Source organism: Pseudomonas sp. GW460-LB5 (genome assembly GCF_059423245.1).
This window is the reverse complement of sequence record NZ_JBWKXT010000043.1, coordinates 1-53,224: the sequence shown is the minus strand read 5'-3', so window position 1 is coordinate 53,224 and position 53,224 is coordinate 1. Positions and strand designations below refer to the sequence as shown.

At 60.7% G+C, this 53,224-nt stretch carries 64 protein-coding genes, 1 tRNA gene and 3 pseudogenes; 57 read left to right on the top strand and 11 right to left on the bottom strand.

The window, feature by feature from the left end; genetic code table 11:
* Nucleotides 1-53: 53 nt before the first annotated feature.
* Nucleotides 54-1,439, bottom strand: coding sequence for a GABA permease (gene gabP, locus AC07XM_RS22595; protein WP_016484497.1), 1,386 nt, complete (start codon nucleotides 1,437-1,439; stop codon nucleotides 54-56).
* 639 nt (nucleotides 1,440-2,078) lie between these two features.
* Between gabP and AC07XM_RS22590 the strand changes: the two genes are divergently transcribed.
* From AC07XM_RS22590 to AC07XM_RS22570, 5 genes are all read left to right on the top strand, one after another.
* Nucleotides 2,079-2,852, top strand: a complete 774-nt coding sequence (locus AC07XM_RS22590; RefSeq protein WP_016484496.1) for an ABC transporter ATP-binding protein — start codon at nucleotides 2,079-2,081, stop codon at nucleotides 2,850-2,852.
* Nucleotides 2,853-2,863: 11 nt separating this feature from the next.
* On the top strand, nucleotides 2,864-3,616 hold the full coding sequence (locus AC07XM_RS22585) for an ABC transporter substrate-binding protein (RefSeq protein ID WP_016484495.1): 753 nt from the start codon (nucleotides 2,864-2,866) through the stop codon (nucleotides 3,614-3,616).
* A 54-nt stretch (nucleotides 3,617-3,670) separates the two neighbouring features.
* Nucleotides 3,671-4,363 carry an ABC transporter permease gene (locus AC07XM_RS22580; protein WP_016497593.1) on the top strand — a complete coding sequence of 231 codons (693 nt, stop codon included), beginning with the start codon at nucleotides 3,671-3,673 and terminating at the stop codon, nucleotides 4,361-4,363.
* Nucleotides 4,363-5,052, top strand: coding sequence for an ABC transporter permease (locus tag AC07XM_RS22575; protein WP_016497592.1), 690 nt, complete (start codon nucleotides 4,363-4,365; stop codon nucleotides 5,050-5,052). Before AC07XM_RS22580 ends, AC07XM_RS22575 begins: the two co-directional genes overlap by 1 nt.
* Before the next feature lie 127 nt (nucleotides 5,053-5,179).
* Nucleotides 5,180-6,385: a methyltransferase gene (locus AC07XM_RS22570; RefSeq protein ID WP_102689732.1), complete on the top strand. Its 1,206-nt coding sequence runs from the start codon at nucleotides 5,180-5,182 to the stop codon at nucleotides 6,383-6,385.
* A 275-nt stretch (nucleotides 6,386-6,660) separates the two neighbouring features.
* Here the strand turns inward: AC07XM_RS22570 and AC07XM_RS22565 are convergent, their stop codons facing one another.
* Nucleotides 6,661-6,930, bottom strand: a complete 270-nt coding sequence (locus AC07XM_RS22565) for a DUF3077 domain-containing protein (protein WP_016484491.1) — start codon at nucleotides 6,928-6,930, stop codon at nucleotides 6,661-6,663.
* 519 nt (nucleotides 6,931-7,449) lie between these two features.
* On the opposite strand from AC07XM_RS22565, the gene AC07XM_RS22560 reads away from it, so the two are divergent.
* The 5 genes from AC07XM_RS22560 to AC07XM_RS22540 all read left to right on the top strand — a co-directional run bounded on the left by AC07XM_RS22560 (nucleotide 7,450) and on the right by AC07XM_RS22540 (nucleotide 10,353).
* Nucleotides 7,450-7,698, top strand: coding sequence for a hypothetical protein (locus AC07XM_RS22560; protein ID WP_023047075.1), 249 nt, complete (start codon nucleotides 7,450-7,452; stop codon nucleotides 7,696-7,698).
* Between the two features lie 98 nt (nucleotides 7,699-7,796).
* Nucleotides 7,797-7,872 (top strand) — tRNA-Thr (locus AC07XM_RS22555).
* A gap of 119 nt (nucleotides 7,873-7,991) precedes the next feature.
* Nucleotides 7,992-8,585: a DUF4145 domain-containing protein gene (locus AC07XM_RS22550; RefSeq protein WP_172455943.1), complete on the top strand. Its 594-nt coding sequence runs from the start codon at nucleotides 7,992-7,994 to the stop codon at nucleotides 8,583-8,585.
* Between the two features lie 656 nt (nucleotides 8,586-9,241).
* Nucleotides 9,242-9,970 carry a hypothetical protein gene (locus AC07XM_RS22545; protein WP_102689733.1) on the top strand — a complete coding sequence of 243 codons (729 nt, stop codon included), beginning with the start codon at nucleotides 9,242-9,244 and terminating at the stop codon, nucleotides 9,968-9,970.
* Nucleotides 9,970-10,353, top strand: a complete 384-nt coding sequence (locus AC07XM_RS22540; RefSeq protein WP_102689734.1) for a DUF2513 domain-containing protein — start codon at nucleotides 9,970-9,972, stop codon at nucleotides 10,351-10,353. The genes AC07XM_RS22545 and AC07XM_RS22540 overlap by 1 nt, the downstream gene beginning before the upstream one ends.
* A 39-nt stretch (nucleotides 10,354-10,392) precedes the next feature.
* Here AC07XM_RS22540 and AC07XM_RS22535 read toward each other — a convergent pair whose 3' ends face one another.
* Both AC07XM_RS22535 and AC07XM_RS22530 read right to left on the bottom strand, forming a co-directional pair.
* The gene (locus AC07XM_RS22535; RefSeq protein WP_102689735.1) at nucleotides 10,393-11,436 is read right to left on the bottom strand and encodes a phage portal protein; all 1,044 of its coding nucleotides are present in this window, start codon (nucleotides 11,434-11,436) and stop codon (nucleotides 10,393-10,395) included.
* Entirely contained in the window at nucleotides 11,436-13,187 is a 1,752-nt protein-coding gene (locus tag AC07XM_RS22530) for a terminase ATPase subunit family protein (protein ID WP_102689736.1), read from the bottom strand. Before AC07XM_RS22530 ends, AC07XM_RS22535 begins: the two co-directional genes overlap by 1 nt.
* Before the next feature lie 152 nt (nucleotides 13,188-13,339).
* Between AC07XM_RS22530 and AC07XM_RS22525 the strand changes: the two genes are divergently transcribed.
* The 25 genes and pseudogenes from AC07XM_RS22525 (at nucleotide 13,340) to AC07XM_RS22405 (ending at nucleotide 31,928) form a co-directional block, all read left to right on the top strand.
* Nucleotides 13,340-14,188, top strand: a complete 849-nt coding sequence (locus AC07XM_RS22525; protein ID WP_102689737.1) for a GPO family capsid scaffolding protein — start codon at nucleotides 13,340-13,342, stop codon at nucleotides 14,186-14,188.
* Nucleotides 14,189-14,227: 39 nt separating this feature from the next.
* The gene (locus AC07XM_RS22520; protein WP_063423991.1) at nucleotides 14,228-15,238 is read left to right on the top strand and encodes a phage major capsid protein, P2 family; all 1,011 of its coding nucleotides are present in this window, start codon (nucleotides 14,228-14,230) and stop codon (nucleotides 15,236-15,238) included.
* 2 nt (nucleotides 15,239-15,240) lie between these two features.
* Entirely contained in the window at nucleotides 15,241-15,942 is a 702-nt protein-coding gene (gpM, locus tag AC07XM_RS22515; RefSeq protein WP_102689738.1) for a phage terminase small subunit, read from the top strand.
* A gap of 97 nt (nucleotides 15,943-16,039) precedes the next feature.
* Complete coding sequence (locus AC07XM_RS22510) at nucleotides 16,040-16,516, top strand: head completion/stabilization protein (protein ID WP_102689739.1); 477 nt, start codon at nucleotides 16,040-16,042, stop codon at nucleotides 16,514-16,516.
* Complete coding sequence (locus tag AC07XM_RS22505) at nucleotides 16,516-16,728, top strand: tail protein X (protein ID WP_016484479.1); 213 nt, start codon at nucleotides 16,516-16,518, stop codon at nucleotides 16,726-16,728. The genes AC07XM_RS22510 and AC07XM_RS22505 overlap by 1 nt, the downstream gene beginning before the upstream one ends.
* Before the next feature lie 32 nt (nucleotides 16,729-16,760).
* Nucleotides 16,761-17,078: a phage holin, lambda family gene (locus AC07XM_RS22500; protein ID WP_016484478.1), complete on the top strand. Its 318-nt coding sequence runs from the start codon at nucleotides 16,761-16,763 to the stop codon at nucleotides 17,076-17,078.
* Nucleotides 17,075-17,908, top strand: a complete 834-nt coding sequence (locus AC07XM_RS22495) for an N-acetylmuramidase domain-containing protein (RefSeq protein WP_102689740.1) — start codon at nucleotides 17,075-17,077, stop codon at nucleotides 17,906-17,908. The genes AC07XM_RS22500 and AC07XM_RS22495 overlap by 4 nt, the downstream gene beginning before the upstream one ends.
* Nucleotides 17,908-18,261: pseudogene (locus tag AC07XM_RS22490) on the top strand (Rz-like lysis system protein LysB); the annotation flags it as partial. The gene AC07XM_RS22495 and the pseudogene AC07XM_RS22490, both read left to right, overlap by 1 nt.
* Nucleotides 18,185-18,451 carry an Rz1-like lysis system protein LysC gene (lysC, locus tag AC07XM_RS22485; RefSeq protein ID WP_218279310.1) on the top strand — a complete coding sequence of 89 codons (267 nt, stop codon included), beginning with the start codon at nucleotides 18,185-18,187 and terminating at the stop codon, nucleotides 18,449-18,451. The pseudogene AC07XM_RS22490 and the gene lysC, both read left to right, overlap by 77 nt.
* A complete protein-coding gene (locus tag AC07XM_RS22480; RefSeq protein WP_102689742.1) occupies nucleotides 18,435-18,968 on the top strand; it encodes a phage tail protein in 534 nt (177 codons plus the stop codon). Before lysC ends, AC07XM_RS22480 begins: the two co-directional genes overlap by 17 nt.
* On the top strand, nucleotides 18,961-19,416 hold the full coding sequence (locus AC07XM_RS22475) for a phage virion morphogenesis protein (RefSeq protein ID WP_102689743.1): 456 nt from the start codon (nucleotides 18,961-18,963) through the stop codon (nucleotides 19,414-19,416). Before AC07XM_RS22480 ends, AC07XM_RS22475 begins: the two co-directional genes overlap by 8 nt.
* A 60-nt stretch (nucleotides 19,417-19,476) precedes the next feature.
* Entirely contained in the window at nucleotides 19,477-20,052 is a 576-nt protein-coding gene (locus AC07XM_RS22470) for a phage baseplate assembly protein V (RefSeq protein ID WP_102689780.1), read from the top strand.
* Nucleotides 20,049-20,393, top strand: a complete 345-nt coding sequence (locus tag AC07XM_RS22465; protein ID WP_102689744.1) for a GPW/gp25 family protein — start codon at nucleotides 20,049-20,051, stop codon at nucleotides 20,391-20,393. Before AC07XM_RS22470 ends, AC07XM_RS22465 begins: the two co-directional genes overlap by 4 nt.
* Nucleotides 20,390-21,403 (top strand): baseplate assembly protein, encoded by a 1,014-nt coding sequence (locus tag AC07XM_RS22460; protein ID WP_371919282.1) that lies wholly within the window; start codon nucleotides 20,390-20,392, stop codon nucleotides 21,401-21,403. Before AC07XM_RS22465 ends, AC07XM_RS22460 begins: the two co-directional genes overlap by 4 nt.
* On the top strand, nucleotides 21,400-22,212 hold the full coding sequence (locus AC07XM_RS22455) for a phage tail protein I (protein WP_102689745.1): 813 nt from the start codon (nucleotides 21,400-21,402) through the stop codon (nucleotides 22,210-22,212). The genes AC07XM_RS22460 and AC07XM_RS22455 overlap by 4 nt, the downstream gene beginning before the upstream one ends.
* The gene (locus tag AC07XM_RS22450) at nucleotides 22,209-22,919 is read left to right on the top strand and encodes a phage tail-collar fiber domain-containing protein (protein WP_102689746.1); all 711 of its coding nucleotides are present in this window, start codon (nucleotides 22,209-22,211) and stop codon (nucleotides 22,917-22,919) included. The genes AC07XM_RS22455 and AC07XM_RS22450 overlap by 4 nt, the downstream gene beginning before the upstream one ends.
* Nucleotides 22,920-22,921: 2 nt before the next feature.
* Complete coding sequence (locus AC07XM_RS22445; protein ID WP_102689747.1) at nucleotides 22,922-23,662, top strand: hypothetical protein; 741 nt, start codon at nucleotides 22,922-22,924, stop codon at nucleotides 23,660-23,662.
* A 7-nt stretch (nucleotides 23,663-23,669) separates the two neighbouring features.
* Nucleotides 23,670-24,131, top strand: a complete 462-nt coding sequence (locus AC07XM_RS22440; RefSeq protein WP_102689748.1) for a hypothetical protein — start codon at nucleotides 23,670-23,672, stop codon at nucleotides 24,129-24,131.
* 98 nt (nucleotides 24,132-24,229) lie between these two features.
* Complete coding sequence (locus AC07XM_RS22435; RefSeq protein ID WP_102689749.1) at nucleotides 24,230-25,402, top strand: phage tail sheath protein; 1,173 nt, start codon at nucleotides 24,230-24,232, stop codon at nucleotides 25,400-25,402.
* Between the two features lie 14 nt (nucleotides 25,403-25,416).
* Nucleotides 25,417-25,932 carry a phage major tail tube protein gene (locus AC07XM_RS22430; protein ID WP_102689750.1) on the top strand — a complete coding sequence of 172 codons (516 nt, stop codon included), beginning with the start codon at nucleotides 25,417-25,419 and terminating at the stop codon, nucleotides 25,930-25,932.
* 20 nt (nucleotides 25,933-25,952) lie between these two features.
* Nucleotides 25,953-26,291 (top strand): phage tail assembly protein, encoded by a 339-nt coding sequence (locus AC07XM_RS22425; RefSeq protein ID WP_102689751.1) that lies wholly within the window; start codon nucleotides 25,953-25,955, stop codon nucleotides 26,289-26,291.
* 8 nt (nucleotides 26,292-26,299) lie between these two features.
* Nucleotides 26,300-26,419, top strand: coding sequence for a GpE family phage tail protein (locus tag AC07XM_RS22420; protein ID WP_016484463.1), 120 nt, complete (start codon nucleotides 26,300-26,302; stop codon nucleotides 26,417-26,419).
* Entirely contained in the window at nucleotides 26,409-30,218 is a 3,810-nt protein-coding gene (locus AC07XM_RS22415; protein WP_146024540.1) for a phage tail tape measure protein, read from the top strand. The genes AC07XM_RS22420 and AC07XM_RS22415 overlap by 11 nt, the downstream gene beginning before the upstream one ends.
* A 7-nt stretch (nucleotides 30,219-30,225) precedes the next feature.
* Nucleotides 30,226-30,666: a phage tail protein gene (locus AC07XM_RS22410; RefSeq protein ID WP_063424011.1), complete on the top strand. Its 441-nt coding sequence runs from the start codon at nucleotides 30,226-30,228 to the stop codon at nucleotides 30,664-30,666.
* A complete protein-coding gene (locus AC07XM_RS22405; protein ID WP_102689755.1) occupies nucleotides 30,663-31,928 on the top strand; it encodes a phage late control D family protein in 1,266 nt (421 codons plus the stop codon). Before AC07XM_RS22410 ends, AC07XM_RS22405 begins: the two co-directional genes overlap by 4 nt.
* A 259-nt stretch (nucleotides 31,929-32,187) precedes the next feature.
* Here AC07XM_RS22405 and AC07XM_RS22400 read toward each other — a convergent pair whose 3' ends face one another.
* Together AC07XM_RS22400 and AC07XM_RS22395 are read right to left on the bottom strand one after the other, a co-directional pair.
* A complete protein-coding gene (locus AC07XM_RS22400) occupies nucleotides 32,188-32,856 on the bottom strand; it encodes a hypothetical protein (RefSeq protein WP_102689756.1) in 669 nt (222 codons plus the stop codon).
* A gap of 77 nt (nucleotides 32,857-32,933) precedes the next feature.
* A complete protein-coding gene (locus tag AC07XM_RS22395) occupies nucleotides 32,934-33,308 on the bottom strand; it encodes a helix-turn-helix domain-containing protein (RefSeq protein ID WP_102689757.1) in 375 nt (124 codons plus the stop codon).
* Nucleotides 33,309-33,358: 50 nt separating this feature from the next.
* On the opposite strand from AC07XM_RS22395, the gene AC07XM_RS22390 reads away from it, so the two are divergent.
* The 16 genes from AC07XM_RS22390 to AC07XM_RS22315 all read left to right on the top strand — a co-directional run bounded on the left by AC07XM_RS22390 (nucleotide 33,359) and on the right by AC07XM_RS22315 (nucleotide 42,443).
* On the top strand, nucleotides 33,359-33,589 hold the full coding sequence (locus AC07XM_RS22390) for a DNA-binding protein (RefSeq protein WP_102689758.1): 231 nt from the start codon (nucleotides 33,359-33,361) through the stop codon (nucleotides 33,587-33,589).
* A 29-nt stretch (nucleotides 33,590-33,618) separates the two neighbouring features.
* A complete protein-coding gene (locus tag AC07XM_RS22385; protein ID WP_102689759.1) occupies nucleotides 33,619-34,101 on the top strand; it encodes a YmfL family putative regulatory protein in 483 nt (160 codons plus the stop codon).
* Nucleotides 34,098-34,400, top strand: coding sequence for an Ogr/Delta-like zinc finger protein (locus tag AC07XM_RS22380; protein WP_102689760.1), 303 nt, complete (start codon nucleotides 34,098-34,100; stop codon nucleotides 34,398-34,400). The genes AC07XM_RS22385 and AC07XM_RS22380 overlap by 4 nt, the downstream gene beginning before the upstream one ends.
* Complete coding sequence (locus AC07XM_RS22375) at nucleotides 34,397-34,765, top strand: hypothetical protein (protein WP_102689761.1); 369 nt, start codon at nucleotides 34,397-34,399, stop codon at nucleotides 34,763-34,765. The genes AC07XM_RS22380 and AC07XM_RS22375 overlap by 4 nt, the downstream gene beginning before the upstream one ends.
* A 77-nt stretch (nucleotides 34,766-34,842) precedes the next feature.
* Complete coding sequence (locus tag AC07XM_RS22370; RefSeq protein ID WP_102689762.1) at nucleotides 34,843-35,085, top strand: hypothetical protein; 243 nt, start codon at nucleotides 34,843-34,845, stop codon at nucleotides 35,083-35,085.
* Between the two features lie 14 nt (nucleotides 35,086-35,099).
* Nucleotides 35,100-37,811 carry a toprim domain-containing protein gene (locus AC07XM_RS22365; RefSeq protein WP_102689763.1) on the top strand — a complete coding sequence of 904 codons (2,712 nt, stop codon included), beginning with the start codon at nucleotides 35,100-35,102 and terminating at the stop codon, nucleotides 37,809-37,811.
* Nucleotides 37,812-37,861: 50 nt separating this feature from the next.
* Nucleotides 37,862-38,131 (top strand): hypothetical protein, encoded by a 270-nt coding sequence (locus tag AC07XM_RS22360; protein ID WP_102689764.1) that lies wholly within the window; start codon nucleotides 37,862-37,864, stop codon nucleotides 38,129-38,131.
* Nucleotides 38,128-38,343: a hypothetical protein gene (locus AC07XM_RS22355; RefSeq protein WP_102689782.1), complete on the top strand. Its 216-nt coding sequence runs from the start codon at nucleotides 38,128-38,130 to the stop codon at nucleotides 38,341-38,343. Before AC07XM_RS22360 ends, AC07XM_RS22355 begins: the two co-directional genes overlap by 4 nt.
* Before the next feature lie 5 nt (nucleotides 38,344-38,348).
* Entirely contained in the window at nucleotides 38,349-38,639 is a 291-nt protein-coding gene (locus AC07XM_RS22350; RefSeq protein WP_102689765.1) for a hypothetical protein, read from the top strand.
* A gap of 72 nt (nucleotides 38,640-38,711) precedes the next feature.
* Nucleotides 38,712-39,164 (top strand): hypothetical protein, encoded by a 453-nt coding sequence (locus AC07XM_RS22345; RefSeq protein WP_102689766.1) that lies wholly within the window; start codon nucleotides 38,712-38,714, stop codon nucleotides 39,162-39,164.
* The gene (locus AC07XM_RS22340; protein WP_102689767.1) at nucleotides 39,161-39,364 is read left to right on the top strand and encodes a hypothetical protein; all 204 of its coding nucleotides are present in this window, start codon (nucleotides 39,161-39,163) and stop codon (nucleotides 39,362-39,364) included. The genes AC07XM_RS22345 and AC07XM_RS22340 overlap by 4 nt, the downstream gene beginning before the upstream one ends.
* A complete protein-coding gene (locus AC07XM_RS22335) occupies nucleotides 39,354-39,593 on the top strand; it encodes a hypothetical protein (protein ID WP_102689768.1) in 240 nt (79 codons plus the stop codon). The genes AC07XM_RS22340 and AC07XM_RS22335 overlap by 11 nt, the downstream gene beginning before the upstream one ends.
* A 10-nt stretch (nucleotides 39,594-39,603) precedes the next feature.
* Nucleotides 39,604-40,305, top strand: coding sequence for a hypothetical protein (locus tag AC07XM_RS22330; protein ID WP_102689769.1), 702 nt, complete (start codon nucleotides 39,604-39,606; stop codon nucleotides 40,303-40,305).
* Nucleotides 40,306-40,399: 94 nt separating this feature from the next.
* Nucleotides 40,400-40,615, top strand: a complete 216-nt coding sequence (locus tag AC07XM_RS22325) for a DUF4224 domain-containing protein (RefSeq protein WP_102689770.1) — start codon at nucleotides 40,400-40,402, stop codon at nucleotides 40,613-40,615.
* Nucleotides 40,612-41,754, top strand: a complete 1,143-nt coding sequence (locus tag AC07XM_RS22320; RefSeq protein ID WP_102689771.1) for a site-specific integrase — start codon at nucleotides 40,612-40,614, stop codon at nucleotides 41,752-41,754. Before AC07XM_RS22325 ends, AC07XM_RS22320 begins: the two co-directional genes overlap by 4 nt.
* Nucleotides 41,755-41,978: 224 nt before the next feature.
* The gene (locus AC07XM_RS22315) at nucleotides 41,979-42,443 is read left to right on the top strand and encodes a hypothetical protein (protein ID WP_102689772.1); all 465 of its coding nucleotides are present in this window, start codon (nucleotides 41,979-41,981) and stop codon (nucleotides 42,441-42,443) included.
* A 251-nt stretch (nucleotides 42,444-42,694) separates the two neighbouring features.
* On the opposite strand, the gene AC07XM_RS22310 is transcribed toward AC07XM_RS22315, so the two are convergent.
* From AC07XM_RS22310 to AC07XM_RS22300, 3 genes and pseudogenes are all read right to left on the bottom strand, one after another.
* Entirely contained in the window at nucleotides 42,695-43,147 is a 453-nt protein-coding gene (locus AC07XM_RS22310; RefSeq protein ID WP_102689773.1) for a DUF2442 domain-containing protein, read from the bottom strand.
* Complete coding sequence (locus AC07XM_RS22305) at nucleotides 43,135-43,365, bottom strand: DUF4160 domain-containing protein (RefSeq protein WP_081237919.1); 231 nt, start codon at nucleotides 43,363-43,365, stop codon at nucleotides 43,135-43,137. The genes AC07XM_RS22310 and AC07XM_RS22305 overlap by 13 nt, the downstream gene beginning before the upstream one ends.
* Before the next feature lie 117 nt (nucleotides 43,366-43,482).
* Nucleotides 43,483-43,548: pseudogene (locus tag AC07XM_RS22300) on the bottom strand (helix-turn-helix domain-containing protein); the annotation flags it as partial.
* Between the two features lie 122 nt (nucleotides 43,549-43,670).
* Here AC07XM_RS22300 and AC07XM_RS22295 point away from each other — a divergent pair.
* The 3 genes from AC07XM_RS22295 (at nucleotide 43,671) to AC07XM_RS22285 (ending at nucleotide 47,781) form a co-directional block, all read left to right on the top strand.
* Entirely contained in the window at nucleotides 43,671-44,186 is a 516-nt protein-coding gene (locus AC07XM_RS22295; protein WP_219735896.1) for a sigma-70 family RNA polymerase sigma factor, read from the top strand.
* The gene (locus AC07XM_RS22290; RefSeq protein ID WP_102689775.1) at nucleotides 44,183-45,172 is read left to right on the top strand and encodes a FecR domain-containing protein; all 990 of its coding nucleotides are present in this window, start codon (nucleotides 44,183-44,185) and stop codon (nucleotides 45,170-45,172) included. Before AC07XM_RS22295 ends, AC07XM_RS22290 begins: the two co-directional genes overlap by 4 nt.
* A gap of 92 nt (nucleotides 45,173-45,264) precedes the next feature.
* Nucleotides 45,265-47,781, top strand: coding sequence for a TonB-dependent siderophore receptor (locus AC07XM_RS22285; protein ID WP_219735897.1), 2,517 nt, complete (start codon nucleotides 45,265-45,267; stop codon nucleotides 47,779-47,781).
* 165 nt (nucleotides 47,782-47,946) lie between these two features.
* On the opposite strand, the pseudogene AC07XM_RS22280 reads toward AC07XM_RS22285, so the two are convergent.
* Nucleotides 47,947-48,021, bottom strand: a pseudogene (locus tag AC07XM_RS22280) (helix-turn-helix domain-containing protein); the annotation flags it as partial.
* A 79-nt stretch (nucleotides 48,022-48,100) separates the two neighbouring features.
* Between AC07XM_RS22280 and AC07XM_RS22275 the strand changes: the two are divergent.
* On the top strand, nucleotides 48,101-48,307 hold the full coding sequence (locus tag AC07XM_RS22275; protein ID WP_102689777.1) for a DUF3079 domain-containing protein: 207 nt from the start codon (nucleotides 48,101-48,103) through the stop codon (nucleotides 48,305-48,307).
* A gap of 334 nt (nucleotides 48,308-48,641) precedes the next feature.
* Here the strand turns inward: AC07XM_RS22275 and AC07XM_RS22270 are convergent, their stop codons facing one another.
* Nucleotides 48,642-50,939 (bottom strand): TonB-dependent siderophore receptor, encoded by a 2,298-nt coding sequence (locus AC07XM_RS22270; RefSeq protein WP_102689778.1) that lies wholly within the window; start codon nucleotides 50,937-50,939, stop codon nucleotides 48,642-48,644.
* Between the two features lie 140 nt (nucleotides 50,940-51,079).
* Here AC07XM_RS22270 and AC07XM_RS22265 point away from each other — a divergent pair, with 140 nt between their 5' ends.
* Together AC07XM_RS22265 and AC07XM_RS22260 are read left to right on the top strand one after the other, a co-directional pair.
* Nucleotides 51,080-51,802: a response regulator gene (locus tag AC07XM_RS22265; protein ID WP_016484432.1), complete on the top strand. Its 723-nt coding sequence runs from the start codon at nucleotides 51,080-51,082 to the stop codon at nucleotides 51,800-51,802.
* A gap of 1 nt (nucleotide 51,803) precedes the next feature.
* On the top strand, nucleotides 51,804-53,171 hold the full coding sequence (locus AC07XM_RS22260) for an ATP-binding protein (protein WP_024717586.1): 1,368 nt from the start codon (nucleotides 51,804-51,806) through the stop codon (nucleotides 53,169-53,171).
* Nucleotides 53,172-53,224 lie beyond the last annotated feature (53 nt).

Sequence of the window (53,224 nt, the reverse complement as noted above, 5' to 3'; positions counted from 1 at the left end):
AAAAAGGCCGCACCCTCTACAGGGCGCGGCCTTTTCATTACAGCCAGCGCGGATCAGTTGTCCAGCGCCACCCGCCCGGCAGCTTCGCGCTTGCGGTGTACCAGCAATCCAGCCGCTACCACACCAATGCTCAGCAACGCAGTCGCGATGATCTCCGCACGGTGATCCTCACGCAGTGCCATGACCACCAGAATGGCGACGATGAAGGCAATGGTCGCCCAGGTCAGGCCCGGGAACAGCCACATCTTGAAGGTGATCTTCTCGCCACGGGCCTCACGCTGGCCGCGCATGCGCAGTTGCGACACGGCAATCACCAGGTACACCAGCAAGGCAATGGCGCCAGAGCTGGCCAGCAGGAATTCGAACACCTGGGCCGGGGCCACGAAGTTGGCGAACACGCAAAGGAAAGCCGCTGCAGTGGACAGCAAAACCGCCACATGCGGGGTTGCCGCCTTGGTGGTGCGCTGGGCGATCGCCGGGGCGTCGCCACGCTTGCTCAGCGAGAACAGCATGCGCGAAGAGGTATACAGCGCCGAGTTCAGGCAGCTGGTCACGGCGATCAGCACGACGATGTCGACGATCAGCTTGGCATTCGGCACGCCGATGCGGCTCAGCACAGTCTGGTAGGAACCGGTTTCGGCCAGGGCCGGGTCGTTCCACGGCACCAGGGCAACGACCAGGAAGATCGACACCAGGTAGAACAGGCAGATACGCCAGATGACCGAGTTGGTGGCGCGGCTGATCTGCTTGCCCGGGTCCTTCGACTCGGCAGCAGCAATGGTGACGATTTCGGTACCCATGAACGAGAACATGGTAGTCAGCATCGCTGCCAGCACTGCGCCCAGGCCGTTAGGCATGAAGCCTTGGGTATCGAACAGGTGGCTGGCACCGCTCACCTGGCTGCTCGGCACAAAGCCGAACATGGCCGCACAGCCCACGGCGATGAAACCGATGATCGCCAGCACCTTGAGCAGGGCGAACCAGAACTCGAACTCACCGTAGTTCTTCACACTGCACAGGTTGGTCAGGGTCAGCGCCAGGGTAATGATGAGGGAGAACGCCCACAGATCCACCGCAGGGAACCAGGCATGCAGAATGGCCGCGGCAGCGTTGGCCTCCAGCGGAATCACCAGCACCCAGAACCACCAGTACAGCCAGCCAATGGTAAAACCGGCCCAGCGCCCGATGGCGCGGTCGGCATAGGTAGAGAACGAACCGGTGTCAGGTGAGGCGACCGCCATTTCACCCAACATGCGCATCACCAGCACGACCAGCGTACCGGCGGCGGCGTAAGCCAGCAGCACGGCCGGGCCGGCAGCTGCGATGGCGTGGCCGGAGCCTACGAACAGGCCGGCACCGATGACACCAGCGATGGACAGCATGGTCACATGCCGTTGTTTGAGCCCCTGAGCGAGGTCATTGGAATTGTTACCGCTCATAAAACTACCTTTGTAAGGAGTGGACCACTCCGACTGCGGGTACGGAGCGCGCCAAGGGTTGACCTAGGCGTCGCTGCAATCGGCGGTTTCCTACTGGCAATAAGCGCGCCATCTGCTGAATGCATTCGTCAGAAAATTTCACGGGCCTTTTAGCACGCGGTTTGGAGGGCTTTCGGCCACGGCTTGACCGAAAGGACGCCAAATCATCGGATTACTGAAATACCCACTTACAAACGCACCAAAGGTGCTCCTCGGTAACACCCGTGCACCACCGCAATGCCAGAAAGTGCAACCTTGAGGTACAACCCTTTAGCCTGTGGCGCGTCCACAGATAAGGCTGCCCCCTGAGAACACCTTTGACCTAAAGGTCGGATTTACCCCTCGAATGGGCCAAAACCGCTTCCATGAGCGGGCTAAAGCTGGCACCATCGCGCCTTTTTTCATCAAGGCTCTGGTGCTGGGCGAGACCTTCGCGGACATCTGCGCGACGTTACGCTGTAGCGATGCGACAAACTGCCCCACCAGTGCCCACAGTCCCTGGCAACCCTGTTGGCCGCCATAATGCCGCTATGCTAGCTTGGCGCACGCCAGGAAGGCCGCCAATAGCTGGGAACGCACCCGAACACATGAGGACCGCACATGGCTCAGGCCACGCCCGCGCTGGAAATCCGCAATCTGCACAAACGCTACGGCGAGCAGGAAATTCTCAAGGGCATTTCGCTGACCGCGCGCGACGGTGACGTGATCTCCATCCTGGGGTCGTCAGGCTCCGGCAAATCCACCCTGCTGCGTTGCATCAACCTGCTCGAGAACCCGCACCAGGGCGAAATCCTGGTTGCTGGCGAAGCCCTCAAGCTCAAGGCAGCCAAAAACGGCGACCTGGTCGCTGCCGACAACCGCCAGATCAACCGCCTGCGCAGCGAAATCGGCTTTGTCTTCCAGAACTTCAACCTGTGGCCGCACATGTCGATCCTCGACAACATCATCGAGGCGCCACGCCGCGTGCTCGGCCAAAGCAAGGCCGAGGCCATCGAAGCCGCCGAAGCGCTGCTGAACAAGGTGGGCATCTACGACAAACGCCACAGCTACCCCGCCCAGCTTTCCGGTGGCCAGCAACAGCGTGCCGCCATTGCCCGTACCCTGGCCATGAAGCCTAAAGTGATCCTGTTCGACGAGCCCACTTCGGCCCTCGATCCGGAAATGGTCCAGGAAGTGCTTAACGTTATCCGCGCATTGGCCGAAGAAGGCCGTACCATGCTGTTGGTAACGCACGAGATGAGCTTTGCCCGCCATGTGTCCAGTGAAGTCGTCTTCCTGCACCAGGGCCTGGTCGAAGAGCAGGGATCGCCGCAGCAGGTCTTCGAGAACCCGAACTCGGCGCGTTGCAAGCAATTCATGTCAAGCCACCGCTAACGGAGCAATACATGCACACATACAAGAAGTTTCTCCTGGCAGCTGCTGCCACGCTGGTGATGTCGGCAAACGCCATGGCCGCAGAAAAACTGCGCATGGGCATCGAAGCCGCCTACCCACCGTTCAACAACAAGGATGCCAGCGGTAACGTGGTTGGTTTCGACAAAGACATCGGCGACGCCCTGTGCGCCAAGATGAAAGTCGAATGCTCGGTTGTTACCTCGGACTGGGACGGCATCATCCCGGCCTTGAACGCCAAGAAGTTCGACTTCCTGGTGTCGTCGCTGTCGATCACCGACGAGCGCAAGCAGGCGGTGGACTTCACCGAGCCGTACTACTCCAACAAGCTGCAGTTCATCGCGCCGAAAAACGTCGACTTCAAGACTGACAAAGAGTCGTTGAAGGGCAAGGTCATCGGCACCCAGCGTGCAACCCTGGCCGGCACCTACCTTGAAGACAACTTCAAGGGCGTGGACGTGAAGCTGTACGACACCCAGGAAAACGCCTACCTGGACCTGGTCTCTGGCCGCATCGACGGCATCCTGGCCGACAAGTACGTGCAGTACGAGTGGCTGAAAAGCAAAGACGGCTCCAACTTCGAGTTCAAGGGCGAGCCGGTGATGGACAGCGACAAGATCGGCATTGCCGTGCGCAAAGGTGACACCAAGCTGCGCGACGAGCTGAACAAAGCCCTGGCAGAAATCAAGGCCGACGGCACGTACAAGAAGATCAACGACAAGTACTTCCCGTTCAGCATCGAATGACCCGCCCTGACCGGCGCGCCCACGTGGCGCGCCAGTCCCTAAAATGACCTGCCCATGAATATCGACCTGCACGGATTCGGTCCGGCCATGATGGCCGGCACCTTGATGACCGTAAAACTGGCGCTTTGCGCCTTGCTGCTGGGGCTGGTGCTGGGCCTGCTCGGCGCCCTGGCCAAAACCTCACCGCTCAAGCCCCTGCAATGGCTTGGCGGCTTCTACTCGACCCTGGTTCGTGGCGTGCCCGAACTGCTGTGGGTACTGCTTATCTATTTCGGTACCGTCGGGCTGATGAACAGCCTCGGCGAAGCCCTGAACATGCCGGGCCTGGAGCTTAGCGCCTTCGCGGCGGGTGTAATCGCCCTGGGCTTGTGCTTTGGCGCCTACGCCACCGAAGTGTTCCGTGGCGCCATCCTGGCGATCCCCAAGGGCCACCGTGAAGCGGGCCTGGCGCTGGGCCTGTCCAAGGGCCGCATCCTGTCGCGGATCATCCTGCCGCAGATGTGGCGTATCGCCCTGCCCGGCCTTGGCAACCTGTTCATGATCCTGATGAAGGACACCGCCCTGGTGTCGGTGATCGGCCTGGAAGAAATCATGCGTCACTCGCAAATCGGCGTGACCGTGACCAAGGAGCCGTTCACTTTCTACATGGTCGCAGCCTGCATCTACCTGGGCCTGACCGTCATTGCCATGACCGGCATGTACTTCATGGAAAAACGCGCCGCTCGCGGCTTTGCGAGGGCTGAATAATGAATTGGGAAGTCATCTTCAAATGGCTGCCGCGCCTGGCCGAGGGTGCGGTCCTGACCCTGGAGCTGGTAGCCATTGCCGTGGTTGCCGGTTTGATCCTGGCCATCCCGCTGGGCATCGCCCGCTCCTCGCGCCACTGGTACGTGCGCGCCGTGCCGTTCAGCTACATCTTCTTCTTCCGTGGTACGCCGCTGCTGGTGCAGTTGTTTCTGGTCTATTACGGCCTGGCGCAGTTCGATGCGGTGCGCTCGAGCTCGCTGTGGCCGTACCTGCGCGATCCGTTCTGGTGCACGGTGCTGACCATGACCCTGCACACCGCCGCGTACATTGCCGAGATCCTGCGTGGCGCGCTGCAATCGATCCCCAAAGGTGAGATCGAAGCGGCGCGGGCGCTGGGCATGTCGCGGGGCAAGGCGCTGTTCTACATCATGCTGCCCCGTGCTGCGCGCATCGGCCTGCCGGCGTACAGCAACGAAGTGATCCTGATGCTCAAGGCCAGTGCCCTGGCCAGCACCGTGACCCTGCTGGAACTGACCGGCATGGCCCGTACCATCATTGCCCGTACCTACCTGCCGGTGGAAATCTTCTTTGCCGCAGGCGTGTTCTACCTGGTGATCTCGTTCCTGCTGGTGCAGGGCTTCAAGCTGCTGGAGCGCTGGCTGCGCGTGGATGCCTGCCAGGGTCGCTGAGACCTTACTGGCCATCTCGCGGGTGAACCCGCTCCCACAGGTACATCACAGGCCTTGAAACCTGTGCTAATCCTGTGGGAGCGGGTTCACCCGCGAAGAGGCCTTCAAACCCAACACACATCTACCCATGCCCAGCCACCTCCATAGCCACCACCTAAGCACCCGCTTCAAGGCCCTCGACCAGTTCCTGATCGAGCACCAACAGCTGTGGAAACCGCGCCCCTTCACCACCCTGCAACTGGCCTGGGAAACCACCCACCCCGAGCTTGCCGCCCATCTGCGCCAATGTTCCCTGGCAGACGCCGAAGCCGAAATCGCCACTGACCGCTTGCCCGCGCCCTTCCCGCAACTGGCCGAACAAGCCCAAAAGCTCGCCGCCCTCGGCAGCCTCCCGCAAACCGACCTGCCACCCGCCGCCCACCGCCTGGACGTCGCCGTCCCCGGCCGCAAATGGCAGCAGATCGAAGCCTTCGCCAGCCACCTGACCTTCCACCACCAGCCGCGCCACTGGCTGGACTGGTGCTCCGGCAAAGGCCACCTCGGCCGTCGCCTGCTGCAACCCGGCCAACAGCTGACCTGCCTGGAGTACGACGCCGAACTGGTCGCCGCCGGCCAGGCCCTTAGCGCACACCATCACTTGCCAGCACAGCACGTACACCAGGATGTGATGGCCAGCGACAGCGCCCGTCACCTGGCTAGCGACAAAAGCGTGGTAGCCCTGCATGCCTGCGGCGACCTGCATGTACGCCTGATGCAACTGGCCAGCCAGCGAGGTTGCCGGCAACTCGCCGTAGCCCCCTGCTGCTACAACCGCATCGCGGCGCCGCAGTACCAAGCGTTATCCACAGCCGCGCAGGCATCGAGCCTGCAGCTGTCGCTGGACGACCTGGGCCTGCCCCTGAGCGAAACCGTCACTGCCGGCGCCCGCGTGCGGCGCCAGCGCGACACCTCGATGGCCCGCCGTCTGGGCTTCGACCTGCTGCAACGCCAGCAGCGCCAGACCGGCGAATACCTGCCAACGCCGTCGCTGCCGGTCGCCTGGCTGGAAAAGCCCTTCGAGCAGTACTGCCGCGACTTGGCCGACCTCAAACAACTGCCCTTGAACGGCAACCCGGACTGGGCCGCCCAGGAAGCAGCCGGGTGGCAACGACTGGCCGAGGTACGCAACCTGGAGCGCGTACGTAACCTGTTCCGCCGGCCGCTGGAATTGTGGCTGGTGCTTGATCGCGCCCTGTTCCTCGAAGAACAAGGCTATGAAGTACGCCTGGGCCTGTTCTGCGATTACCCGCTGACCCCGCGCAACCTGCTGATACTCGCGGAACGTGACCTTTAGCCGCAGCACAACCTGTGGATAAGTCTGTGAACAAGCTTTTGATTACCTGTTGGATCCAAGCGCTATTTCAAGGGTTTGGCTTATTCCTGGTCGCAGCTGCAGGCCAGTAAAAACAGGCATTTGCGCAAAGACCAGCGGCGTAGCGATGCGGCATGCCTTTCGCGCAAGCCGCCAATGCCACTTGTGCATAAACATTTCTTATGGTTGGCGCAAGCGGCTTTTGTGGGAGCGGCCTTGTGCCGCGAAAGGGCTGCAAAGCAGCCCCTCTCAAAGTCTCAGTGCGCCTTACCTTTGGCGATCTCGATATCGTTCATCAGCGCCTTGGCCATGTCGCACAGGTAATCGGCAGCCCCCAGGAATTTATGGTCATCCTCCATATCCCCCTCGCGCACCAGGTGCTTGATGTAGCCCATCAGGATCGAGACATGCTCGTAGGCAGCGTCCACCGGAACGCCGGGTTGAACGCGAAGCAGATTTAGGGATGGGTTACCGGCTGCAAGGAAGGTTTCCACGCCTGCGGTGGTGACTGGCTCATCTTGTTTCATGGCAAATCCTCATTCACGAAAGGAGGCTGCCAAAATCTTTCTCACGGATTTGGGGCGGCAGCCGTACGCGGGGTGAGAAACCGAGTGAATAAGGAAGCCCGGCCAGACCGAGGTCTGCCCACGTACGGCCACCATGACAGGTAGCGCTTATTCAAAGTCGGGCTCTCACACCCGGTCGCCTGAGCGACCCGAAAACGGTATCTGTGAGCCACTTCCCCGACAACAGCGATACTTCGGCGGCGCGCGTAGGATACTTCCGAAGCATCCAGATTCTGAAGCTTTTAGCCCCATGGTTCAGAATTGCCTTACACAGATAGCCGCGCTTACACGGCCCCCTGTGGGAGCGGGTTCACCCGCGAAGAGGCCATACCAGGCAACACAAGGCTAATGCTCACCCGCCGTAACGGTGTATCATCCGCCCCCCAAATCATTAAAAAGTGACGTCGCGCGCTGCCCGCCAGCCCCGCGGCCGTCTGGCGTTGCGCCAGAACCGACAATGGACCAACGGACCCGACCATCGTGACCCGAGCCAAATCCTTCGCTTTGTTGACCCTTGCCCTGGCCATCACCGGCTGCGCCAGCGGCCCCTCGCCTCACCACAACAGCAACTTGGGCTGGAACCACCCCGGCATGCAACTGGGCGGCGACAACGGCCTGCCCCTGCGCACCGAAAGCCCCTGCCGCAAGCGCGGCTGCGACAACGACAAGCTGTTCTTCAACCCGGGCAAAAGCGAGCCAAGCGTCAACACCATCCACCGCGGCTGGTAGGAAAATTCTCCTTTTGGGCCGGTGACTTAGGTCTTTTGCGAACATTCGCAAGGAAGTGGTTTACAGGCGCCAAACGATCGTTATAATGACGCCCCATTGCCGGTATAGCTCAGATGGTAGAGCAACTGACTTGTAATCAGTAGGTCCCGGGTTCGATTCCTGGTGCCGGCACCATATAAATCAAGGGCTTGCAGCAATGCAGGCCCTTTTTTTACGCCTTGCACGTACCAACGCACGTACCAAGAGCTATCTTTTTGATCGACCTGGTAGCCCAGCCGGTTGGGGAGTATTGAGTGAGACAGGAAGAGTCTATCCACCTCGAGCGCTGCCCACACTGCAGCGTTGCGAAGCCCAACCTGTTAAGCGCCGGTCGCTTTCAGACGCAAAATGCCAGCGGCAGAGTGCGTCGCAACTGGGCTTGTTACTACTGCAAGACCTGTGGCGGAGCTTTACTGACCGCTGCGTATCCTGATGGAAGTCAATACCCCGAAATTCATGATCTGTGGCCGACGCAGGCTTCTGTCGATGCAGCTGTACCAGGACGGGCCAAGCATTACCTGGAGCAAGCAATCTCCAGCATCCATGCACCGTCCGGTGCAGTCATGCTGGCGGCGTCAGCTGTCGACGCGATGCTGAAGGACAAGGGCTTCAAACAAGGCAGTTTGCATGGCCGAATCAATGATGCTGCCAAGCAGCACCTCATTACCGAAGAGATGGCAGCCTGGGCGCACGAGGTCCGACTGGATGCAAACGACGAGCGGCACGCTGACGAAGAGGCGGATATGCCAAGCACCGATGATGCAGAGCGCGTCATCGAATTCGTACTTGCCTTAGCCCAGTTCCTGTACGTGCTCCCCAGCCGAGTGGAAAGAGGACGACGAAAGTAAGGTTCCTTACGCGCATGCGCGCTCGCGGTGAATCCGTCGAACGCCATAGTACAGGCATGCCTAAAAAAGAGTAACCTCAGTAATCTTGACCGTTTTATCTCTCGCAGCCCTTGATTTTCGCGGGCTCGCCGCAGATCCAGAAAGTAATTTTTAAGTAACCTATAAGTAATCAGATTACTCTTTCTTTAAGTGATATTTTCCATCCAGCAAACCCTTTAAAATCAAAGGCTTAGCGAAAATTACCTTTCCCATTACCTTTCTATTACTTCTCTTTGTAACAAGCGAAGCCCAGTAAATACGGGGCCTCCAGCACTACCCATCCCCCACAGTTACGCTTGTTACTCTTTTTTCGAGACATCCCCCTATCTCTGCCAATTAACCCTTCAGGATCAGCTCTGCGCCGTTCGAATGCCGCTTGTGTGCAGGGTTTCGCAGAAGACCAGACGCACCAGTTCTCCCCAGCAGCCCAATAACCAGGCCGGCTGAGCAGCTACGCAGGGGTGCGGAAATTCCGACACGTTTAGCCCGCAGGCGTGGCGGGGGGACGAGGGCGCGCGCCGGGTGTTGGTGTGTGGTCGACAGCAATTGCGGCCGTGCCCAACGCAGGCGACACTTACCGTCTTTGGATAATCGACAACCGGTACGGATAACGACACATGAGTGACGGCAAACCAAAGCAGCTCTGCGTGCTATGTGGCGAGCGGGCCGCGACTGGAGGTCATGGCGATCACCTCCCTCCGCAATGCATTTACCCTAAGCCCCGACCCTCAAACATCGCTTGGAACAAGGTCCCCGCTTGTATTCCTTGTAACAACGCCGGAAGCAAGGACGATGAGCAATTCAAGCTGATCATTGGCATTAGCACTGGGGAGTTCCGTGAAGACACTCAACCAGTCATCGATGGGTTAGCAGGAACGATTCGCAACAACAAACGCCTTGCTAACCAGGTGTTGGGGAAATACAAACGAGGCTATGGGAAACGGCACGGCAACAGAGTTCTGGAGCCGGTGGTAGCTATTCCCTTTGATCGAGATGCTTACGAACGAGTGGTTCAGCGGATAGTCCGGGGGCTTTACTGGCAGCAGTCTGGAGTAATCCTTCACCGAGATGCAGAAATCCATGTGGTGACGCCCGAGCCGATGGAAGCTGGGCTTGGTGACCAGATCAAGACACTTCTGAGGCACTCCTCACGGGTCGAGCTGAATGGTGGCACCTTCGTGTACAAAGTCTTTATTTCAGATGATGGGACCAGCTTTTGGGGACTTCAGTTTTTTGAAAAGCATCTGGTGTTCGCCTTCGCGTACCCACCAGAAGAGGATTCGCAGCCGGCAGGGCTCGATTCGTCATTGATCGAGGTGAAACCGCGGATAGTCGGAGAAACGTGATGCGCCGGGATATGGATCTTCTGCGTCTGTTGCTGCTGAAACTTGAGGTTGCAAGCGAGAAAGCTGCCCCGATACTGTGCTATCGCCCGGGCGAGCTATCCATTGATGGCTACACAGATGACCAAGTACGTTACCACTACGCCTTAGCCGTCGATGCAGGCCTGGTTGACCAGGGCGGTAAAGGCCCAATCAATGGACTTCAATTCAGGCGTCTGACGTGGGCTGGCCACGACTTTGTAGATGCTGTTCGCGACAACGAGATCTGGGCGAAGACCCAACAGGGTGCTAGCGCAGCGGGCGGCTTCGGTCTCGAGCTCCTCAAGGACCTGGCCAAAGGTTTCATCAAGAAAAAGATTGTTGAGCATACTGGCATTGAAATCTGACAGAAGCCGCCTCGATGGGCGGCTTTTTAATGTCCGGTGTCAGTTGGCTTTGTCGGCGGGTAGCTCATATGGGTTGAAGCGGATGACCTCTTCCCCTAACCACTCGTTGATCTGCAGCAGCCTGGCCTGCTCGGGTTCCAGCTCGTTGATAGCCCAAACCTCTGTTGCGTCGCGGACTGAGCCGAACCCACCCGCGTTCTGCGGTACCACTCCCATCAGTTGCGGCGGTATCCGCAGCATGGCCAGCTGGTCGTCGCGGCTGATGTTTTTGATCGCGCCGAAGTCATCCTTCGCTGCCACCTCGCTGATCGGAATCAGCTGAATGCCGTCCTTCTTGCCGTTGGGCGCGTACATGAACAGGTTACGGAAGTTGCCCGGGCCCTTGCTGCTCTTCATCGCCTTTCGCAGGTCGTCGACAAAGTCTTCGTTCTGGGCGGCATCGGTCATGTACAGGATGAACCCAGCATGGCTGCCGTTCTGATAGTACTTGCGCCGGAACAATGTGGCCGACTCGTTGAGCAACGCAGCCTGGAGCGCCGGCAGCCACTCGGGAAGGCCATAGACCTCTTGGTTGATGTCGGCCACACGCAGGTGGCAGATGCTGCCGGGCCGAAATTCGTGCTCATCCCGCCAGCCGCGCACCTGAAAGTAGGTTTGCAGATCGGAGCCGCGGCGCATGTACTTGGCCAAGCAGGGCCGAAGGCCGAGGGTATCGCGGAGCATGTTGTCACGCTTCTCCAAGTACAGGTTGCCCGACCAGCCCAGGTCCATGACGATCTGCTCGAAGGCCTGGCGGTTCAGCAGCCTGTGGGGCCTGAAGGTCCTGGCCAGGGCGTTGCGCTTGAAGATCAGGCCAGACTGCAGGTAGACGCTCGCCTTCGATGACCGGGCCAAGCCGTCCAACGACACTGGCGGCTCATACCAGCGGCCGTTGTCGTAACACTCCAGGTAATCCAGGATCTCCCGACCGTCCAGGACCGGTACCGGATCGCCAAAGGTAAACGCCTCGGCCCGGGCGCTGGGGTTGGCGAGCAGCTCACCCGCGGGCGCCGGCAAGGCGCCGGCCTGATCGATGTTGCCCATCAGAAGATCTCCATGATGCGTGTGTTGGTTGCGGTCTGTCCTTCGAGCGGCTCGTTGTGCAGCGCGTGGAAGAGCGCCCAAGCCAGGTCGGCGTGGCCAGTGGCCTCATTCCGGCCCGCGGTGTATGTGAATTGGCGACCACCGGGGGTGATGGTCTTCCGGATGGCCATAAGCGACTGGGCAATGTCGGTTGCGCCGGCATCGAACTGCAGGCGACCCTTGCTGATTACGTCCCAGGCCTTCATGACCAGCCGCGTCTTGACTTCGGGGTTGTAGCTGAAGGTGCGCAATGCCGGGAAGAACTGGCGCACCAGCTGCGCGACGGCGCTGCCCATGCCGGTGGTATCGATGCCGATGTAAGCCACGTTGTAGCGCTTGGTAATCTGGCGGATGGTCTCGGCTTGGGAATTGAAGTCCATCCCGCGGAACTGGTGCTTCTCCAGGACGAAAAACTTCCCTCCCGGTACCAGTGGCGGGGCCACCACCACCAGGCCGGCCGAGTCGCCGGTTTCCGCCGGATCGTAGCCCACCCACACCGGACGTTCACCGTAGGGCCTGGCAGCAAAAGGGCTATAGCCTGGCCAATCCCAGCTTTCCACCATGCACGGCTGCAGCATGCTCAGCGGGAATATGCTCTGCCCATCATCCACGAACTGGCACATGAGCAGGTTTTGGAAGGCAGCAGCATCGTACTCAAGCTTCAGTTCATCCAGGTCGAATAGGTCGCAGCCCCTGGCTTCGGCGTCCATGATTGTGACGATCTGCCGCCAGATCTTGTCCTCGCAGAGCCGTCCCTGCTGCAGCGCCTCATGAGTCACATCCAGCTGGATATGCTGGGCGGTAGGTTTGCCCTTGTTGATCCGCTCACCGGTCCACCAGGTGTACGCCGGGTGAGCCATGCTGCTCGGCGTCGAGAAGTAGGTCTTACGCCACTTCTTGTGCAGCGCCATGCCCGAGGCGACTTTGTTGATCTCGGCGAAGCCGTGCACCCAGAAGAATTCATCGAAGTAGAAGTTCCCGGACCGGCCCTGGGCGGTACGGAAGTTGGTACCCAAGAAGTGCAACTCGGCGTTGTTCCATAGCACGATGGGGTCGCCGGTAAGCTTGATGCCCAGCACCTCGTTAAGAAACGCCTGCATGTAGGTCTTGAACTGGTGGGCCTGGGCCTTGCTGGCCGACAGGAAAATCTGGTTGCGGCCGGTCGTGATGGCGTCAATCAGCGCTTCCCGGGCGAAGTAGAACGTGGCGCCGATCTGCCGGCTTTTGAGGACCATCCGGGTACGCTGGTTACCCGCGCGGTACCAGTCGAGCTGGTAATCGAAACAGCTGTCCCGGAACGCCTCGACCAGCTGCTCGATCTGGTCCTCGTCCAGCTCGTTGCGCTTGGGCTGCTTCTTCGGTCCTTCGTTGCGCTTGGCGATGTTCGGGTTGAGGTCGGTTTCGGTACCGCCGCCCTGGTAGCGCTGAATACGTGCCTGCCGCTCCAGCTGGCGGTGCAGGAGATCGATCTCCTTGAAATCGCCGCTGGTCTTGCCGTCCTTGAGGATCAGCTGCACCAAACGCGCCTCCAGCGCGCCGCCTATACGCTCGACGTTGTCCGCCCTATCCCATTCGTCTCGGGCCTTCCAGCTGTGGACGGTTTTCTCTTTCTCGTCCAGGTAAGCGGCGATATCGGTGATGCGCCAACCCGTCCAGTACATGAATTTGGCTTGGCGGCGCGGATCGAGTGTGGGTTGGGCGGTAGTGTTCATGGCGCCGATGCTGCCGCTCGCGCGCGTATTCACCCACTGGCGCCCACTGTAGCCGTGAGGCCTACAAGTGCAGCACGTTGCCGCTGGTGTCCCGGCTGCGGACCATGCCCCTCATCGCAAGGCACAACGCCACCGCACTGAGGACTGCCCACATGGCCGCAAGTAACGCCCCCGCCAAGAACTACCGCTCCGACTGGTTCCGCATCTTCGTCGAGGGCGCAACCACTGACGGCCGCACCATCGAACGCTCTTGGATCGAGCAGATGGCCGCGACTTATGACCCGAAAACATACGGTGCCCGCCTCAATTGCGAGCACATCCGCGGCCTGGGCCCGGACAGCCTGTTTGGTTCCTTTGGCGATGTGCTGGCCCTGAAGGCCGAAGAGGTCGAGATCGGCGGCGAGAAGAAGCTCGCCCTCTACGGGAAGATCGAGCCAACCGCGAGCCTGATCGAACTGAACAAGAAGGGCCAAAAGATCTACACCTCGGCAGAGGTTCAGCTCAACTTTGCCGAGTCGGGCAAGGCCTACCTGGTCGGCCTGGCGGTCACTGACAGCCCGGCCAGCCTGGGTACTGAAGCCCTCAAGTTCAGTTCGCAGAGCGGCTTGGCCGCTCGAAAGCAGCACCAGGACAACCTTTTCAGCGCCGCTGAAGAGGTATCCCTCAAATTCGAGGAAGTCGTCGAAACCCCATCCATGTTCGCGGCATTGCGCGACAAGGTCGGCGAACTACTCGGCAAGAGCAAGGACAAGGAAGGCAAGGATGCCGCCAGCTTTACCGCCTTGGGCGAGCTGATCGAACAGATCGCAACCCATGGCGCAGAGCAGGCCGAAGCCTTCACCGCGGAGAAGAACGCCCGCCAGAAGCTCCAGGCCGACCACGACAAGCTTTCCACGGACTTCAACGAGCTGGTCAAGCGCCTGGGCGAAACCGAAGACCACTCCCAGACGCAACGCCCACCAGTGACCGGTGGCGACGGGCAGATCCAGGCCGAGTACTGATCCCCGTAGCCCCACAGACCACCAGTTCGGAGACCCACCATGCAGAAAGCAACCCGGATCGCCTTCAATGGCTACCTGACCAACCAGGCCAAAATCAACGATGTCAGCTCGGTGACCGAGACTTACACCGTGGCACCGAACCCTGCGCAGAAGCTGGAGACTGCCATTCAGGAATCCAGCGCGTTCCTGAAAAAGATCAACATCATCGGCGTGGACGAAGCGGAGGGCGAAGCCATCCTGCTGGGCGTGAATGGCCCGACCGCAGGTCGGACTGCCACTGGTTCTGGCAAACGCCGTCAACCTCGTGACGTTGCAGCGCTCACCGCTGACACCTACGCCTGCAAGAAAACCAACTTCGATACCGCCACCCCTTACGCACGGCTCGACGCCTGGGCGAAGTTCAAAGACTTCCAGACCCGCTTGTCTGGCTCGATCGCTCAGCAGCAAGGCCTGGACCGCATCATGATCGGTTTCAACGGCACCAGTGCTGCGGCTGACACCGACCTGACAGCTAACCCGCTGCTCCAGGATGTCAACGTCGGTTGGCTGCAGAAGATGCGCGAGCGCGCGCCAGAGCGCGTCATCGATGAAGGCAAGGTGGCCGGCAAAGTAACCATCGGCGCTACTGGCGACTACAAGACCCTCGACGCCTTGGTGTTCGACGCCATCCAGCTGCTCGACCCATGGCATCGCAAGCGCTCCGACCTGGTCGTAATCGTTGACCACGCTCTGCTGCACGAAAAGCAGCTCAAGGCACTGGAAAACGGTGCTGCTTCCAACCAAGAAGCCAACGCAGCAGACGACATCATTGCTAAAACTCGCCTGGGTGGCCTACCGATCGAGTACGACGCCCCGTTCTTCATCGAAGGCGGTGTCTGGGTAGGCCCTCTGTCCAACTTGTCGATTTACTACCAGAACGAGAAGCGCCGTCGTCACGTGCGCGATGAGCCGGACGCCGACCAGATCGCCGACTACCAGTCGTCGAACGAGGCGTATGTCGTGGAAGACTTCGGCGCCTGCGCCCTGGTCGAGAACATCGAGAAGGTCTAACCATGTCTCTGACCCTCGCCCAACGCACCCGGCTGCGCAAGCTGGCCGCCAAGGACGCGGCCGCCACTGCGCCGGCGGCCATGATGGAAGGTTTGACCAGCTATGAGCTGATGCTTGCAAAGCTGCAGCAGGACCAGCTGCGCCTCAAGCAAGTGCAGTCGAAGCAGGCCAAGGCCAGGCTCAAGAACATTCTGTTGCCCGATTACGTCCCGTATGTCGTCGGCATTCTTGAGGCTGGCCAAGGCGCACATGATGACGTGCTGACCACCGTGATGATCTGGCGCTTCGACGCTGGTGATTTCCCGGGTGGCCTGGACATTGCCGAGTATGTGCTGAAGCACAACCTGCCAACCCCGAACCGCTTTTCCCGCACCACGGGTTGCCTGATCGCCGAAGAAGTCGCCACGGCCGCGCTCAACGCGCAGAAGGCCGGCGGCACTTTCCCTGTGGACGACCTGCTCCGCACCGCCTTGCTCACGGAAGAGCAGGACATGCCAGACGAAGCCCGGGCCAAGCTCAAGCTTGCACTGGCTCGAGCAACCCTGCAGGGCCTCGACGAGAGCAACCCGGGCTCGCCTGGCCAAGTGGAAGCGGGCGTCGAGTTGCTGCAACACGCTATCAAGCTCGACAACAACTGCGGCGGCAAGAAAGACCTGGAGCGCGCCGAGCGCCTCCTCAAGAAACTCGCTGGCCCGGCCAGCTAACCGAGCGTCCCACGCAACCCGGCGGCTCGGAGCGGATCAGCGGCCATTGGCTCAGCTGTGAAGTTCCGACCACCGCCGACCTATTCAGAGCACGACCATGAGCGGATTCATTGCAGGCGGCCTGGTACCGAGCGAGTCGGTGCCGGGCATCCACATCAACAGCGACCCCTTCTGGCCGTCCATCGACCTGGACAAGCTGCGGCAAACCCTGCGCATTGATTCCAGCGTCACCCCTGCCCGTCTCGAAACTGCCGTAGTCGCAGCGATCATCAGCGTCAATCGCGACCTGGCGAAGTGGCGGCTCGCCAGACAGGCCGAGGGCCTCACTACCCTGGCCACCGTCCCAGGCGAAGGGTTCCTCAGCGATGTTGAGCGCACACACCTATACGTGCGCGCCGTCGAGTGTGCCGCCGGCGCCGAGGTCTGCGAGCGGTACCGCGGTTACGACACTACCGCCAGCGGCAGTAAGAACGCCGACGAATCGACGCCGACCATCGATGACTACCGCCGCGATCAACGCTGGGCCATCCGTGACTTCCTGGGCAAATCGCGCACCACCGTGGAGCTGCTGTGATGGCTGAGCAGAAGCGAACCCAGCAAAACGACACTGTCGATGCACTGTGCTGGCGGCACTACGGCCGTACCGCAGGGGTAGCAGAAGCCGTCCTCGATGCAAATCCTGGCCTGGCCAGCCACGGCCCGGTGCTGCCCGCCGGCCTTCTGGTCACGCTGCCCGACATCCAGACAACTGCGCCCGAACGCCAGACGGTGAGCCTATGGGACTGACCGTGCACACCACTTCACCAAGGAAGGAAAAAATGCCTGACCGCCCCGAGAGTTGGGCTTGGCTCGCTGCCTGGCTCGAACACAACTGGCCCGCCGTGTACGCCGGCGGCCTTGCCATCGTCATCGCTGCCCTTCGGGTGATCTACGGCGGTGGCGGAATCCGTCGAGTGGCAGTCGAAGCCCCGCTGTGCGGTGCCCTGGCTCTTTCGGCTAGCCATGGACTGTCCTTGATCGGCATTCCAATCAGCGCAGCCCCGTTCTTCGGCGGCGTCATCGGCTTGCTGGGCGTCGAGTTCACCCGCGCCACCGCGAAGAAGTTCTTCACACGCAAAGAGGAAACCGCCACATGATCACACTTCGTCACGGCGATCGCTCTCAAGCAGTTCGCGACCTACAGCGCAAGCTGAATGCCAAGGGCGCCAAGCTTGGGACCGATGGCGACTACGGTGACGCCACCGAAGACGCTGTACGCGCCTACCAGCTCAAGGCCGGCCTGGTATCGGATGGGGTGGCCGGGCCAAAAACTCAGGCCAGCCTGATGGGACTGGATGTCCGGAAGCTGCTGAAACACTCGGACCTGGTCAAAGCCTCCCAGCGGCTTGGCATCCCAGTAGCCGCGGTCTATGCCTTGAACGAGGTTGAATCCCAAGGTTGCGGATTCTTCGATAACGGCAAACCAGTCATCCTGTTTGAGCGCCACGTGATGTACGAACGCCTGCAGGTGGCACGGGATCCGGCAGATGACCAGGAGCAACTGCAACTGCGCGCAGCCGACCTGGCCAAGCAGGTGCCTAACCTGATCAACCCCAAGGCCGGTGGTTATATCGGAGGCACTGCTGAGCATCAGCGCCTCGCCCAGGCGAGCCAGTTCGACGAACAAGCCGCACTGGAGTCGGCCAGTTGGGGTGGCTTCCAGGTGATGGGCTACCACTGGAAAAGGCTCGGCTACTCCAGCGTCCAAGACTTTGTGACAGCCATGAAACGCAGCGAAGCGGACCAGCTGGACGCATTCGTGCGATTCATCGAGACCGACCAAGTGCTGCACAGGGCGCTCAAAGCGTTGAAGTGGGCGACGGTAGCCAAGCTCTACAACGGTCCCAATTACCAGCGAAACCTTTATGACGTGAAACTTCAGCGTTCCTTCGAGCGCCACCAGGACCGTGCGCTGGTGGCGGCGTAATGAACTACGGCGACGTAACACTGATCATCGCCATCGCGCTCGGCGTTTGGGGTTGGGGTCAGCAAAACATGCTCGCGACCGCCCAGGAAAACGTACACCGCCTGGAAGAGCAGCGTGATCGAGCACAAGGTGACGCGGACCGAAACCTCGCCAACACCAACGAACTCATAGCCACCCTAACGTCCGTTCGTGACGGCCAAAACAAGCTGCTGACGCTCCAAGGGGAGCTGCGTACAGGCCTGTCCAAGCGCGAGCAGCAGATCGAGGACCTCAAGCATGAAATCAAGGAACTGCAAGACTGGGCTGACAAGCCTTTGCCTGATGCTGCTCGCCGGCTGCGGCAGCGCCCCGCCATCACCGGCGCCGACGCTTACCGTCAGTGGTTGTCCGGTAGTGGTGCCGTGCACCCTGCAAGCGACATCCCCAAACCGCAACGGCCAATTACTGACTGACCAGGAGCGCACCGAACTGGCCTGGGCCGAATGTGCCGCCCAGGTCGATCTCGTTTACCAGCACCAGGTGACCCATGAACAAGCCCAATAGCCTTCGCGAGCACCTGCTCGCAGCAGTACCAGGACTGAAGAACAACCCCGAGCGCCTGATCATGTTTGTCGATGCTGGCAAGGTGAGGTGCACTGCGGCTGCAAGCCTGTCCTTCGAATATGGATACACCTTGCAGATCATGCTGACCGACTTCGCCGGCCACCCGGACAGCGTCATGCTGCCGATCCTGGGCTGGGCAAGGGTCAACCAGTCGGAGCTGATGGCGAATCTGGATAAGTCAGCCGAAGGGATCAAGTTCGAGGCCGACATCCTGGATGGCTCCAAGGTCGACATGAGCATCACCTTGGCGCTGACCGAGCGCGTGGTGGTGAAGCGCCAGGACGATGGGAAGTTCCAGGTGACCCACGCTCCCGAGCTGCCGTATGAGCCTTTCGTAGAACACGGCCCAATGAGCCTGTATGCGGGTGGCGAACTTGTGGCGGAGTGGCAGCCACCAGCCCCGGCAGAGACCATGGCACTTCCGGCCATGCACCCGCGGCGTCCAGCCCATGGCTAGCCTCAACGACCTGGAGGACTTCGCCGGGCCGCTGTTGCAGCGGCTTGAACCGGCTGGCCGCATCAAACTGGCCCGCACACTTGCTCAACAGCTGCGCCGGCAGCAACAGACGCGGATAGCAAGCCAGCGGAATCCTGACGGCACCCCGTTCGCCCCGCGACGGCCCCACAAACTGCGCGAGAAGGTCGGTCGCGTGAAAGCCAAGGCCAAGATGTTCCAGAAGCTCCGCCGGGCGACCTACCTGAAGGCCAGCGGCGATGCAAAAGGCATCGGGGTCGGTTTCTCCGGACGGATTGGCCGCATAGCCCGCGTGCACCAATACGGCTTGCGGGACCGAATCGCCCCTCGCGGGCCTACGGCCCAGTACGAAGAACGTCAGTTGCTGGGCGTCAGCAGCACGGATCTGGAAAGCCTCAAGGACGCCATTCTCTCCCACCTCACCCTGTAGGCCCCCGTGTTACAAGCGCAGCGTGCTGCGCTTGCGCGTGCGTGGCGCGACCATCGCGCCATGAACTCAATCGCCGAACTCAGCCGTCTACTCGAAAACCTGGTTCGCCTTGGCACGATTGCCGAGGTGCAGCACGCGCCGCCGCGCGTGAAGGTTAAGACTGGGGGCATTCTGACTGCCTGGTTGCCCTGGCTTGCGCTGCGAGCTGGTGCCGACAGGGATTGGGATCCACCCACGGTAGACGAGCAAGTGATCCTGCTGTCCCCCAGCGGACAACTGGCCAACGGCATCGCGATCACCGGTTTGTTCAGTGACCAGATCCCGGCCAACGGCGATCGTGCAGGCCTCAAACGCCGAACCTACGCCGATGGCGCTGTGGTCGAGTACGACAGCGTCGCCCATCACCTGCGCGCGATTCTGCCGGCCGGTGGGACGTCCGAAGTTATCAGCGACGGCGGGATCCGCATCGTCGGCGACATCGTGCATGAGGGGAACTACACCCAGACCGGCAACCAGAAGGTCACCGGCAAGGTGGAGGTATCGATCGACGTCATCGCCGCAGGCATCAGTCTGGTGCAGCACCCACACGCGGGCGTAATGCCTGGACCGGGCCAGACCGGGAAGCCAGTGAAATGAACAGACACACCGGCGAGCCCATCTCGGAAGAGGCCCACATTGCCCAGTCCATCGTGGACATCCTGACGACTCGAATCGGTACACGGGTAATGCGCCGCGACTACGGCAGCCTTGTCCCCGAACTGATCGACCATCCCCTCAATGCAGCCAACCGCCTGCGGCTGTACGCCGCTTCGGCCGTGGCGATCATGCAGTGGGAGCCGCGAATCACTTTGGCCGTCGTGCGCCTGGACGTCGATTCCCTGTCGGGTAGCGCCACGCTGGAGATCGAGGCGAAGCAAAACGACACCAATGCGCCCTTGAACATTCGAACGCCAATCCAGCTGGGGGCAGCCCAATGACCGCCACCCGCATGATCGACCTCAGCCTGCTGCCCCCGCCAGATGTCGTGGAAGTGCTCGACTTCGAAGCGCTTCTGGTCACACGTAAGGCCCAGTACCTGGGCAGCTATCCCGTGGCCGAACAGCCTGCTATTGCTGCACGGCTCGCCTTGAAGTCGGACCCGGTCACCAAGCTGCTGGAGGAAAGCACTTATCGCGAGCTGGTGCTCCGTCAGCGCGTGAATGACGCGGCTAAAGCCAGCCTTCTCGCGTATGCCGAAGGCCCGGACCTGGAGAACCGCGCGGCCGACTTCGGCGTGCAAAAACTAACCCTTCGCCCGGCCGATCCGGACGCAGTGCCCCCAGTACCTGCAGTGATGGAAAGCGACGAAGCACTGCGCTACCGCACCAGGCTGTCGCTGGAAGCGCTTTCTAGCGCCGGCAGCCGCGGGGCTTACGAATTCCATGGCCTTAGTGCTTCTGCCAGCATCGCCAGTGTGTCTGTCGATTCGCCCAGGTTCAGCTCGCTGCCCCTGTCAGCTGCATTGAAGGCTCAGCTCCCGGCCGGGGCCATTGTCCTGGTATGCGATTACGATGCCGGCCTGGCCAGCCCGCTGCCGGGGGATGTGTCTCTCGCGGTACTGCCACGGCTAGACAGCCAGGAACAACCGGAAGAGCTGGTCGCCATGGTGCACCAGGGTCTTTCCGAGGAAAGCGTACGGCCGGTTACAGATCGGCCTCGGGCCCAGCTGGGTCAACCAGTCAGCTTTGAAGTACTGGCCACCTTAGAGCTGGAGGCCGGACCAGAGCCGTCAGTGGTCCAAAAAGCATCCCGGGCCAGCCTGGATAGGGCAATTGCCGCAGCCAGGGATCTGGAAGGGCAACTGTCACTGTCGGCTGTCTATGCCGCTCTGCACGTGCAGGGGGTGCGTCGGGTGGATCTGAAAAAGCCCACCGCCGACATCACTTGTGACAAACGGCACTACCCGCACTGCACATATATCACGCTGAGCACGAAGGTGGTCGGATGAGTCTGCTGCCCTCGAACGCCACGTACCTGGAGCGTGCACTCGAAGCTGCACGGGATCAGGACCTGGACCCAGACATTATCCGCGGAGTCGCGGACTCAGCCCGTTGCCCGGCGAACTTCCTGCCCTGGCTGGGTTGGGCTTTGAAAGTTGAAGGCTGGGAAGCGGCTTATACCGACGACCAACGCCGCGAACTGATCCGCGAGGCAATTCCGGTCCACAAGACCAAGGGCACGGTCGGGGCTATACGCCGGGTGCTCAAGGCAGTGCGGGTAAACGCCGACTTCAAGGAATGGCACCAGATACCCAACGCCGCGCCATACACGTTCCAGGTCACAGCCTGGGCCAACGACAACCGGCCGGGCGAGGGTTCGATCATCTCGCCACAGTTGGAGGAGCGCCTCCGCGCTCTGGTTGATGCGGCGAAGAACGAGCGCAGCCACTACACCTTCCGGCTTGGTGCGCGCTTCGATGACGGATTGGTAGCAGCCAACGCCTCGCAGCTGCAGCAGCGGGTGCGCCGCTCGGCCGACGCGAAGCCGGTCCCCATGCCGCCTGCCGGGCAAGCTCTCGCTCTGGTCAATGCGTCAGAGAAGCACCAGGTGCAGAGGCATTCAGCCGAAGCACAGCCAGTACCTGTGCCGGTGTCTGCCCAAACCCTGTTGCTAGCTGATGCGACTTACACGCGCTGCGTCGTCCGATGCCCGGTCGAGCCGCAGAGCTTACCGATTAACAACCAAACAGTGCTGGTAGCCGCCAACGCAGCGCGCTCCCGCACTGTCGTGCACGTCACGATGGAGGCCGTTTCATGAGCACCCCCTTGCAACCTGTGATTACTAAGGCCGGTCTGGCTGCAATCTGGAATGCGACCAGCACCGGCCTGGCCGCCGAAATTACCCACATCGGCCTGGGATCCGCTGGCTACACGCCAAGCAGTGACCAGAAGGTCCTGCGTACATTGGTGGAGAAATACCCAGTCTCCGGCGGCGAGCAACTGAGCAGTACGTTGATCCATCTCACTGCGATCGCTGACGACTCCGCTGCCTTCTGGGTTCGCGAAGTCGGCTTTTTCCTGGATGACGGAACACTGTTCGCGGTCTGGTCGAGCGCTGGTGATCCTCTCACGTACAAATCAGCCAATACCGATCTGCTGCTGGCCTATGACTTGTCGCTTGAAGCGTTGCCCGCCAACAGCGTCACCATCAAAAGCAGCCCGGCCGGGCTCAATCTCACACTCGCTGCACCGCTTGCAGCCCAGGCTGCGGCCCTACTCGCACAGATGCTGCGCGGCACCAAGCAGAAGGACCAACTGGACGCCCAGGACAAGCAGTTGCACAGCATCGAGCAACAGCAAATCGTGGCCGGAGAGTTTCTGGCCAGCCTGCTCGAACGCATGAAGGCAGCTGAAGCCCGGCAAGAGCTTGACCGCGAAAACCTACTGACCGCCGTTGTCGCCAATGCGGCAGGGGTGATCAGCCTGCAAAACCTGTTCTCCCGAAAAATCCTTGGAGTGAATTAACTATGAGTTTGGAAAGTTCAGTAGCCGACTTGGTGACCGTCGGCAAAGATTTGATCAGTGTTTATGAAGGCAAAATCAATGCGATCAACGCCGCTGTAACCAAGGCGATCGCAGCTGTTCCCCGGTTTGACAAAAAACTGTACGTCAACCAGGTAACTGGGGATGACACCGCCGCTGGTACGGCCGACGCTCCGTTGAAAACCATTGCGATGGCGTTGACCATCACGCCGCAAGGCGGATTCTGTGATGTCGTGCTACAGGCCGACTACACCATGACGCAAGCCATTGCAGTCCTGGGGCGTGTGCTGAATATTTATTCCGACCAGACCGGGGTTAAGCGAAAGCTCAAGCCTATCTATTACCTGACCACTAACGGTGCCGCGAACTACCTGGCCGGATTCCTGTTTTACAGCGGCGGCGTGGTGATGCTTGGAGACGTGACCCTGGAACTGCCCACCGCCAACGGGGTGGTCCCCGCGCCGGCTGGCACCCGCAACTCGTTCTTCACCTCCAACACTTCTGGCGGGTCTGATGAGATCCGCGCCAAGCTGTCGTCATGTGACGTTGTTGCCCCGGCGGGCTTCACGGGCTGGCTTGCCGGCGCTGCCGCCAGTTCCATAAGCCTGCAGGTGACTGCAGTTACCTTCCCGGAAAACTTCGCTGGCCGCTACATCTACGGTGTTGCCGGGGGGACCAACCCTGCAACCCTGCCGAACGTCCTGACCAACCTGCCAAGCCTGTGAGATCAAAATGCAAAAAACGAACTTGTTTGTAGTATTCGATGGCAAATCTTTCGCGGGCTGGTCGTTCGAGGAGTTGCCTTTGGCCGCAGCGCGACTGTTAGCCTGCGGTCAAATCGACCAGGCCGCCGACGCCGGGCGCAGCTCAGTCCTTGGCGATCCACTGCGAGCTTTGGAGTATCAAATCGCCGCCGACGAGGCCACTGCATTCGCTGCCAGTGTCTACGCAGGTGATCCACCTCCAACCGTGCAGGCCTGGATGGATGCCACGGGCATGGATGCCCAGCCGGCTACGGACAGCATTCTGACCGAGGCTGCCGCTTGGAAAGAGGCAATGTATCTGATCCGTTCCCTGCGCCTGAAAGGCAAGCAGGATGTGCTCAAGGCGCTCGACCACGTGGCGATTGAAGCCATCACCGATACCGCGATCGAGGCCATCCAGGCCAGCGTTCGTGGAATCGGCAACAACTGAAGCTGTAAACAGTCAAGGTACAACCAGCGGCAATCGCCTCCGAGCGTCGCGCGCGGCAGCCTGTGCAGTGTCATCCCACCACTGCACAGGCACCTACCATGGCCGGCGAATATCACCACGGCGTGCCCGTCCTCGAAATCAACGAGGGCTCCAGGCCGATCCGCACTATTTCCACTGCCGTTGTCGGCGTCGTCTGCACCGCAGAAGATGCCGATCCAACGATGTTCCCCCTCAATACCGCAGTGCTACTGACCAACGTCCAGAGCGCTATCGCAAAGGCGGGCACCAAGGGCACCCTGGCGCCGACTCTCCAAGCTATCGCGGACCAGACCAAGCCGATGACCATCGTCGTCCGCGTGGCGACCGGCACGACCGCTGCTGAGACCACCAGCAACATCATCGGCGGCACCAATTCCGCGGGTAAGTACACCGGCATGAAAGCGCTGCTGGCCGCCCAGTCTCAACTCAAGGTCAAGCCGCGGATCCTCGGCGTGCCAGGCCTGGACAGCCTGCCAGTGGCCACTGCCCTGGTCTCGCTCGCTCAGCAGCTGCGCGGTTTCGCCTACCTCAGCGCCTACGGCTGCAAGACCAAGGAAGAAGCCACCGCCTATCGGGAGAACTTCGGCGCCCGCGAAGCCATGGTGATCTGGCCAGACTTCCTGCAGTGGAGCACCACCACCAACGCCACCATTACCGCCCCGGCCGTAGCCCGTGCCCTGGGCCTGCGCGCGAAGCTCGACCAGGAGGTCGGCTGGCACAAGACGCTGTCCAACATCCCGGTCGATGGCGTGACCGGCATCAGTGCCGACGTTTTCTGGGACCTGCAGAACCCCGCCACCGATGCGAACTATCTCAACGGCAACGAGGTGACCACCCTCATCAACGAGAGCGGTTTCCGCTTCTGGGGCAGTCGCACCTGCACCGACGACCCATTGTTCGCCTTCGAGAACTACACCCGCACGGCCCAGGTCCTGGCTGACAGCATTGCCGACGCCCATTTGTGGGCGATGGACAAACCCATGCACAGCTCTCTGGTGCGGGACATCCTGGAAGGCATCAACGCCAAGTTCCGCGAGCTGGTCGCCGGCGGTTACATCCTCGGTGGCAGCGCCTGGTATGACGAAGAGGCCAACAGCGCCACCACGCTCAAGGAAGGCAAGCTCTTCATTGATTACGACTACACGCCTGTGCCGCCGTTGGAAGACCTGACGTTGCGCCAGCGCATCACTGACCGCTACCTGGCGAACTTCGCCAGCAGCATCAATAGCTGACGGAGACCGCTGCTATGGCATTGCCTCGCAAGCTCAAGAACATGAACCTCTTCAACGACGGCAACAGCTACCTGGGCGTATGCAAGTCCGTCACCCTGCCCACCCTGGCCCGGAAAATGGAGGCCTATCGCGGCGGCGGCATGAACGGCACTGCCAAGGCTGATCTGGGCCTGTCCGACGACGGCCTGCAGCTGGAGTGGAAGCTGGGCGGGTTCGACCTCATCGCGATGCGCCAGTTTGGCGCCGTAAAGGCTGACGGGGTGCTGCTGCGCTTCACCGGGACCTACCAGCAGGACGATACCGGCGAATACGCCAGTGTCGAGGTGGTAGTCCGTGGTCGTCACGAAACCATCGATATGGGCGAAGCAACGCCCGGTGAGGACACCGAGCATTCGATCACCTCTCCCCTCACCTACTACAAGCTCACCGTCAACGGTGAGGTCATCATCGAAATCGACATCCTCAACTTCATCGAAATCGTCAACGGCGTCGACCTGCTCGCTGAGCAACGTCGCGCCCTCGGCATCTGAATCTGGTAACCGGAGTCATCATGGAAAAAGTTAACGAAGCAATTATCGAAGTCGAAGCCAAGGCCGCTGCCCTGGGCGAAAACACCGTCGAACTGGACACCCCGGTCAAGCGCGGCAACACCGTCATCGACACCGTGACCCTGCGCAAGCCAAGTTCCGGTGAGCTGCGCGGCCTGCACCTGGCGGAGCTGCTGAACTGGGATGTGGCCAGCCTCATCAAGCTGCTGCCACGGATCTGTGAGCTGAACGCCCAGGAAGTGGCCCAGCTGGACCCTGCTGATCTGGTCGCCCTGGGCGGCAAGGTCACCGGTTTTTTGCTGCAGAAGCAGACGAAGAAGGACGCATCCCTGGTTGCGTAGAAGACGCCATGGCCGACCTGGCCGTGGTTTTCCACTGGACGCCAGCCGACATGGACCGGCTGACCGTCCGAGATTTGATGGATTGGCGCGAGCGAGCGCGGGTTAGGAGCAGCAACGATGGCAAATGATCTACGGCTGAGATTGCTACTGGACACCGTGGACAAAGCCACCGCTCCGCTGCGACAGATCAACAAGGGCGGACAGGAGACCGCCCGCGCGCTCAAAGCGACACGCGATCGCCTAAAAGAGCTGAATGCACAGCAGAAGGATGTCGGTGCCTGGCGTCAGCAGAACGCCCAGGCACGCCAGACGGCCCAAGCCTTGGACGCCGCCCGGGCTAAGGTGAAGGAAATGGGCCGGGCGATGTCAGCCGCGAACGCCCCGACCAAGCAGATGACGGCCGAGTTTCAGGCCGCCATCCGCGCCACCAATGAGCTTAAACAGCAGCAGAAGGCCGAACAGGAAACATTGCGAGGCCTCCAACGGCGGCTCGGTGAAGCCGGGATTGATACCCGAAAGCTCAACCAGCACAACGCCGCCCTTCGCCAGCAGATGGTCCAAACCAACAACACCATTGAGCAGCAGGAATCGCAGCTCAAGCGGCTGGCGGCTGCTCAACGGAAAGCTGCCGAAGCCAAAGGCCGGCTGGAGAAATCACAAGACCGAGCCGGCAAGATGGCAGGAGCAGGTGCGGCAGGCCTCGCCGCCGGCGCTGGCATAGCAGTGGCCGGTGCCGCGATCTTGGCACCGCAACTTGAAGTTGCACACCAGGGATCCAGGATCGCCGCCCAGTCCGGTGAATCTGCGGACCAGGGCAAGCAGTACAGTGAAATCATCCGCAACATACGGGCAGATGGCCAGAGTTCAGACATTGCCGAAATCGGCGATGCCGTGTCAGCAGCCAAGAGCACCTTGGGCGCACTGGGCAGCCTGGGAGACCAGGAGCTGGACAGCGCCGCGCGGAAGGCGCTGGATCTGTCCAAAGTGATGGAGCTGGATGTCGGTGAAAGCATCCAGATGGTCGGCATCCTGATGAAAAACGGCCTGGTCAGCAGCAGCGATCAGGCGTTCGACCTGGTCGCGGCCGGCCTGCAGAAGGTCTCTACGCAAATGCGCGGTGAGATTCCCGAAATCCTGCACGAATACTCCACCCACTTCCGTGGGATGGGGTTCACCGGATCCGAGGCCATGAGCCTGTTGGTCGAGATGTCCAAGCAAGGCAAGTTCGCCCTGGACAAGACAGGGGATGCCATCAAAGAGTTCTCGATCCGCGGCTCTGACATGTCGAAAGCGAGCCAGGAAGCGTACAAATCCATTGGCCTCAACGCTACGAAGATGTCCTCTGCCATCGCAAAAGGTGGACCCTCTGCCCGTGACGCTCTGACCAAAACGGCTAGTGCACTGCTACGCATCAAAGATCCGGCCGAGCGAGCCAATGCCGCGATCGCGCTATTCGGTACGCCGGTGGAAGATCTTGCCGTCGACCAGATCCCCGACTTTTTGAAGGCACTGGCAGGCGGAACAACCGCCCTAGGCGACATCACCGGGGCGGCCGACAAGATGGGCAGGACATTCCGGGACAACCTGAGTGGTGACCTGGACAAGCTCACCGGGACCTGGAGCGCGATGATCGGCTCGCTCATGGACGGGCAAAACGGCCCGCTTCGCGATCTCGTCCAGACCATCACCGGCATAGTCGGCGCGGCACGCGCTTGGATCGAGGCGAACCCAGAGCTTGCAGCCAGCCTGGCCAAAGGCGCAGCAGCCGTGGCTGTCCTGGTCACCGGCATGGGCGCCTTGACCATAGCCATGGCGAGCCTTCTCGGCCCGTTTGCGCTGGCCAGATACGGCATGGCTATGTTCGCCATCAAGGGCGGCGCCATCCTGCCGGTGGTGGGCAAGCTGATTGGCGTGCTGTCTGGCGCGCTGCTGACCGCCATCCGAGGTGTATCCATTGCCTTGTGGGGGCTTGCCGCCAACCCTGCCACCTTGGCGATCACCGCTGCTGTGGCAGCGATTGCCGGGGCCGGTTACTTGCTCTACCAGAACTGGGACCAGGTGAAGGCGTACTTCTCGAATGCGTGGGCCGAGATCAAAGCCGGCTTCAGCGGTGGAGTTGCCGGGATTCTCACGGTCATGGCCAACTTCAGCCCGATCGGACTGATCTACCAAGCCTTCGCTGGGGTGCTCAGTTATCTGGGCATCGACCTACCGTCACGCTTCACCGAGTTCGGCGGCATGATCGTCAACGGCCTGGTCAACGGGCTGACAGCAGGGCTGGGGGCGGTGAAGGATGCGGTTACCAGCATCGGCAGCTCGGCCATTGGATGGTTCAAGGAAAAGCTCGGGATCCACAGTCCTTCCCGGGTATTTGCTGAACTGGGTGGCTTCACCACCGAAGGGCTCGCCCAAGGCCTGAGCAACGGAGCCCAGCAACCCATCGACGCGGTCGTGAAGATGGGGCAGCAGCTGAGTAAGGCTGGTTCGTTTGACCTGAAAGCTACGGCGCTTCAGGTGGACAACGTCAATCCAACCGCCCAAGAGCTTACTCGTGCGCAGCCCCCGCTGGCAGGTGCCGGTTTGCCGAGCCAGTTTGCAGCGATGCCACAAGCGCTGACCGCCGGTACCGACTCACTCCGCGAGGCACTCAAGAGCACCAAGGTGGCGCAGGCCCCAGCGATCGAAGCCCAGGCGCAAGTGCCGCGACCTTCTGTGCCCTTGCCGCTATTGGTCGATGCTCCAATTGTTCCATCTCCAGCGGACGCACCAGCATCGCGGGCCGATACAGCTCCACTGATTGCAGCGCTGACCGCTATGAGCCGCACCCTTGCACAGGAGGATGAGGGAAAACAAACGCTGCGGCCGCCAGTCTCCCACCCACTGGTGATGGCAGCCTCGCCGACTGCACCAGGTGAGCCTGTTGGTGGCCCGGCGCCCGTCCCTAATGAGTTGATCGCCGCTCTAACTGGTATCAATCGCATCCTGCTCAAGGGTAACGAGAACACCCCAGCGGTGCCGAAAAGTCCCGTGGTTCAGCCCATCGCTGTGGGGGCGCCACCGATCGAGCCAAGCACCAGTGGCCCGATTCAGGGGACCGAACCGAGCTGGGTGATCGCCGCACTTACCGCGATAGGACGCACGCTCGTTCGAGGTTTGGACACTGCCAGGCCAGAAGCACCGCAACAGTTGGTCACCGAGCAACACACCGACGGTGGCTCACATGACGCGCTCAAAGCCATTGTTTACAAGGCGCCTACAAATGCCGACTCGCAGGACGCCGGCCTGACCGCTTTGAGCCGTATGTTGGACAAAACTCGGGGCGTCGAGGCCAAGCCGGTAGCCCAGCAGACGCCAGTGGCACAGGTGACGGCTGCAGGCGAGGCTGGGGATGGCACAAACGCCAGTTCCAGTATTGGTGATGGCCTGCGCGCGTTGACAAATGCCCTTACGCCGCCAAATCTGTGGTCGGCCCCGGCCCGCGAAGCGCCACTACTGCCAGCCACCCAACCAACCAGTACGGTGCAGCAGTCCTATCCCGACCCGATGCCAGGACTATCAGCCGACCTTGCCCTGGGCCTGACAGTTGGTACCAAGTCACTGGTCGGCGCGCTGACCGCCGTTACGCTGCAACTGGCTCACGCCGGCGGCGTTGATGCGCGTCCAGTGGTACCGCAAATCCCGACAGAACAGGCTGCGAGTGCTGATCTGCAGTCAATCGTCCCGGTTGCGGTAACCGTGGACCGCCGTCCGCCGATCGCGGCGGCGCCACCCGTCACATATGACAGCCACGATGTCTATCACATCTCGATTCCGACCAGTCCTGGAATGGATGCTCAAGCCATTGCGCGAGCAGTCAGCGCCGAACTGGATCGCCGAGAGCGATCGAAATCTGCGCGTCAGCGCAGCAGCCTGACCGATCTGGAGTAAAAACCACATGATGCTTGCCCTGGGCATGTTCATTTTCAGTCTGCCTACACTGGCGTATCAGCAGCTGCAGCGCCAAACCGACTGGCGCCATGCCGCGAACTCACGCATCGGCGCACAACCTGCGCGCCAGTTTCTCGGCCGAGGGGAAGACGACTTCACTCTACCTGGCGTGCTGCTGCCCGAGCTGGCCGGGTCGATGATGAGCCTTGACGAGATCCGGGCCATGGCGAACACCGGCAAAGCCTGGGCTCTGGTCGAGGGCACCGGCAGGGTCTACGGACTGTTTGTCATCGAGAGCCTCAGCGAAACACGATCCGTGTTCTTCCAGGACGGCACCGCACGCCGCATCGAGTTTAGCCTGACGCTCAAGCGGGTCGATGACGGCCGAGTCGACCTGATGGGGGCTGTCGTCGCGACGTCATCCAATATTCTGAGGGCGCTGCTGTGACCGGACTGGACCAGCTGACCGGGTATCTAACCGATGCGGTGAAGGGACTGCAGCGTGACAGCGCGTACGGCGTGCCCGCATTCCGCTTGACCGTTGATGGTAAGGACATCGCCAGGCTCATCAGTCCACGGTTGATGTCACTTGAACTCACCGACAACCGCGGTCTGGAGGCTGATCAGTTGAGCATTACCCTCAGCGACCACGACGGCCTGCTGGAGATTCCCCCGAAGGGCGCCGTAGTGAAGCTGTGGCTGGGCTGGAGCGACACAGGACTTGTCGATAAAGGCTCCTACACGGTCGACGAAACCGAGCACAGCGGCGCTCCCGACATCCTCAGCATCCGGGCTCGATCCGCAGACCTGCGTGGGTCTCTGAAAACCAAACGTGAACGCAGCTGGAGCGAAGTCACGCTGGGCGCAGTCCTCACCGAGATCGCCAGCGCGTACGGGCTCACACCGAAAATTGCGGCAGAGGTCGCAGCACGCGCAGTGAAGCATCTCGACCAGGCCAACGAGTCGGATGCCAATATGCTCACGCGCCTGGGCGAGTTGCACGACGCGGTTATCAGCGTGAAAGCCGGCTGCCTCATCTGCCTGCAGGCCGGCGGAGGAAAGACAGCCGGTGGCGCAGCTTTGCCACACATTACGCTGACAAGGTCGGATGGTGATGGCCATCGCTTCCTGCAGGCCGATCGGGATAGCTACGACTCAGTGAAGGCCTATTACTACGACGTCGGCAGCACCAAAAAGCAGGAAGCCATTGCCGGCGGCGGCGAGAAGGTCAAGGAACTGCGCCACACCTACAGCGATCGTGACTCCGCCCTGCGAGCAGCACGCTCCGAACTCAACCGCCTGCAGCGAGGGAGCGCGACCCTCAGTTACACCTTGGCCAAAGGTCGTGCAGACCTTATCCCCGAGCTGACCTACAGCCTGCTAGGCGTCAAAAGTGAGATCGACGCCATCGTCTGGTACGGGGGGAATGTTCAGCACAGCCTCACGGCAGACAACGGCTACACCACCAGCCTGGAGCTGGAAAGCAAATTGCCGGAAGACTCCGTTGATGAGCTGTACGAAGAGGAAAAAGGCGGAACATACACGGGGGTGGTGGCGTTCTATCGCGACAAGGCTACCGGCACAGAGGCTTCGGTAACAGCTGGCGACGCAACTAGACCGAAGCGGATCAAACGTGTCTTTGACAACAAGGAGGCCGCTCAAAAAGCAGCTGAGCGTGAGTGGAAAAAGATGCAGGAAAAGGCGACATGACCACAAAAGAAACCCGGCACAGTTACCGGGTTTCTTCTACAGCGCCGTTACTCAGTCGACTGCGAAAGCACCTCCAACATCCTCATCAAGTCTTCTTTTCCCTGCTCGTCCAGGTCGCGCAGAAGTTCGATAAAGAGGCGTTCCAACTGGGTAAGGTTTTCCATCATAGGTACTCCATTTCCATAAGACATATGCGGCATCGGAGATACCGCACACAACCAAATGGAAAGTTAAAGAGCCCTCCGAACTTGCCTATGAGCTATATAGGGGCAGCCATAAACCAAGTGCCCATCATATCTGTTGATTTCACGCTCAACTCGACCTGTCCATAGGTTTGTGAACTCCCCTTGATCATTTCCGGTAGCTTTTTGAATACCTCACGATAATCAGCATCCGGCGCAGCAGCAGCGAGCGCTGCACTCGCAATGAGCATGATTTCGAGACCCGACATGGGCTTACCGTCCCCGGCGCCCACCAGTGTCACATCGACCAGTTCGCCTGTTTCCTTCGACACCGCCGCCACTAACGAAGCATAAGGCCCAAGATTGTTCTTCAGAATGTCCTGAACATCGCCAGTTGTGATGTCAGTTGGATCTACCCGATAAGGCTTCTCGTACTTTTCGAGTAGTTGATTCATGCGTTCCGCATAAACAGCCGGCGTCATCCCCAAGGTTTTTACTTTGACTACAGCAGGAGTAACCTTTTGCTCTGCCGCAGCAGACGCTTTCGCACGCTCTGGGGATTTGCTCTCAACACCCCCTGTGGAAACTGCAATACCGGCGGCTACTACCGTCATAAAACAACCTGCGAAGCTGCCTGCTATCAATCTACTGAGCCAGCCACTGCCGTTTTTTTTCATACGGCCTGCAAGCCACCACCAGGTGCCCGCACCTACGCCAAGGCACAAGACCCCAATCAAGTCATCCATAAATCATCCTCGACAATCGACCGGCCCCCATGGCCGGCAACAAGCAGTCCCTTCAGCTGATCACCATCAACTGCACTTCATTTCCAAGAGTTAGCTTTCACGAAAGCTTGTGCAGTACGGCCTAAGACTGCCTTGTCGCTATCCGCCATACCCCGAAGCATGGCCAAAAATTCCGCTTCTTCAGCGGTAAGGCAGTCAGCAGTCTGGGGGGACGGCTGCCCCGTAAGCACATAGAGCACATCAACGCCCGCACCGGCAGCCAAGAACAGCAGTAACGACCCGGGCTCACGGGCGCCGGCTTCATAGCTGGCCAACGTCCGCTTCGACACTTGGACGACGGCTGCCATCTGGTCTTGGGTCAGATCAAGCCGTTTGCGTTCGGCTTGCAGGCGCGCACCGATTTCTTCAAGAAGATGCACAAACGTTCCTTTTCCGTATTTACAAATGAACAAATGTGCATCATCCTTCGCATACCACTACACGAAATTGCACGATTGCCACTATGCACGCCAGCCCCGTAACCGAGCAAGCATGCGAGAGAGCCCGACAACGCTTGGAAAAGCAGGGTATCTCCGTAAAAGAGTTCGCCATCAAGCATGGGCTTCACCCCAGCACCGTCTATGCCGTCCTCCTGGGACAGAAAAAGTGCCTTCGAGGTGAAGCTCACCGAGCCGCCGTGTTGCTCGGGATCAAGCGGATGCCCAAGCCCAAGCGGAACGAATCCCAAAAGTAGCCACCCTGGCCCAAGGAAGAAACCAGAACATGAAGACCCCCGTTCTAGAAACCCTGCGCCAGGTAGTTAGCGCCGTCGTATGCGCTTACCCAGGCGGTCGTGAATGCGCCTCACAACGCCTGGGACTCCAGCTCAAGCAGTTCGACAATCGCGTGTACGAAAACGCAGGCAGCCGTCCGCTCAGCTACGACCAGATTCACCAGTTGGAGCAGGACACCAGCACCACTCACCTGCCCGAGTTTATTGCTCACATGTACGGCGGCATGTTCGTCCCGCTGAGTAAAACCGAGGACCTGGACAATGTAGAGCTGTTCCGACGGTCATTGAGAACCGACGCGAAGCTGGGACAAATCGACCAGCTCATCGCATCCTCGATCGAGGATGGCGTCATCGAAGCATGCGAGGCATTGGCCATCATTCAAGCTCTGACCCGTTACTTCGCCGCTCGCACCGCTGAGGTTGCTGCAACCATCCAGCTCTACAGCCCAGCCAATGTAAGGGGGCAGCAGTGAGCAGCGCCTACAAACTCGTATGCCCGCACTGCAGCAACAAGATGCGTATCCGCACCAGTGAAGGTACCCACATTTTCCTGCGCATCGCCTACCTGCAGTGCGTGAACGAGGCTTGCGGCTGGTCCGTACGGGCTGAGTTCGAAATGACCCACGAAATGAGCCCCAGCGGCATGCCGAACCCGTCCGTTCGACTGCCTGTTGCCCCGGTGGCAATTCGCCGTCAGGCCATGAAATCCGCGTCACAGGACAACCAACCCGATCTGCTCGACCAGTTGGACATGGAGGAAGCAACCGCATGAACGCCATCGCCTTGATCACCGACCACGAAACTGACTACCGGGACGCTATGCAGCGCGCTGCAGTGGCCTACCTGTTCCGCCGTGAAGGCCTGCACCTTTCTGGCGATAACCAGGTGCTGGAGAGCTGCCGCGTGTACCTGGCCCAGTCTCTGGAGGTCCCAACCCACCTGGTACAGCGCATTGCCGAACTTGCCGTTGCTGAGTTCGAGAGCAAGACCACCAAGCGCCTGCAGATGATTGGTGTCTCCCCCTCCAGCGGGATCTACCGCCCTCAACTCATCTTGTTGGACACCATCACCCAGCATCGCTACCAGGTGCCGGCACGCTATCTGCCGCGCCGCATGCTTCAACACCGCGACATCTGAAGTAACCCCGAACAAACCCCTTCCCAGTGCCCCGTTCTGCGTGGGTAAGGGGAAACTGCATTCCACTGGTGGCTGACATGAGCAAGATCACCCTTCAAATTGAACTGGACGAGCACCAGGCGAAGCACTACCTGCTGTGGCTCCAAAGCCAGTACACACTCACCATGGCTGAGGTCTGGTACTCCGACCGGTACCGCGCTGTGCCGGCTGGCGAGCGCGGTCCAAAGGTGCTCGCTGATGTTCCCCATCTGCAGGGCATCTGCCGCACGCGCAAAGCGTTGGAAAAACAGCTTGGCCCGGTTGTGGAGCGTGCGCAGTGACCACGACTCACCCCATGGAGAACAGGCTCCGCGAGGACGTATTGCAGCGCCTGGAGCGCGACTTCGGCCTCAAGCACATGCCCGGCACCAAGTTCATGCGGAAAGGCAAGTGCCCTGCGCACGGCTGTGGCCAGAAGACCCTGTACACATTCCACGAAGCACCATGGATGCTGGTATGCGGTCGGCCGGAGAAGTGCAACCACCGTGTGCATGTGAAAGACCTGTACGACGACCTGTTCAACGACTGGAGCAAGCTCGCACCGGCCACCGACGAGAACCCTACCGCAACAGCCCGCGCGTACCTCGAATTCAACCGTGGCTTTCAGGAAGAGCTGATCAAAGGTTGGTACACCCAGGACACCTACTGGGATGCCAAACTCGGTTTCGGGAGCGCTACCGTTCGCTTCCCCCTCGACAAGGGCGGCTACTGGGAGCGCCTGATCGACAGGCCAAGCCGGTTCGGCAAGATGAAAGCGCGCTTCCGGCCTACCGGCGAGGGCAAGACTGGCTACAGCGGCGTCTGGTGGTGCCCGTCCGGCCTTGATCTGCTCCAGGTGGACGAGCTGTGGGTCGTCGAGGGGATCTTCGACGCGATCGCTCTGCTGCATAACGGCGTTCATGCCGTGTCGATGATGTCCAGCTCGCCACTTCCGGCCGAGTCGCTGAAAGAGTTGTTGCGCAGCTGCCAAGAGGATGGCCGGCGCCCTCCAAAGCTGATCTGGGCCTTGGACAACGAGCCGGTAGCGAAAGCAAATACCCGACGCTGGGCGAAGGAAGCCCGGGACATGGGCTTCACTTGCGAAGCTGCAGTGATCCCCCAGCCCGATAACAAAAAGGTGGACTGGAACGACCTTCACCTGCGCTGGAAGTACCTGGACGACGATAAACGCGACGACCAGGTGCAGGCCGACCTGAAGCGTGCCCGTCACGAGGGTGCACTGCTGTTGGCCGATTCGCCGGAAGAAAAGGGCCTGCTCATGTACGACTGGCACCCAAGGAGCGAGTTTTCCTTCTCGTTTGCCAGCCGCCTCTACTGGTTCAAGTTCGACCTGGTCCGGTTCGACAGGAAGATGCAGGAACTAGAAAACCCGAAGGATCAAGAAGACATCACGCTGACCGACCGCCAGAAGCGGGATAAGGCCCTGCGCGATTCTGCGTCTGTTGTCCGTATCGCCAACTGCTATTTCCAGGCGCTCTACAACATGCGCAACGAGCAGACGGACGAGGCCTGGTATTACTTCCGCATCGAGCGGCCAGGCAAGCCGGTGACCAAGAGCACATTCACTGCCGCCCAACTTGCGTCAGCGCCTGAGTTCACGAAGCGACTGCTGAACGTGTCCAACGGCGGCTGGTACACCGGCAGCGCCTCTCAGTTGATCCGGCTGCTGGAGCCACAAATGGATGACCTGAAACAGGTCAACACCATCGACTGGATCGGTTACTCCAAGGAACACAAGACCTACGTTTTCAATGACATCGCGATCTCGCAGGGGAACGTCTACAAGCTCAACGAAGAGGACTTTTTCGATGTCGGCCCGTTGAGCATCAAGTCCCAGAGCATGTCGCCGAACCTGGTCATCAACACTGACCTGAATGCTTACAACGACCGCTGGTTTGAGACCTTCTGGAAGTGCTTCGGTGTGCGCGGCACCGTTGTCCTGGTTTGGTGGTTGGCGTGCCTGCACGCCGAACAGATCCGCCAATTGCAGAAGACCTTGTGCTTCCTGGAGCTGGTCGGCGAAGGCGGCTCGGGTAAATCCACCCTGATTGAGTTCCTTTGGAAACTGTCCGGCCGTATCGAGTACGAAGGCTTCGACCCCACCAAAGGCACCGCTGCAGGCCGCGCCCGCAACTTCTCGCAGGTAGCCAATTTGCCGGTGGTGCTGATCGAGTCCGAGCGCGAGCAACAGGACGGTGCGCCGGTCAAGCACTACGACTGGGACGAGATCAAGACCACCTACAACGGCCGCTCGGTGCGTTCTACCGGCGTCAAGAACAACGGCAACGAAACCCGCGAACCGCCATTCCGTGCCGGCGTGATGATCGCTCAGAACAACGCGGTGACTGCCTCCAACCCGATCCTCACCCGTATCGCCCAGGTATTGCTGAACAGCGAGCACCACACCCCGGAAACGAAGCTTCACGCCGAGGAACTGGAGTGCATGCCGATGGAAAAAGTCAGCGGTTTCATGATCAAGGCGCTGCAGAAAGAGGACGAGATTCTCCGCCTGCTGGAAGAGAAAACCCGGGGTTACGAGCAGGAGCTGCTTGCCATGCCCGAGATCCGCACGGTTCGAATCGCGAAGAACCACGCGCAACTGCGCAGCATCACCGACGCCCTCGCCCTTGTTGTTCCGCTCGGAGCCGAGCGACTAGCCCTGGTGCACCAGGAGCTGTGCCGCATGGCGGTACAGCGCCAGGAGACCATCAATGCGGATCACAAGGTCGTGCGCGAATTTTGGGACCTTTACGAGTTCCTCGACGACGAGGGGGACGGGCTCAACCACTCGCGCAACAAAGGCCAGATCGCCGTGAACCTGAATGAGTTCGTGAAGAAGGCTGTAAACGAGCGGCAGCAGATGCCGGCCGCGCTCAGCGAGCTGAAACGTCTGCTCAAGACCAGCAAGTCGCCAAAGTTCATTGAAGCCAACAAGCCGATCAACTCCGGCCGGAAAGAAGGCGAATTCATCGGAAAAACCGTTCGGTGCTGGATCTTCCAGCCCTGACTTAGAAGCCGGGCGCTGCAACGCCTGACCTAACCCCGAGGAGAAACGACATGCAACTTAACGTTCAACGTGGAGCAACCCACACCGGCTCTCAGCGCCTGTTCGAGATCCACAACGAAACCCGCAAGCCGGGGCAGAAGATCCTGCGCGCTTTCATGTACACGCCTGAAGCCCTTGCACGGACTGTAGTCCAGCTCGCTCGCGACGGCTCGACGGTCATCTGCATCGACCAGTGCCGCGAGAAGCACATCAAACGGCTGGAGCTTCTTGAGCCAGAACTACCCGGCGGCATTCGTATTCATGCGGTTGTTTGGGCGTGAAGTGGCAAGCGAAGCGTAACGCGGACGACCAGGTCGTGCCGCGCTGCTGGGTAAATGACAGCGGCTACACGGTGGCCGAGTGCCGGCTTCCGCATTCGCGGTATCCGGTGACCCGGCCAGGGACCTCATTGCCATTCGCTTATGCCGACAGCCGTGAAGAGGTTGTCCAGGTCATCACTACAGACATGCAGGCCCGCGAGGCCAGCGAGTAACCGCCATGGACATTCACGTAATCAACAGCGATCGGAGGGCTGAGGCACCGGACCTGATGGGGTTCATCACTGCCCAGCTGAAACAGTCAACCGATGGCACGCCTTACGTCTTCGCCGACGCCTACGCCACCGATGGCTTGCTGGAGATCCTGGAAGTGCGCGTTGCACGGGGCGAGCGCGGGATCCTGGTGATGGGCTGTTCGCGTGCCCAGGTGCAGGCCGTCCTGGAGTGGGGCACCTGCGACGACGATGGCCAACTGCAAGACCTCGAAATTTTCTTGGTACGCCGTGACTAGCGGCTGACCGGCAAAAAAAGGCGCCGAGGAGTTGCACCTCCCCGACGCCCACCAACCCCAAGGAGAAACAACATGCAGGTAGAAACCCCCGAAGTTGGCACACAGAAGGCTAACACAGTGCGTTACGACACCCTGGTAATCCGCGGCGCCTCTGGAAAGACCGTCCCGCAGGAAGTCGACGGCGGCGAGGTTGTGGCCTGGAGCATGGGCCACGGCCTTGCTGCCATGGATGCGCTAGAGGAGTTCGTAGGTGATCTGGCTGAGGGAAGCTATCACGGGCTGTCAAAGGGCGCTGCCGATGCGCTCAACCTAATGCGCCGCCGCCGAGCCATCGGCTGGGATTCCGACGTAGTTAGGGAGGAACCACCAGCAGACTGGCAATCGGCTGTTTCCCGCGCCGAAGCGTATGCCCGCGAGGTTTTCGGTGTGGAAGACGACAACGCCATGCAAGCCATTGACTACATGGCTGGCCTGCTCCTGGCGTTTGAGCCGTTTCGTACCCCAGCACAGGGGGATGCTGAATGACCAAACAGACCCGGCCACGCCTGGCCAGCCACTCGCTGGACCTGCCCAACCATTGCGACATCTGCAACAAGGCGCGCTCTACCAGGAAGCACCAGCGCTGCAGCCAAATCCGTCAGCAGCGGAAATCTGTTGAATGGGAGGCCTACATGGCCAACGTCGAAGCCAAGAAAGAAAAACAGGGGCGCCGATATGCTCGCTAACCAATCCCCCACCCTCGACCTGGTTATCAGCGTTCGGCTCAGCGCCGGCACATACACCGCCCGGGCCCGGGGCGAGAAGGCTACCGCCAGCAGCACCATCAGCGCCGATGCAGCAGCACGCGCCTTGGCCAGCAAGTTAGGGGCCGTTATGGCGCAGTCTGATTTGTTCGCAGCCAACCGCTGCAGCACCGACCCACATGTTCAATTCACCGCACAGCGCAACAGCTGAGGGCACAAACATGACCACCAAAGCTACCCGCAACATCGCCCAAGGCAACCATGGCCGCGTCTATGTCGACGAGTACTTCTGCACCAGCAGGGTCCAGTGGAGGGTTCTTCCAACCAAAGCAAACCGGGACATGGAGCAGGCCGGCGCCGACGCCGCACGCGAGTACCTGGAGCGCAACGGGCATAACAATCTCTGGATGATTTACGAAGCAATGACGGCCGCTGCGCCGAAACCACCGGCCAGCACCGAACCGGTAGTTGTCGCGTTAGTTGCGGAAGATAGGCACCAGCTGACTGACGTTATTCAGTGCGACGGTGTTCACTCGCTCCCTGTTGGCACTGAGCTGATCGACCGGGCTGCGTACGACTTATCAAGGGCGGAGATTTTAGAGCTGACCGCCGAACTGGCTAAAGCCAAGAGCCTGTTGCATACCGCCAGCGTTCATCTGTCGCGGTGGGTGGACATGGATGATGCACCCCGCCAGCAGATCATTCAGTTCCTAGAGGGCATCGACACGCCGGTTGAGCGCGATGAACGGGAAGCTTTCGAGAAGTTCTGCGTCGATTCGTTCAACCGTTGCTGCAACCCCACGATTCCAATGAAGATGGAATTGATGCTAGCTGCAAGGTCCGGAGAGAAGTACACGGCGCGCGGGTGGAGCGATATGTGGAAAGGATGGAAAGCTCGGGCCGCGCTGGAGCGAAAGGGATGATCGGTATGACCCCCTGCGTCAATCAGCTGATAGCCAACGGTGGCCAGAATTCGCGGGATGAGCTTCTAGTCGCTGCGGAAGGATCTACGTCCGTATGATCGGTCACCAGCAGCCCGGCACTGTCCTGACCTTCCAGGACCTGCAGCTTCTCACCGGCTACACCAGACGATCCGGTGTCGAACAAGCCCTGCGAAAGCAGGGCATCCGCTGGTTCTGGGGCCGTCATGGCCCCTGGACTACCATTGATCTGGTCAACCAAGCCGGCGGCAAGTCGCCGGCTACCGAGAAATATGACAGCGAGATCCTATGAGGCGGTCGCGTAATCACAACCCGCTCATCCCTGCGCACATAGACCAGGCCGCCATTCCGGCGGCCGTCTATTTTGACAGCCGCTGGAGCGGCGCTTGGTACACCACTTGGCGAGACGAGGGCGGCAATCGCAAGCGGACCAACATCGCCGGGCCAACTGCAACGTTGGCCGAGCTACACCGCATCATGGAGGAGAGGAAAGGCATCGACCGGGAAAGCCTCAATCATCTGTGCGACGAGTTCCACAAAAGCTCACAGTTCAAGAAGCTGGCGAAGAAGACCCAAGAAGATTATGAGTACAGCCGCGCTGTGCTTGTGGCCATTCCGACAAAGCTGAAGAAGCCCCTGGGCGAACTGTCTGTTCGCAAATTCACCTCGGCACTGGTGCAACGCCTGGTCGATCGCATCGCGGACGAAGGCACACCGTCCAAGGCCGCGCATGTTCTGCGCTACCTTCGGCGGGTGATGCAGTGGGGGCGCAACCGCGGCTATCTGGAGATCAACGTAGCCTTGGGCATCGAGGCGCCGACCGAGCGCAAGCAGCGTCGGCTGCCGAGCCCCAAGGTCATGTCCACGCTGATTGCCCGTGCCCACGAGAAAGGCCAGCTAACACGTGGACAACGTGGTTCATGCCCGGCATACCTGGGCTATGTCATGGAGTTGGCCTACCTGTGCCGGTTGCGAGGAATTGAGACGGTCACCCTAACCGATGCCAACGAACTGGAAGAAGGCGTGCAGACCAACAGGCGCAAAGGCAGCCGCGACAATGTGGTGCGCTGGACTGCTAGGCTGCGGACCGCCTGGGAGGGGGCAAAGTCCTATCGCGGTCGGGTCTGGGCGAGCCAGGCCTATCCCATTCCTGCTGCTGCTGACCGCCGGTTCATCATTGTGGCGGCCCATGGCGGCGCGCTCCAAAAGTCCAGCCTGGACACAACCTGGCAGCGCTTCATAACCAAGGCGATCAAGGACGGGGTCCTCACCGAAGAGCAGCGTTTTGCTCTACACGACCTTAAACGCCGGGGCATCACCGATACCCCAGGCGATCGCAAACAGAAGCAGGATGCTAGCGGACATCGCGACGAGTCGATGCTCGATATCTACGACTTCAGCTTACCCCTCGTCTCACCTTCCGCCGACTGATACCCCGCGTACCAACATAGCCAGAGACCACGTGGTTTCTGGCCTTCCGAATGCCAAACACGTACCAGAAAACGACGTAACCTATTGATTTCACTGTTGTGAGCAGGGTTCTTGTAATCAGTAGGTCCCGGGTTCGATTCCTGGTGCCGGCACCATACGCAGTATCAAAAAAGGCTCACCGAAAGGTGGGCCTTTTTTGTTTTCGGCTAGGAGGTATGACTCAAATGGCGGATTCCCCCAGCCTTGCGCAAGACGTTGTGCATTCAGCTACGGCGTTCTCAAAGGCGTTCCGGCAAAAGCCTCCGCAGTGGTTTGCGTTCGGCCTGTTTTCCATGTTCCCCACTAACTGCTGCGAATTCGCAAGTTTACTGCTGGCTTGGTTTCTGTGTGAGGAGCACGAGGGCATTGCCATCGACGTGGTAACGGGCGAGTTGAAGGCAGATACGGAGCAACGGCACATCTGGCTGAGGCTCGAAGGGCACAATCTGGATATCACCGCTGACCAATTCGATGCAGCTCTCCCTCACACGCTCATCACCCAACCCGGGGGATGGCATGAGAGGTACGCCTTGCTTGACGCGGCGCCATTCCAAAGGGATTTTCACGAAGAATACGGGGATGATTGCAGGCAAGACATCATCGACGACTATCGGGCCCTGGCACGTACCGCAAGGGCCCAGCTCAAATAGTAGGAAACGAGCGTGCTCACGCTACGGGGCAACCGTCGTGGCGACTCGGCCGTAGAGCGGCCTCAACAATCCCATAGCGACACCCCGTGGCTCTATCAGGCAGCACCGTCGCGCAGAGTAAAAGATTCAAAAGCACGCCGCGTCTTCTGTAGGAGCGGCCTTGTGTCGCGATGGGCCGCAAAGCGGCCCCGGGCAATATCAGGCCAGAATAGCGAAAGCTCAAGCACTCCAACAGGGCTCAAAAAGCCCTGTCAGGCGGCTTTCCGCTCCAAACTCTCCCAACCCAGGCAAGCCAGCGCCAATGTGCGTGGTACCGCTTCACGACCACTGCTGTAGCGGCTGATGCTGCGCGCGCTGACTCCCAGCGCTTCGGCAGCCTGGTCGAGCGTCATCCGGTGCCGCAAACGCCAGCGAATGAAAACTCGGGTGTTTTCATCAGGTGCGTTTTGGGCAAGCGCATCCAGTAGCAGGGTATCCGCACCAATCTGAATATCCAGCGCTGGCCACTCCACCGACCATCCTCCTTCGCCCAATACGACGCCTTCAAACGCTTTGCGCTTGGACAGCGGCGCCAAGCCAGGATACGTCTTGAGCGCATCGCTCATATCCAGGGTGAAATGCTGCCCATTGGTAAAGGTAAGCTCAAGGCTGGCGTCCGATCGAGGCTGTACACTCTTCAGACGGGGACGTTTCATCGATGCCATTTCATCCACTCCTTCAACAAATCGGCCTGATTGGCCGCCACCCAGGCCAGGGCTTCTTGCACCACTTTCGCAGGTGCCCTGCCTTGGCTAACAGTCACAGATTCCAGACTGATCACCACGTCCACCCCACCGCCGGTAAGGTGTACGTGGGGTGGTAGATGATCCCTTTCCCTTAGCTCGATGCGGTACTTGTCGCGAAATCGGTATTTGGTAGACATGGCATGATCGTATCGCCAATTTGGCGATACTACAACGGTGAAAACCGGTGTTAAACATTCCGCTCAGTGTACTGGCAGAACGTCTACCCCCGTACAGCCGCGTGCCTATGGCTGCTCCGTCATCTTCCGCTTGTTGTTCAGAATCTCTGAAACCGCGCTCTGGGTCGCTATCGCCGACAGGTCCGTTACCGGTCAAGCCAGAAGCAGGGCCTGGATTACATCGTGATCCTTGTCAGGCACAATTCAGTCCAGATAGGATGAGATAAATTCTCAAACGCAATCCTATACCAACAAGAGGGCTGAAGTTGTCTACCCCGCCCGTGCCATCTGCAACGCAGGCTGATGTTCAGTCCCTCTACATCGACCACCACGCCTGGCTGGTGGACTGGTTGCGCAAACGCCTGCGCCAAGGGGATAACGCTGCCGACCTGGCTCAGGATACGTTCGTAAATGTGCTGGGCAAACTTGACCGGATACAGGATGTGCGCCAGCCGCGTGCCTGGCTGAGTACCATTGCCCGCGCCCTGGTGATCGATCGTGCGCGCCGCGATCGTGTCGAAAGGGCCTATCTGGATGCAGTGGCCAACCTGCCAGAGCCATTGATGCCATCCCCGGAAGCCCAGATGATCCTGCTGGAAACCCTGGCCAAGGTGGATGCCTTGCTCGACGGCTTGCCGCCCAAGGTGCGCACGGCCTTTCTGCTGTCGCGCCTGGAGGGGTTGGGCTACAAGGAAATCGCCGCGCAACTGGGGGTCAGCCTGAGGTCGGTGGAGAGCTACATGGCGAAAGCTATCCGCCATTGCTACTTCGCTACCTCATGAGCCGCGCACCGCGACCCGAGCTACCCGATGACGTGCTCGACCAGGCGATCATGTGGATGGTGCGCCTACAGTCTGGTTACGCGGACGAGCATGCCCTGCAGGGTTGCCTGGATTGGCGCAAGCTTCATCCTCTGCATGAAACCGCTTGGCAGGCGTTGCAGAACAACGAGTCTACCTTCCATAGCCTCGCCAGCCTGCCTGGTGTACCCGGCGGTGTCGCGCGTGACGCCCTTGAGCGCATGCAGCATCACCAGCTGGGTCGGCGGCGGCTGCTTCAGGTGCTGGGCACCGGCCTGGTCGTTGGCGCAACGGGGTGGCAAGGCCAGGAGCAGGTTCGGCGCTGGGCTGCCGACTACAGCACCCGCGTGGGCGAGCAACGAACAGTGATGCTTGCCGACGGTACACGGCTGCAGCTCAATACCAATAGCGCCGTCGATGTCTCATTTACCAGTAGCCAGCGCCTGATCAAGCTGTTGCAGGGTGAGATCTTCATCGAAACCGGCGCTGACGAAGGTTCGCCCGCCGGCCGGCGCAGCTTCTGGGTCCCCACCGCCCAGGCACAATTGCAGGCGCTGGGTACGGCGTTTTCGGTGCGCCAGGAAGGTACGCGCACACGGCTGATGGTCGAACAGAGCAAGGTGCTTATCCATCAGCAGGCACGGCAGCAACTGGTGGCCGCAGGCGAGGAGTATTCGATCAGCGCCGAAGGTAGCCGCAAGCTCCAGCACAGCGAAATGGATGCGAGCGCCTGGACACGGGGCCAGCTGGTGGCACGCAGCCTGCCGTTGCAGACACTGATCGCGGAACTGGCACGCTATCAGCACGGCTGGCTTGGCTGCGCGCCACCGGTAGCGGGCTTGAAGGTATCCGGCGTTTTCCAGCTGGATGATATCGAGCAGGCACTGAATGCCCTCAGCGATTCAATGCCCGTCAGGGTTGAGCGTTTCACGCGGTTCTGGCGTCGCGTTGTTCCTCGCTCAGCATAAATTGCAAAAAGACGAGTTTGAGACTGCGGGTTTTTTCGAGCACTTCGACCAATAGGGAAAACACCCTGCCAAACGAATGGAGCTCGATTCACATGTCATCTGCGTTCTCACCTCGCCATATACCCAGGACCCGCCTTGCCGTAGCGCTGCGTGGCGTGTTGCTTGCCAGCGCTGCAAGCATTGCGCTGCCGATTTACGCGGTACATGCCGAACAGAGGGAAGTACGCCATTACAATCTACCTGCAGGCACGTTGGAGCAATCGCTCAGTGCGTTTGCACAAGTTGCCGCCATCAACTTGCCCTTTGACCCTGCGCTGGTCCGTGGCAAGCATGCGACCGCACTGAACGGCGACTACACCGTTCAGCAGGGCCTGAATGCGCTTTTGCAGGGCAACGGCCTTGTTGCCACCCAAGCGGCCAATGGCAACTGGATACTCGACCCGGTGGCCACCAGCGGGGGCACGGCGCTGGAGCTGGGAAGCACGCTGGTCAGTGGCCAGGGCATGGGCGAGATGACCGAGAACACCGGTTCGTACACCACCGGTGCGGTGAGCGTGGGCTCCAAGAGCCCGACCAGCCTGCGCGAAACGCCACAGTCGGTGTCGGTGCTGTCCAGCCAGCTGATTGAGGACCGCAGTATCACCAGCCTGCAGGACGCGCTGAAAATGGCACCCGGGGTCACGGTGCAAAAAACTACCAGCGACACCTACGAGTTCTACTCGCGCGGTTTCAACCTCGACAGCATCCAGATTGATGGCGCAGCGCCCATGGCACTGTCCTCAGTGGCTACCAGCTTCTACTCCCGCCGGTTGTACAACCTGGCTGAATTCGACCACATCGAGGTATTACGGGGATCGGGTGCGCTGTTCGGCGGTGTGGGCGACCCCGGTGGCGTCATCAACCTGGTGCGCAAGCGCCCGCTGTCGGACTTCCAGTTGAAGTTCGAAGCCGCCGCCGGCTCCTGGGACAACTACCGTTCGCAAGTCGACGTGACCGGCCCGCTCACCGACAGCGGCAATGTTCGCGGCCGCCTGGTGACGGCATACACCGACCGCCAATACTTCACGGATAAATTGGCCACGCAAAAACCCACGGTATACGGGGTGTTCGAGGTCGACCTGGGCCCGCAGACCATCTTCACCCTGGGTGGCATGTATGAAAGCACCCACTCCAACTCGTCGTTGGGGCTGCCACGCTATACCACGGGTAAAGACATCGGGCTGCCGCGCCACACCAACCTGGGGCAGAACTGGTCCTACATGGACAATATCTCCCAGGAGATCTTCACCAAACTCGACCACTACTTCGATAACGACTGGAAGCTGAACGTCTCGTATACCAATACCCGCGACGCCGGCAAGGCGCTGGCGGCAGTATCGGGCAACGCCGTCAACCCGGTGACCTTGGCAGGCCCGGTGTGGCGCGCCAGCTATAACGTCTATTCCACCAGCCAGGACCTGCTAGACAGCAACCTTTCTGGCAGCTTCGATGCCTTTGGCCGCGAGCACCAGTTCGTGCTGGGCGCCGATTATCAGAAGGTCACCAGCCGCTGGCAGGGTTCTGGGGTGTTCACCGGCACCGCTGTCCCCATCGACGTGTTCGACCCTGGTTACTGGAAGCCCACCACGATTTCATTGCAGACCCCACGGGACTACAGCCCCAATACGCAAGAGCAGTACGGCTTGTATGGGCGCTTGACGCTGCAGGTGGCTGACCCGCTCAAGGTCATTCTGGGTGGCCGCGCGGCCCGTTACCACTTCGAGCAGGTGTATACCAATGCGGGTGTGGTGCAGAGCGACATCGACATGCGCGAACCTACGCGTTTCGTGCCTTACTTTGGCGCCATCTACGACCTTGACGAGCAGTGGTCGCTGTATGGCAGCTATTCGAAGATCTACAAGCCGCAGCAAAGCTACCTTCGCGGGCCGGTGGGCAGTAATGACGTGCTGGAGCCGCTGGAGGGCAAGACCTCCGAGGTGGGTATCAAGGGCGAACTGTTCGATGGCCGCTTGAACACCAGCCTTGCCGTGTTTTATACCAAGCGCAAGAACGGCGCGGTGCAGGATACCAACTTCCCGGCGGCCTCCGTGCTGTATGGCGGCAGTTGCTGCTATGTGAACCAGGGCGAGGTCGTCAGCAAAGGGATCGAGCTGGAAGCGACGGGCGAAATCCGCAAGGATTGGAACCTGATGGCCAGCTACGTGTACAACTACAACAAGAACGAGACTGACAGCACGGCCTTGAGCACCATCACGCCCAAGCATCAGTTCAAGGTGTGGACGACTTATCAACTGCCCGCAGAGCTTTCGGACTGGACCGTAGGCGGCGGCGTCGATCTGCAAAGCGCCACCTATGTCAGCGGTACCACGGTGCGCGTGGATGGCAATGGCAATGTGGTGGAGTCGAACATTCCGTTCGATTACAAGCAAAGTGGCTACGCGGTGTGGAACGCCCTGTTGAGGTACCGCGTGGATGACCACTGGACCGTATCGCTCAATGCCAACAACCTGTTCGACAAGACTTACTACCAAACAGTCTCCAGCGCGGCGAACGGCAACTTCTATGGGGACCCGCGTAATTACATGCTGACCCTGAGGGGGACGTTCTAGTCGTCTCGGTCGGCGGGTATGCACTGCACCTGGTAGGCCGTCGCAAAAGGCGAGTCAAATAAGAAAAGCGGGCCGCTTTGCGGCCCATCGCAGGCAAGCCAGCTCCCACAGTGATCGCGCCAGCCTTCAGGTTTTGTGCAAGACAGTTGCTGCCAATCTTCGCTGTCAAACCACCCCATGCATGAAGAACTCGACCGATACGCTGAAAAACTCAGCAAAGCCCTTTATCTGGGCAACCGCCAATGGATTGATGTCGGTCAACCGAGGGGCTGGGCCAGGGGTTTACGTTCAGGCCAGGTAGCCCTAAGGGAGGATGAGCATGGCCAAGAGATTCCCTACAAACCCTCGCAACCCCGAGCGTATCTGCTGGGGTTGCGACCTGTACTGCCCTGCCAAGGCGCTAGCCTGTGGGAATGGCGCAGACCGGACCATGCATCCGGTGGAGCTGTTTGGCGAAGATTGGGATAGCTTCGAGGGCCATTTGGAGAAGCCGGTTGATGCAGGGCACGCGGCAGAGCCCAGCTGAGAGAGGGCCGCTTGGGAGCGGGGTACCCCCGAAACACCGTGGTGGATGGCACGGGCTTCGCCCGTGTTCGCGGGCGAGCCCGCTCCCACAGTGATCGCGCTCGCTTTCAGATGTTTTGCAATTCAGTTGCCCCGACAGATACTGCATAAACCTGAAGTCTGCGCGGTACCTGTGGGAGCGGGCGTGCCCGCGAAGAGTCCAACGCGGTGCATGGCACCGGCTTCGCCGGTGTTCGGGGCTAAAGCCGCTCCCACAGTGATCGCGCTAGCGCTTAGGTGTTATGCAAGACAGTTGCTCCCACAGGGACCGCGCGCAGACCTGTGGGAACGGTTGGTCAGAACGCGGTACTTACCGTCAACGACAGGTTACGCGGGTCGCCGTAGATCGCTCCGGCATAGAACCCGTATTGGGTGTAGTAGTGCTTGTCGAACAGGTTGTTGGCGTTGAGGCTGACGCTGGTCTCATCGGTCAGCTGGTACTTGGCCATGGCATTCCAGATGGCATAACCGGACCAGTTCACATCAGTGGCACCATTGCTCACACCGTTGGTGGGCTGGCCAGCCGGGCTGGAAATGGCGCGGATGTTGGTTTGCGCAGTCACGCCGGCACCCACGGTCAGGCGGTCGAGCGGGCCGCTGAGGCGGTAGGTGGTCGAGGCCTTGAACAGGTGCGACGGGTCGCTGCGGCCGTCGCTGTCGACGCGACGGAAGTGCAGGTAGGTGTAGCCGGCATACACGTTCCAATTGGGCGTCAGCGCGCCTGCCACTTCCAGGTCGATACCGTCGGTTTCCACGCCAGAGCCCGCCTTGTAGGCGCTGGCCCCGGTCGGTGTGGTCAGGTCGCCGTCGAGCACGGCTTTGTTTTCCTGCTTGGTGCGGAAGTACGCCGCCGAGGCGTTCAGACGGCCATCGAACCACTCACCCTTGATACCTGTTTCGTAGCTTTGCCCACGAATCGGCTCGACCTTGCTGCCACTGCTGGTTTCAGAGGTTTGCGGGGTAAAGATGTCGGTGTAGCTGGCATACAACGAGTAATTGTCGTTGAGGTCATACACCGCGCCCAGGTAGGGGGTGACGATGCCGTTTTCTTCCTGGCTGCTGCGCTCGCCGGCCACGCTGCGGGTCACAGAAGAATAGTTGCTGGTGCGCACGCCAACGATCACCGACAGCGGGTCGGTGATGCTCAGGCGGGTGGCGGCGTACATGCCCTGCAGGCGGGTGGTGGTCTTGCTGTGAAGGCCGGTGCGCGAGGCGATGAGGTCGTAGTCGTCATCCACGCCATTGCGCCAGTCCGTGACCGGGAAGCCGTTATTGGCGCGGAACTGGCAACCCAGTGCAGGCGCGCTGGCCATGCCATCGCCGACCATGGTGCAGGTGTACTGGGGCGACCAGCCGACGGTGCGGCTGTCGTTGTAGCCGACCATGGCCTGGTGGGTGCGGCCGAACAGCTGGAACGGGCCCGACAGGTCGATCTGCGCCGACTGCTGGGTGGTGTCGCTGGAGCTGTGCAAACCGTTCAGCACCGCGCCGCTGCCGTCCTGGTCCCAATAGCCGCCGTAGCTGCCGCGCCCAGCCGAGTTCACCTTGGCAAGGCCGCGGTGGTTCAAGGCCTCGGTAGTCGCCTGGGCGGCTATCAGGTCCAAGGTCCAGTCGTTGTCGAAGCGGTGCTCGAGCGAGCCGAACGCCGTACGGGTGGTGTACTCGCCAAAGCTCCAGCTGGGCACCACGTTGGTGCTGCGCGGCAAGTCGGTCTTGCTGCCGTCGCGGTACCAGATCGGGATGTTCGCGCCCCAGCCGCCGCCCACCACCTTGTTGTATTCATACTGGTAACCGGCGCCCAGTGTGGTGGCGTCGTCCAGGTCGAACGCGAAATTGGCCAACGCGGCGCGAGAGCGCTCGGACTGGTTGTCGCGGAAGGAGTTGGCGTCCTGCTGGGTCGTCACGAAGCGCGAGCGCAGGCGGCCATCCTCGGAAAGGGGCAGATTCAGGTCAGCACCCAGGCGACGTTTGTCCCAGCTGCCGTAAGTGGCGTAGGCGCTGCCGCCGAACGTCTTGGTCGGTGCCTTGCGGATCAGGTTGACGGTGGCAGAGGGGTCGCCGGTGCCGCCCAGCAGGCCGTTGGCGCCGCGCACGATGTCGATGCGTTCGTACAGGTCCATGTTCAACGCATTGCCGCTGCCACTGAAATCGGACCCGCCCTGGGTCTGCAGGCCGTCGACCTTCCAGTTGCTGATCGAGTAACCACGGGCACGGTAGTCGGTACGCCCACCCACCTCGGATTTGTTGGCCGTTACCCCCGGCGTGGTTTCCAGCGCCTGCTCGATGGTGTGGATGTCGCGGTCATCCATCTGCTGGCGGGTAATGGTGGTGACCGATTGCGGCGTCTGGCGTGGCGTCAGCGCCAGGCCTGTGGAGCTGCGGGTGCTCTCGACCGTGTAGCCTAGCTGGCCAGCATCGTCGGCCGGCAGCAGAGCGCTGTCTTCGATCTGCGTGGCGTCCAGCTCCAGGGGTTTGCCGTCGGCAGCTGCGGCCCCGCCACTGATGGCGACGGCCACGAAGAACGCCAGCGGCTTGAGGCGACTGCCACTTTGGCTGATGGGGGTGAACACTTTCGGGATGCGCTTGGGATTCATTTGGGAAAGCTTCGTATTTGCAGATGATTTTTTGTTAGGATTCTAGGGATCGGCCCTCCCGGCTCCAGACCCGACATGTACGGGGATGTAATTGAACGTAACGAGCGCCACCGGCCCTCACCGAACAGGTGTTTTTCCGCATGAGCACGACCTTGCTGGTTGTCGACGATGACGACGAGATCCGCGAACTTCTTTGTGATTACCTGACCGATGCCGGCTACAACGTGCTAGCGGCAGCCGAGGGTGAACAGATGCGCGAACAGCTGGCCAGGCACAAGGTGGACCTGGTGGTGCTCGACCTGATGCTGCCGGGTGAAGATGGCCTTAGCCTGTGCCGCCAGTTGCAAGCGACGCGTGGTCTGGCCGTAATCATGCTGTCGGCCAAGGGCAGCACGCTGGACCGCATCATCGGCCTGGAAGTGGGTGCCGACGACTACCTGGCCAAGCCTTTCGAGCCACGCGAGCTGATCGCCCGGATCAAGGCCGTGCTGCGTCGCCCGCAACGCCTGGATCCCCCCGCCGACGAGCCCGCCGTGGTGGATGCCCAGCAGTTCGCAGGCTTTCGCCTTGAACACGTCAAGCGTCTGCTCACCCGCCCGGATGGCGAAACCCTTACCCTGCCGCGCTCCGACTACCGCGTGCTGCGCGAACTGCTGGACGCCAACAACCGGGTAGTGTCCCGCGACCAGCTGACCCGCAGCGCGTTTGGCCGCGACCACCTGCCCGACGACCGTTCGGTGGACATGTGCGTCAGCCGCCTGCGCCAGCAACTGCGCCGCGCGCCGGCGGGGGCCGCGCAAATTCTCACCATCCGCAATGAAGGCTATCTGCTGAGTATCGCCAACCTCGCGGCCGATGCCTGACATGCGCTGGCTTCGCCGGCTGTGGCCGCGCACCTTGTTTGGCCAGTTGCTGCTGATCATGGTCAGCGGCACGCTGTTGATCCAGTTGATGTCGAGCAGCATCTGGTTTGATGTGCGCTTTGCCCAGGTGCTCGAAGCCCCGGTGAGGCTAATCGCTGCACGCAGTGCACCGCTGATTGCCCAGGCCGACTGCCACGGTGGCACGTTGCAGGCGCCAGCCCATTACCAGCTGCGCTGCGCCGAGCACCTGCCCACGGCGGAGCATGACGAGCGTCGCGGGCGCAGGCGCATCGAGCTGTTGCTGCAACAGGCCCTCAAGTACGAGCTGGGGCATGCCCAGGACGTGCGCCTGATGCAGGTGCGACTGACCGATGAGCTGGGTCAGCCGATTGTCTGGCGCAGCCTGTTCGGCCTGCGCACGGCCCAGGCGCATATCCAGTTTGCAGTGCCGTTGGCCGATGGCCACTGGCTGACCATTGAGGGCCAGGAACTGCAGGGCTGGAGTGGCGAATCGGCCTGGGTGCTGATCAGCGACTACCTGTTGCGGGTGTATGCGCTGCGGATTGTCGCGGTATTGCTGGTGTGCCTGATTGCCGTGCGCCTGTGCCTGCGCCCGTTGCGACGCCTGGCCGACGCAGCGCGCGGCCTGGGCGGCAACCTCGAGCAGCCTCCCCTGGCGCTGGATGGCCCGGAAGAAGTGCGCCAGGCGGCGCAGGCGTTCAACGCCATGCAGCAGCGGCTGATTGCCATGGTCAATGACAAGGCCTACTTCCTGGCCGCCGTGTCTCATGACCTGCGCACCCCGCTGACCCGCATGCGCCTGCGCCTGGAGCGGCTGCCAGACGACGAACACCGCCAGCGCCTGCGGCAGAACATCACGCAGATGGACGACATGATCGGCCAGGTTCTGGACTACCTGCGTGCGGGGGAGCAGCAGAATTTGCAGCAGGTGGACCTGGACCGCTTGGTTGCGCGCCAGTGTGCGGACCTGGCCACTGCCGAAGAACCCCTTCCGGTGCACGGCCAGGTGGGTAGTTTGCGGGTAGATGCCTTGCTGTTGCAGCGCTGCCTGCAAAACTTGCTGGTGAATGCGTTGCGCTACGCCAAGCATGTTTCGGTCACGCTGGAACGGGCGGTAAGTGGAGTGTTCATCCATATCGACGACCGCGGGCCTGGGGTCGCGCCGGAGCTGCTGGCAACCATTACCGATCCGTTCGTGCGTGGTGAAGGGTCGCGCAACCAGGCATCCGGCGGGTATGGGCTGGGGTTGAGCATTGCCCAGCGGATTGCCGCCAGCCATGGTGGTGAGCTGAGGGTGTCGAACCGCGAGGGCGGTGGGTTGCGGGTCAGCATACTGCTGCCTGGCTAACGCTATTTTTCTGTGGGAGCGGCCTTGTGTCGCGATGGGCTGCGCAGCAGCCC

Bases quoted from the DNA above. Each gene is read 5' to 3' on its own strand.
- AC07XM_RS22360 (WP_102689764.1), top strand. From the start codon at position 37,862: ATGCAACTTAACGTTCAACGTGGAGCAACCCACACCGGCTCTCAGCGC.
- AC07XM_RS22590 (WP_016484496.1), top strand. From the start codon at position 2,079: ATGGCTCAGGCCACGCCCGCGCTGGAAATCCGCAATCTGCACAAACGC.
- gabP (WP_016484497.1), bottom strand. From the start codon at position 1,439: ATGAGCGGTAACAATTCCAATGACCTCGCTCAGGGGCTCAAACAACGG.
- AC07XM_RS22375 (WP_102689761.1), top strand. From the start codon at position 34,397: ATGAACGCCATCGCCTTGATCACCGACCACGAAACTGACTACCGGGAC.
- AC07XM_RS22315 (WP_102689772.1), top strand. From the start codon at position 41,979: ATGGCGGATTCCCCCAGCCTTGCGCAAGACGTTGTGCATTCAGCTACG.
- AC07XM_RS22480 (WP_102689742.1), top strand. From the start codon at position 18,435: ATGAACAAGCCCAATAGCCTTCGCGAGCACCTGCTCGCAGCAGTACCA.
- AC07XM_RS22410 (WP_063424011.1), top strand. From the start codon at position 30,226: ATGATGCTTGCCCTGGGCATGTTCATTTTCAGTCTGCCTACACTGGCG.
- AC07XM_RS22460 (WP_371919282.1), top strand. From the start codon at position 20,390: ATGACCGCCACCCGCATGATCGACCTCAGCCTGCTGCCCCCGCCAGAT.
- AC07XM_RS22565 (WP_016484491.1), bottom strand. From the start codon at position 6,930: ATGAAACAAGATGAGCCAGTCACCACCGCAGGCGTGGAAACCTTCCTT.
- AC07XM_RS22390 (WP_102689758.1), top strand. From the start codon at position 33,359: ATGCACGCCAGCCCCGTAACCGAGCAAGCATGCGAGAGAGCCCGACAA.
- AC07XM_RS22290 (WP_102689775.1), top strand. From the start codon at position 44,183: ATGAGCCGCGCACCGCGACCCGAGCTACCCGATGACGTGCTCGACCAG.
- AC07XM_RS22520 (WP_063423991.1), top strand. From the start codon at position 14,228: ATGCAGAAAGCAACCCGGATCGCCTTCAATGGCTACCTGACCAACCAG.
- AC07XM_RS22580 (WP_016497593.1), top strand. From the start codon at position 3,671: ATGAATATCGACCTGCACGGATTCGGTCCGGCCATGATGGCCGGCACC.
- AC07XM_RS22260 (WP_024717586.1), top strand. From the start codon at position 51,804: ATGCGCTGGCTTCGCCGGCTGTGGCCGCGCACCTTGTTTGGCCAGTTG.
- AC07XM_RS22425 (WP_102689751.1), top strand. From the start codon at position 25,953: ATGGAAAAAGTTAACGAAGCAATTATCGAAGTCGAAGCCAAGGCCGCT.
- AC07XM_RS22470 (WP_102689780.1), top strand. From the start codon at position 19,477: ATGAACTCAATCGCCGAACTCAGCCGTCTACTCGAAAACCTGGTTCGC.
- AC07XM_RS22585 (WP_016484495.1), top strand. From the start codon at position 2,864: ATGCACACATACAAGAAGTTTCTCCTGGCAGCTGCTGCCACGCTGGTG.
- AC07XM_RS22365 (WP_102689763.1), top strand. From the start codon at position 35,100: ATGGAGAACAGGCTCCGCGAGGACGTATTGCAGCGCCTGGAGCGCGAC.
- AC07XM_RS22445 (WP_102689747.1), top strand. From the start codon at position 22,922: ATGAGTTTGGAAAGTTCAGTAGCCGACTTGGTGACCGTCGGCAAAGAT.
- AC07XM_RS22495 (WP_102689740.1), top strand. From the start codon at position 17,075: ATGATCACACTTCGTCACGGCGATCGCTCTCAAGCAGTTCGCGACCTA.
- AC07XM_RS22335 (WP_102689768.1), top strand. From the start codon at position 39,354: ATGCTCGCTAACCAATCCCCCACCCTCGACCTGGTTATCAGCGTTCGG.
- AC07XM_RS22305 (WP_081237919.1), bottom strand. From the start codon at position 43,365: ATGTCTACCAAATACCGATTTCGCGACAAGTACCGCATCGAGCTAAGG.
- AC07XM_RS22440 (WP_102689748.1), top strand. From the start codon at position 23,670: ATGCAAAAAACGAACTTGTTTGTAGTATTCGATGGCAAATCTTTCGCG.
- AC07XM_RS22310 (WP_102689773.1), bottom strand. From the start codon at position 43,147: ATGGCATCGATGAAACGTCCCCGTCTGAAGAGTGTACAGCCTCGATCG.
- AC07XM_RS22530 (WP_102689736.1), bottom strand. From the start codon at position 13,187: ATGAACACTACCGCCCAACCCACACTCGATCCGCGCCGCCAAGCCAAA.
- AC07XM_RS22475 (WP_102689743.1), top strand. From the start codon at position 18,961: ATGGCTAGCCTCAACGACCTGGAGGACTTCGCCGGGCCGCTGTTGCAG.
- AC07XM_RS22545 (WP_102689733.1), top strand. From the start codon at position 9,242: ATGAGTGACGGCAAACCAAAGCAGCTCTGCGTGCTATGTGGCGAGCGG.
- AC07XM_RS22340 (WP_102689767.1), top strand. From the start codon at position 39,161: ATGACCAAACAGACCCGGCCACGCCTGGCCAGCCACTCGCTGGACCTG.
- AC07XM_RS22265 (WP_016484432.1), top strand. From the start codon at position 51,080: ATGAGCACGACCTTGCTGGTTGTCGACGATGACGACGAGATCCGCGAA.
- AC07XM_RS22350 (WP_102689765.1), top strand. From the start codon at position 38,349: ATGGACATTCACGTAATCAACAGCGATCGGAGGGCTGAGGCACCGGAC.
- AC07XM_RS22330 (WP_102689769.1), top strand. From the start codon at position 39,604: ATGACCACCAAAGCTACCCGCAACATCGCCCAAGGCAACCATGGCCGC.
- AC07XM_RS22505 (WP_016484479.1), top strand. From the start codon at position 16,516: ATGGCTGAGCAGAAGCGAACCCAGCAAAACGACACTGTCGATGCACTG.
- gpM (WP_102689738.1), top strand. From the start codon at position 15,241: ATGTCTCTGACCCTCGCCCAACGCACCCGGCTGCGCAAGCTGGCCGCC.
- AC07XM_RS22540 (WP_102689734.1), top strand. From the start codon at position 9,970: ATGCGCCGGGATATGGATCTTCTGCGTCTGTTGCTGCTGAAACTTGAG.
- AC07XM_RS22325 (WP_102689770.1), top strand. From the start codon at position 40,400: ATGATCGGTCACCAGCAGCCCGGCACTGTCCTGACCTTCCAGGACCTG.
- AC07XM_RS22320 (WP_102689771.1), top strand. From the start codon at position 40,612: ATGAGGCGGTCGCGTAATCACAACCCGCTCATCCCTGCGCACATAGAC.
- AC07XM_RS22525 (WP_102689737.1), top strand. From the start codon at position 13,340: ATGGCCGCAAGTAACGCCCCCGCCAAGAACTACCGCTCCGACTGGTTC.
- AC07XM_RS22575 (WP_016497592.1), top strand. From the start codon at position 4,363: ATGAATTGGGAAGTCATCTTCAAATGGCTGCCGCGCCTGGCCGAGGGT.
- AC07XM_RS22275 (WP_102689777.1), top strand. From the start codon at position 48,101: ATGGCCAAGAGATTCCCTACAAACCCTCGCAACCCCGAGCGTATCTGC.
- AC07XM_RS22465 (WP_102689744.1), top strand. From the start codon at position 20,049: ATGAACAGACACACCGGCGAGCCCATCTCGGAAGAGGCCCACATTGCC.
- AC07XM_RS22270 (WP_102689778.1), bottom strand. From the start codon at position 50,939: ATGAATCCCAAGCGCATCCCGAAAGTGTTCACCCCCATCAGCCAAAGT.
- AC07XM_RS22420 (WP_016484463.1), top strand. From the start codon at position 26,300: ATGGCCGACCTGGCCGTGGTTTTCCACTGGACGCCAGCCGACATGGAC.
- AC07XM_RS22370 (WP_102689762.1), top strand. From the start codon at position 34,843: ATGAGCAAGATCACCCTTCAAATTGAACTGGACGAGCACCAGGCGAAG.
- AC07XM_RS22415 (WP_146024540.1), top strand. From the start codon at position 26,409: ATGGCAAATGATCTACGGCTGAGATTGCTACTGGACACCGTGGACAAA.
- AC07XM_RS22570 (WP_102689732.1), top strand. From the start codon at position 5,180: ATGCCCAGCCACCTCCATAGCCACCACCTAAGCACCCGCTTCAAGGCC.
- AC07XM_RS22285 (WP_219735897.1), top strand. From the start codon at position 45,265: ATGTCATCTGCGTTCTCACCTCGCCATATACCCAGGACCCGCCTTGCC.
- AC07XM_RS22435 (WP_102689749.1), top strand. From the start codon at position 24,230: ATGGCCGGCGAATATCACCACGGCGTGCCCGTCCTCGAAATCAACGAG.
- AC07XM_RS22450 (WP_102689746.1), top strand. From the start codon at position 22,209: ATGAGCACCCCCTTGCAACCTGTGATTACTAAGGCCGGTCTGGCTGCA.
- AC07XM_RS22400 (WP_102689756.1), bottom strand. From the start codon at position 32,856: ATGGATGACTTGATTGGGGTCTTGTGCCTTGGCGTAGGTGCGGGCACC.
- AC07XM_RS22500 (WP_016484478.1), top strand. From the start codon at position 16,761: ATGCCTGACCGCCCCGAGAGTTGGGCTTGGCTCGCTGCCTGGCTCGAA.
- AC07XM_RS22430 (WP_102689750.1), top strand. From the start codon at position 25,417: ATGGCATTGCCTCGCAAGCTCAAGAACATGAACCTCTTCAACGACGGC.
- lysC (WP_218279310.1), top strand. From the start codon at position 18,185: ATGAAATCAAGGAACTGCAAGACTGGGCTGACAAGCCTTTGCCTGATG.
- AC07XM_RS22345 (WP_102689766.1), top strand. From the start codon at position 38,712: ATGCAGGTAGAAACCCCCGAAGTTGGCACACAGAAGGCTAACACAGTG.
- AC07XM_RS22510 (WP_102689739.1), top strand. From the start codon at position 16,040: ATGAGCGGATTCATTGCAGGCGGCCTGGTACCGAGCGAGTCGGTGCCG.
- AC07XM_RS22385 (WP_102689759.1), top strand. From the start codon at position 33,619: ATGAAGACCCCCGTTCTAGAAACCCTGCGCCAGGTAGTTAGCGCCGTC.
- AC07XM_RS22535 (WP_102689735.1), bottom strand. From the start codon at position 11,436: ATGGGCAACATCGATCAGGCCGGCGCCTTGCCGGCGCCCGCGGGTGAG.
- AC07XM_RS22455 (WP_102689745.1), top strand. From the start codon at position 21,400: ATGAGTCTGCTGCCCTCGAACGCCACGTACCTGGAGCGTGCACTCGAA.